This is a genomic window from Aerococcaceae bacterium zg-252 (assembly GCA_016237705.1).
GTDB lineage: Bacteria > Bacillota > Bacilli > Lactobacillales > Aerococcaceae > Globicatella > Globicatella yangjingiae.
Map to the genome: position 1 here is coordinate 860687 of CP066204.1, position 57671 is coordinate 918357.

Annotated in this window: 35 protein-coding genes and 1 pseudogene (1 of these 36 cut by a window edge); 30 read left to right on the forward strand and 6 right to left on the reverse strand. The window is 36.8% G+C overall.

What is annotated here, in order from left to right; all coding sequences use genetic code 11:
* Positions 1-106: 106 nt before the first annotated feature.
* The 6 genes from JDW14_04235 to JDW14_04260 all read left to right on the forward strand — a co-directional run bounded on the left by JDW14_04235 (position 107) and on the right by JDW14_04260 (position 6226).
* Positions 107-937, forward strand: coding sequence for a bifunctional hydroxymethylpyrimidine kinase/phosphomethylpyrimidine kinase (locus JDW14_04235; GenBank protein ID QQD66313.1), 831 nt, complete (start codon positions 107-109; stop codon positions 935-937).
* Positions 938-1495: an ECF transporter S component gene (locus tag JDW14_04240; GenBank protein QQD66314.1), complete on the forward strand. Its 558-nt coding sequence runs from the start codon at positions 938-940 to the stop codon at positions 1493-1495.
* A 190-nt stretch (positions 1496-1685) separates the two neighbouring features.
* Positions 1686-3179, forward strand: coding sequence for a threonine synthase (locus tag JDW14_04245; GenBank protein QQD66315.1), 1494 nt, complete (start codon positions 1686-1688; stop codon positions 3177-3179).
* Between the two features lie 14 nt (positions 3180-3193).
* The gene (locus JDW14_04250) at positions 3194-4744 is read left to right on the forward strand and encodes a peptidase M4 family protein (protein ID QQD66316.1); all 1551 of its coding nucleotides are present in this window, start codon (positions 3194-3196) and stop codon (positions 4742-4744) included.
* A gap of 112 nt (positions 4745-4856) precedes the next feature.
* Positions 4857-5300: a hypothetical protein gene (locus JDW14_04255; protein QQD66317.1), complete on the forward strand. Its 444-nt coding sequence runs from the start codon at positions 4857-4859 to the stop codon at positions 5298-5300.
* 2 nt (positions 5301-5302) lie between these two features.
* On the forward strand, positions 5303-6226 hold the full coding sequence (locus JDW14_04260) for a YitT family protein (protein QQD66318.1): 924 nt from the start codon (positions 5303-5305) through the stop codon (positions 6224-6226).
* A gap of 63 nt (positions 6227-6289) precedes the next feature.
* On the opposite strand, the gene yidC is transcribed toward JDW14_04260, so the two are convergent.
* The gene (gene yidC, locus JDW14_04265) at positions 6290-7258 is read right to left on the reverse strand and encodes a membrane protein insertase YidC (GenBank protein ID QQD66319.1); all 969 of its coding nucleotides are present in this window, start codon (positions 7256-7258) and stop codon (positions 6290-6292) included.
* Positions 7259-7448: 190 nt separating this feature from the next.
* Between yidC and JDW14_04270 the strand changes: the two genes are divergently transcribed.
* Positions 7449-8213 (forward strand): tRNA threonylcarbamoyladenosine dehydratase, encoded by a 765-nt coding sequence (locus JDW14_04270; protein ID QQD66320.1) that lies wholly within the window; start codon positions 7449-7451, stop codon positions 8211-8213.
* Positions 8213-8992, forward strand: a complete 780-nt coding sequence (locus tag JDW14_04275; protein ID QQD66321.1) for a TatD family hydrolase — start codon at positions 8213-8215, stop codon at positions 8990-8992. The genes JDW14_04270 and JDW14_04275 overlap by 1 nt, the downstream gene beginning before the upstream one ends.
* Here JDW14_04275 and JDW14_04280 read toward each other — a convergent pair.
* Complete coding sequence (locus JDW14_04280) at positions 8984-9265, reverse strand: acylphosphatase (GenBank protein QQD66322.1); 282 nt, start codon at positions 9263-9265, stop codon at positions 8984-8986. The two genes, JDW14_04275 and JDW14_04280, sit on opposite strands and share 9 nt — an antisense overlap.
* Before the next feature lie 198 nt (positions 9266-9463).
* Between JDW14_04280 and JDW14_04285 the strand changes: the two genes are divergently transcribed.
* From JDW14_04285 to JDW14_04310, 6 genes are all read left to right on the forward strand, one after another.
* Positions 9464-12025 (forward strand): DNA translocase FtsK, encoded by a 2562-nt coding sequence (locus JDW14_04285; GenBank protein ID QQD66497.1) that lies wholly within the window; start codon positions 9464-9466, stop codon positions 12023-12025.
* 135 nt (positions 12026-12160) lie between these two features.
* Entirely contained in the window at positions 12161-12841 is a 681-nt protein-coding gene (locus JDW14_04290; GenBank protein QQD66323.1) for a (d)CMP kinase, read from the forward strand.
* Between the two features lie 277 nt (positions 12842-13118).
* Positions 13119-14429 (forward strand): 30S ribosomal protein S1, encoded by a 1311-nt coding sequence (rpsA, locus tag JDW14_04295; GenBank protein QQD66324.1) that lies wholly within the window; start codon positions 13119-13121, stop codon positions 14427-14429.
* Between the two features lie 313 nt (positions 14430-14742).
* On the forward strand, positions 14743-16056 hold the full coding sequence (gene der / locus JDW14_04300; protein ID QQD66325.1) for a ribosome biogenesis GTPase Der: 1314 nt from the start codon (positions 14743-14745) through the stop codon (positions 16054-16056).
* Between the two features lie 149 nt (positions 16057-16205).
* Positions 16206-16481: an HU family DNA-binding protein gene (locus tag JDW14_04305; protein QQD66326.1), complete on the forward strand. Its 276-nt coding sequence runs from the start codon at positions 16206-16208 to the stop codon at positions 16479-16481.
* A 450-nt stretch (positions 16482-16931) separates the two neighbouring features.
* Positions 16932-18002, forward strand: coding sequence for an LPXTG cell wall anchor domain-containing protein (locus tag JDW14_04310; protein QQD66327.1), 1071 nt, complete (start codon positions 16932-16934; stop codon positions 18000-18002).
* Positions 18003-18152: 150 nt separating this feature from the next.
* Here JDW14_04310 and JDW14_04315 read toward each other — a convergent pair whose 3' ends face one another.
* Entirely contained in the window at positions 18153-19172 is a 1020-nt protein-coding gene (locus JDW14_04315; GenBank protein ID QQD66328.1) for a DUF1189 family protein, read from the reverse strand.
* Between the two features lie 11 nt (positions 19173-19183).
* Positions 19184-21838: a YfhO family protein gene (locus tag JDW14_04320; GenBank protein QQD66329.1), complete on the reverse strand. Its 2655-nt coding sequence runs from the start codon at positions 21836-21838 to the stop codon at positions 19184-19186.
* Positions 21839-22042: 204 nt separating this feature from the next.
* Between JDW14_04320 and JDW14_04325 the strand changes: the two genes are divergently transcribed.
* From JDW14_04325 to topA, 7 genes and pseudogenes are all read left to right on the forward strand, one after another.
* Positions 22043-24142 (forward strand): penicillin-binding protein 2, encoded by a 2100-nt coding sequence (locus JDW14_04325; protein QQD66330.1) that lies wholly within the window; start codon positions 22043-22045, stop codon positions 24140-24142.
* Positions 24143-24345: 203 nt separating this feature from the next.
* A complete protein-coding gene (locus tag JDW14_04330) occupies positions 24346-25626 on the forward strand; it encodes an alpha-amylase (protein QQD66331.1) in 1281 nt (426 codons plus the stop codon).
* Between the two features lie 240 nt (positions 25627-25866).
* On the forward strand, positions 25867-25971 hold the full coding sequence (locus JDW14_04335) for a hypothetical protein (GenBank protein QQD66332.1): 105 nt from the start codon (positions 25867-25869) through the stop codon (positions 25969-25971).
* A gap of 300 nt (positions 25972-26271) precedes the next feature.
* A pseudogene (ylqF, locus tag JDW14_04340) lies at positions 26272-27134 on the forward strand (ribosome biogenesis GTPase YlqF).
* Entirely contained in the window at positions 27127-27906 is a 780-nt protein-coding gene (locus JDW14_04345) for a ribonuclease HII (GenBank protein QQD66333.1), read from the forward strand. The pseudogene ylqF and the gene JDW14_04345 overlap by 8 nt, the downstream one beginning before the upstream one ends.
* Positions 27907-28003: 97 nt before the next feature.
* A complete protein-coding gene (gene dprA, locus JDW14_04350) occupies positions 28004-28900 on the forward strand; it encodes a DNA-protecting protein DprA (GenBank protein QQD66334.1) in 897 nt (298 codons plus the stop codon).
* Positions 28901-29052: 152 nt separating this feature from the next.
* Positions 29053-31113, forward strand: coding sequence for a type I DNA topoisomerase (gene topA, locus JDW14_04355; GenBank protein QQD66335.1), 2061 nt, complete (start codon positions 29053-29055; stop codon positions 31111-31113).
* A gap of 95 nt (positions 31114-31208) precedes the next feature.
* Here topA and JDW14_04360 read toward each other — a convergent pair whose 3' ends face one another.
* Entirely contained in the window at positions 31209-32330 is a 1122-nt protein-coding gene (locus JDW14_04360) for a helix-turn-helix transcriptional regulator (GenBank protein QQD66336.1), read from the reverse strand.
* A gap of 384 nt (positions 32331-32714) precedes the next feature.
* Here JDW14_04360 and JDW14_04365 point away from each other — a divergent pair, with 384 nt between their 5' ends.
* From JDW14_04365 to glmS, 3 genes are all read left to right on the forward strand, one after another.
* Positions 32715-36218, forward strand: a complete 3504-nt coding sequence (locus JDW14_04365; GenBank protein QQD66337.1) for a pyruvate carboxylase — start codon at positions 32715-32717, stop codon at positions 36216-36218.
* A gap of 166 nt (positions 36219-36384) precedes the next feature.
* A complete protein-coding gene (locus JDW14_04370) occupies positions 36385-37503 on the forward strand; it encodes a CapA family protein (GenBank protein ID QQD66498.1) in 1119 nt (372 codons plus the stop codon).
* A 407-nt stretch (positions 37504-37910) separates the two neighbouring features.
* Positions 37911-39716, forward strand: a complete 1806-nt coding sequence (glmS, locus tag JDW14_04375; GenBank protein QQD66499.1) for a glutamine--fructose-6-phosphate transaminase (isomerizing) — start codon at positions 37911-37913, stop codon at positions 39714-39716.
* 190 nt (positions 39717-39906) lie between these two features.
* On the opposite strand, the gene JDW14_04380 is transcribed toward glmS, so the two are convergent.
* Positions 39907-40896, reverse strand: a complete 990-nt coding sequence (locus JDW14_04380) for an aspartate-semialdehyde dehydrogenase (protein QQD66338.1) — start codon at positions 40894-40896, stop codon at positions 39907-39909.
* A 369-nt stretch (positions 40897-41265) separates the two neighbouring features.
* On the opposite strand from JDW14_04380, the gene JDW14_04385 reads away from it, so the two are divergent.
* From JDW14_04385 to JDW14_04410, 6 genes are all read left to right on the forward strand, one after another.
* A complete protein-coding gene (locus JDW14_04385) occupies positions 41266-51735 on the forward strand; it encodes a DUF1542 domain-containing protein (protein QQD66339.1) in 10470 nt (3489 codons plus the stop codon).
* Positions 51736-52447: 712 nt separating this feature from the next.
* On the forward strand, positions 52448-53743 hold the full coding sequence (gene lysA / locus JDW14_04390) for a diaminopimelate decarboxylase (protein ID QQD66340.1): 1296 nt from the start codon (positions 52448-52450) through the stop codon (positions 53741-53743).
* 98 nt (positions 53744-53841) lie between these two features.
* A complete protein-coding gene (locus tag JDW14_04395; GenBank protein QQD66341.1) occupies positions 53842-54744 on the forward strand; it encodes a 4-hydroxy-tetrahydrodipicolinate synthase in 903 nt (300 codons plus the stop codon).
* Complete coding sequence (locus tag JDW14_04400; protein ID QQD66342.1) at positions 54744-55514, forward strand: 4-hydroxy-tetrahydrodipicolinate reductase; 771 nt, start codon at positions 54744-54746, stop codon at positions 55512-55514. Before JDW14_04395 ends, JDW14_04400 begins: the two co-directional genes overlap by 1 nt.
* A 319-nt stretch (positions 55515-55833) precedes the next feature.
* Positions 55834-56811: a glycosyltransferase family 2 protein gene (locus JDW14_04405; protein ID QQD66343.1), complete on the forward strand. Its 978-nt coding sequence runs from the start codon at positions 55834-55836 to the stop codon at positions 56809-56811.
* Positions 56811-57671, forward strand: partial view of a YfhO family protein gene (locus JDW14_04410; GenBank protein ID QQD66344.1) — the 5' portion only. 2016 nt of this gene lie beyond the right edge of the window; the window shows 861 of its 2877 coding nt (coding positions 1-861); the start codon lies at positions 56811-56813; the stop codon falls past the right edge of the window. The genes JDW14_04405 and JDW14_04410 overlap by 1 nt, the downstream gene beginning before the upstream one ends.

Below are 57671 nucleotides of genomic sequence, written 5' to 3' on the forward strand. Positions count from 1 at the left end.
CCTGGTACTATTTAGAATTTACATTTTGATACTTTTAATGGTATCAGATGATGTGTAAAATAACAATATCAAATATTGGAGCAATTGAGTGTAGGGGGACGAAACAATGGAGCCAGTATTAATTGTGAATGATTTGCCAGGAAGTGGGCAAGTAGCTGGTATGATTGCACAATCGATTTTGACGGCTGCTGGCTTTAATACGGCATGGATTCCGACGCTACTATTGTCACATCATACTGGAAATGGGCCGGTAGTACGACATGAACTGCATGATGATTTCAGCCGAATACTCATTCATTGGCAACAACAAAATCAACCATTTTCAGCTTATGTGACAGGGTATTTTTCCAATGCGAGACAAATTGATGATTTTGTTACCTTTATTAGAACCAATAAGCAATCACGACCATTGATAGTCGACCCAGTCATGGCAGATAATGGGAAATTTTATCAGGGTTTTGATGAACAGCTATTGTCAAGTATGCGTCAATTGATTCAAGTAGCGACAATCGTTTTGCCGAATGTAACGGAGGCTTGTTTATTAACGAATTATGCGTATCCAAAACAATTAGATGAAGTATTTATTCAGCAGTTATTAGTGAAGATGAAAGAGATTGGTGCAAAACAAACCTTGTTAACCGGTGTGGAGACCGTTGAATATCCCAATCAAATCGGTTTTTATTATTTGACAGATGATGAGCAATTAATTGGTATTCGGCATGATAAGGCTAAGCAACACTATTTTGGTACTGGTGATTTGACAACGGCTCTTTTAGCGAGTGCTTGGCTACATCAGTTGGAGTTAGATGAAATTGTGCTGCGATTAGCAGACTGGTTACCATTAGCTATTACGCAAACGAATGATAATCGAAAAGAAATTAATTTTTTACCGGTTATGCGAGCTATAATGAATTTTTTTGTAAATAGGAGAGAGTAAATGAAAAGACAAAGTGAAGTATTTAAGTTAGTAGAAATGGCGATGTATGCAGCAATGATTGTATTGGCAATTCAATTTATCCGAATCCCAATGCCGTCAGCTATCAGTAATTCAATGGTTCACCCAGGAAATGCTTTAGTGGCTATCTCAGGGTTATTAATGGGATATAAACGTGGACTGATTGCATCTTCATTAGGACTGTTTATCTTTGATGTATTAAATGGGTACGGTGTACCTGGTGCTATTGAAACAGTGCTGCAATCGGTTGTGATTATTTTATTGATTGAATTAGTCTATAAAATGATGAGACATCAAGATAGTAGAATGAATGTTATATTGATTGGTGTGTGGGCAGCATTGCTAAAAATCGTGTTGCGATACTTGATTTTCTTCACCAAACAATTAATGATTGGTACAACATTTAAAGCAGCGTTAGCGACTGCTTTAACAGGTATGCCAGCCACTTTTTTCACAGCTTTTGTAACCATTGTATTAGTGCCAGTATTATATTTTGCCTTGAAACCAATTTTTGCACGTTACCATGTGATAGGGGAATAATAAATAGGAGTCGGAATAAAAAAAGATTATCCAAAGCCATAGTGCAAAGGATAATCTTTTTTCATACAATATCCCGACAAATTCAAAATCCGTACAATCGCTCACAAATTTCAATCCAAGTCTAAAAAACAGTGACTTTAAAGTAAAAATTTAGTATTATGATTGTCATAGAAAGAAAGAGGTGATACGAATGTCCAATATTGTTTACCAAAGTACACGAGATGCAAATAATCAAGTGAGTGCTTCACAAGCAATATTAAAAGGGATTGCAGAGGACGGTGGTTTATATATTCCGACGCAAATTCCAGAAATAGAATTTGATTGGGATTCTTTACAACATGCGAGTTATCAAGAAATAGCAAAATTAGTATTAGGGGCATTTTTTACAGATTTTACAAGTGAAGAAATTTCGTACTGTGTGGATTCAGCGTATGATGAAAAATTTGATGATAAACGAATTGCGCCAGTTGTTAAATTAAAAGATAATGCTTATGTACTAGAATTATTTCACGGTAATACTATCGCATTTAAAGATATGGCACTGTCTATTTTACCGTATTTGATGACGACAGCTGCTAAGAAAAACCAGTTGAATGAGGACATTGTTATTTTAACGGCAACGTCAGGGGATACTGGAAAAGCTGCAATGGCTGGATTTGCTGATGTGCCAGGTACGAAAATTATGGTGTTTTATCCAAATAAAGCAGTCAGTAAAATTCAAGAATTGCAGATGACGACACAAGTGGGTGATAATACGAGTGTTGTAGCGATAAAAGGAAACTTTGATGATGCACAATCAGCAGTAAAAGCGATGTTTAATGATGCTAGCATGATTAAACAAGTAGGAGAAATGGGATACCGTTTTTCAAGTGCTAATTCGATTAATATTGGGCGATTGGTACCACAAGTTGCCTATTATGTGTATTCCTATGCGCAATTATTGAAACAAGGTGCTTTGGCGATTAACGAACCAATGGATGTTGTTGTTCCGACAGGTAATTTTGGTAATATTTTAGCTGCTTATTATGCTAAACAAATTGGAACACCGATTCGCAACTTCGTTTGTGCATCGAATCAAAATAATGTTTTAGTTGATTTCTTTAACAAAGGTGTCTATGACCGTAAGCGTCCATTTTATGTAACCAATTCGCCGTCAATGGATATTTTAGTATCAAGTAATTTGGAGCGTCTTGTTTATCATGTAACAGGTTCGGATACGGCTAAAACACGTGAATTGATGCAACAATTAATGAATGACGGTCAATATTCAATTACAGACGATATGCAGTTACAATTACAAGATTTCTTTGCTTATGAGGCGAGTCAAGAACAAACTTTAACTACGATTAAAGAAATGTTTGATGCAGTCAATTATACATTAGACCCACATACAGCAGTGGCAGTTTATGTGTACCAACAGTATAAAGAAACACAAACGGATAATGTTCCAACTGTGATTGCTGCAACAGCAAGTCCTTATAAGTTCCCAACGACTGTTATGTCGGCTTTAGAATCTGATTCAGCTCAAGAAGATGATTTTAAATGTGTCGAAACATTACAGCAGTTGACTGGTATTGCGATTCCAGAAACGGTATCAGAGTTAAGTCAATTGCCAGTTCGTCATCAAACTGTGTGCGAAATCAATGAGATGAAAGATGTCGTATTAGCCTTTTTAAATAACTAAATGGGGTTTGGAAAATGAAAGCAAAAATTTTGTTGAGCAGCTTATTGATGTCCCAGTGTTTATTGAGTAGTGTAGTACATGCAGAGGAAAAACCGATTCGCTATTATCAAGATAGCAAGTTATCACAAGTATTGGTTGAAGATGAAACGACTGTTGAAGATATTTTTAATCAATTACCATTGACATTACCGATTCAAAGTAATGTGGATGATTATCAATTTTTTTCGGCAGAAGTTGATGATAGGGGGAATATGCATTATGCAATGGTTCCTGTGATTGATGAAATTCCTGTCTTTGAATATATGATATTGATTCATACCGATAGTGACGGGTATATCCGTTCAATCAGTGGTGAATTAGACCGTCCAGCTTTGGAAGTGTCAAATAGAAAAGTTATCAGCAGTGAATTAGCAACTCAGTTTGCTTTAAGTGAATTAGGATATCCTGCTGAACTACCTAATTATCAACCAGATGCTAAAGTGACCGTATCTGCTAATTATGCAGTGGATATTGAGCAAATGAAGTTGGTTTATTATGTGTTTATCGATGATGTTGAAACGACTGCATCAACACGAGTGACCATTGATGCAGAAAATGGCTCTGTTTTAGATAAAAAAGAGATGAAACCAGGAATTCGTGAGAAACACTTTACTGCAAGAGGCAAGGGTGTTTTTGATGAAAATTATGTTTTGCCAGCAACAAAAATTAATCAAAAGGTGTATCTAACAGGTGATGTTTACGGTACGCCATTGACGACTTTTGTGATGAATAAATCGTCATTAGGGTATCAAGTGGCTGAAGATAATGACGGTATTTTTGATGATGACAAGCAAAAGGTAGTTGTTCAAGCACATTATAATATGCAACAGGTATTGCGTTTTTTCTATGAGCATTTTAATTGGAGAAGTTTTGATGGAGAGGGTGCACCAGTAGAAGTTGTCGTAAATTATACTGAAGACGGTGAAGATTTAGACAATGCGATGTGGGACGGTACTCGTTTTGTATTTGGTGCTGGAGAAGAAAATCTCTCATACAACAATGCGATTGCGAACGATATTGTTGGACATGAATTTATGCATGCAGTAACTCAATTCGGTGCTGGTCTTGTATATGAACATCAATCAGGGGCACTTGATGAATCGCTTTCGGATATGTTTGGATATTTTATTGATTCGGAAGATAGTACCATTGGTGAAGATATACTGCAAGAGGGTGGCGACCCTAATTTAGTATTGCGTAGTTTGGAAGACCCAACATTGTATGGTCAGCCTGGTCATATGCGTGATTATGTGAAAGCAGAAAATAATTTAGACGGCGATTATGGTGGTGTCCATATTAATAATGGGATTCCAAATAAAGCAGGCTATTTAACAGCAAAGGCGATTGGAATTGAGAAAACAATGCAAATTTATTTCAATGCAGTGCAACATTATTTAGTTCCGTTTGCTGAATTTTCTGATGCAAGAATTGCGTTTAAGTTATCGGCAGCAGATTTATTTGGAAGTGAATCAGCAGAAGTCAAGGCGATTGAAAAGGCATGGGACGAAGTGGGAGTTGGCGAATAATTTATTTTTCCCCCCTTTAGATTAGATGAAAAGTAATGTATAATGTAAGGTAATTAAGTAAGGAATTTAGTAATGAATTCTCACATAAAATAGGCTTGAGAGGATGAGGAAAATGTCAAAAATTAAAGCATCATTTGATGCATTGTTAAAAGAGAAAAATATTCCGACAAATTATAAAGAAATTGAGGGTGGGCATCATTTGTATCGCTTGCAGTTTCGTGCATCAGAATCAAGAGTATTAGTGGTTGAGATTATCTTACAAAATGGCGAACAAGCTTATGTGGATTGCCAAGTAATTTACCGTCATATTCATATTTTAACAGATTATCATAAACGTCAAGATGCACTGGATTTAATCAATGAATTAAATGAATTGCATACAGGGTACTATCATTTATATTTAGCCCTTGACGGAGAAATCTTCTTGCGTAATTTAATGCGTGTAGGGGAAGATGTGACACCTTTATATGAAACCATTGTATATGGCTCAAGTATCGGTCGTAACTTAATGCCGAAATTGGCAGAGCGTTTAGGTGAATCGGGGCAAGTGGCGTAACGATGTTGAATAAATATTTGAGTGAACACCCTAAAGCAAATTTCTTAATGCAACTTGGAATTGCTATTGCGTCAGCTGTTTCGTTTGGTATTTCAATGAAATTTTTCTTAATTCCAGGAGAAATTTTTAGTTCAGGTGTACCAGGTTTAGCACAATTAATTAATTTCTTTACAAGTCAAACACCATTGGCGTCAATTTTGACGACGGGGAATTTATACTTTTTAATTAATGTACCAATATTGATATTGTCTTACTTAAAGCTAGGACGTCATTTTACAATTATGACGATTATTGTAGTTATTTTGTCGACGATTACGACGAATATGATACCGTTGACCTATGTGTCGCAAAATCCTTTATTAAATGCCATTATGGGTGGGGTTTTCTCTGGTATCGGAGCAGGTATTACCATTAAATATGGTATGTCTGGTGGTGGATTTGATATTTTAAATGTCTTTTTATCCAGAACATATGGTTGGAATGTTGGTGCGTTAACATTTTTAAGTAATTTAGTGATTATTCTAGGTTCAGGTTTTTTATATACTTGGGAATTAGCGATTTATACGATGATTACTATTTTTGTAACGTCTAAGTTGATTGATACTATTCATACAAATGAACAACGTTTGACTGCCTTTATTGTAACGAATAATCCAAGTGCGATTACGGAAAATATTCAGATGCGTTTAATTCGTGGAACAACGATTTTAGAAGCACGTGGTGGCTATACTGGTGATCAGCGAAATGTGTTAATGATTGTAATTAATCGTTATGAATTACATGAATTGCAATTAGCGATTGCTGAGGCAGATCCGATTGCTTTCGTCAATGTAGTACAATCGACAAAAGTTATGGGGAATTTCTTGAGTCGTGACCAACAAAATATTATGCGTAAGCAAAATCAAGTATTAAGTAAAAATAGTTAAAAAGAAACGCAAGCAGTTCAAATGAAAGCTGCTTGCGTTATTTGTTATGTTCAAAATAATAGGTTATTTACGACGTTGTTGCTTACCAGCATTACGGCGATTAGTGTCATTTGGTTGAGTTGAAATTGGTTGTTTAGTCGGCACTAAGCGTTTTGTTCCTGTAGGGGTTGTGTTATTCGCTTTTGCTGCAGCTTTACGTTTTTGTCTTGGTGTTGCAGCTAATTTTGCACTTTCTTCATCTAACATTTTTTGAATCTTTGGTTTTAGGACATGGTTTGAATAAATTTGTTGTACTAGGGCAAAAACACTACCAACAAGGAAGTATAATCCGATACCAGCAGCCGACACATATGAAATCCAACCTAACATAATTGGGTTCATTAATAACATTGTGCTCGTTGTTTGATTAGCTGTCGGATTATCTGATTTTGGTGTTGCACGTTGCATTAACCAACCTTGCAAGAATGTTAAAAGGACAACTAAAATCACAATCAACATATTTTTTTCGCCAAGGTGAATACCTAAAAATGTACTTTGATTAATGGCATCTGATGAACGAATTGCTGCATAGACGGCAGAGATAATTGGCATTTGAATTAATATTGGTAAACAGCCGGTTAAGCCACCGAACATATCAATATCATATTTTTTATAGACTGCCATTAATTCTTGGTTTAATTTCGCTTTTTCTGTTGGGTCTTGTGCTGCATCAATTTCTGCACGAATTTCATCAATCTCAGGTTGGGCAATTTTCATGCGAGCTTGGCTAATCATTGATGTACGCGTCATTTTTAGCGATGACGGTAACATCAATAATCGTGTAATAATGGTAACAATAATAATTGCCATACCATAGCTACCACCGAAGATATTTGCTAAAAAGTTTAAAAAGTTCGAAGCAGGTTGTCCAAGGTATTGGTAGACCCAGCCAGTTGGTGTTCCGTCGGCACTATATTGGACACAACCAGCACTTACGAATACTATTGCTACTAATAATAGCAATAAAGGTAATTTTTTTTGTATCTTTTTCATTTTCCACGCTCCATATATTATAGTATACCTAATATACTATAATGAAATTTAGCTAAGATTTCAACTGTTTTAAAGGTTTAAGCAATGATATTTGAGGATATTTAAAGTTGAATACAAAAATCAATACATGGTATAATTTGCGAGTATTTTATTAAAACAATTAAGCTAGTGATAATAATATAAAAGGATGATGACAGTGTTTGAACAAGATGAACGTTTTGCACGCTTAAACTTATTAGTAGAATCAGCGGGAATGAGCACACTTGAGAATGCAACGGTAATGGTTGTAGGATTGGGTGGTGTTGGTTCGAGTTGTGCCCAAACATTAGCACGTGGGGGTGTAGGAAAACTCATTATATTGGACGGTGATGTGGTTTCTCCATCCAATATTAATCGTCAGTTATTAGCGTTTGATTCGACAGTAGGTAGACCTAAAGCTGAAGTAATGAAAGAATTGATATTGGATATTAATCCGAATTGTCAAGTATATGCAGTTGAAGAATTTGTCAAAGCACAAAATATTGCACCATTATTACGGTCATTGCCACGACCGGATTATGTGATTGATTGCATCGATTCGTTTTATGCTAAAACAGCCTTAATACAATGGTGTATTGAGCAACAAGTGCCACTCTTATCTTCCATGGGGGCAGCTAATCGACTTGACCCAAGTCTGTTATCTTTTTCATATATTGAAGATACGAGTTACTGTAAAATGTCGAAAACTATGCGACATATTTGTGCTGAATTAGGAATTAAAAAATTAGAAGTGCTATATTCGAAAGAAAAACAAGCCAAAATTAAAAGTTATGGTAGTGTGAAAAAGGAGCATACACTAGGTTCTATTAGCTATATGCCACCGATTATGGGAATGTTATTAGCAAGTAAAGTCTTGCGACGATTATTAGGTTTAGAAACTTACAAATTAACACCGATAATGAAAGGTCAAAAATAATGACGGAATTTATCGACACACATTTTCATTTTGATTTCATTAAAGATGAACTAGCACGACATCAGCTTATCCAAGCTTGCGATGATGCGAAAATCAAAGTGATTGCTCAAACAGTCTTACCAACGCAATATACTTTATTAAAAGGTATGTATCCGATTGATGTCGCCTTAGGTTTTCACCCTTGGTATATTGAAAATGAACAACAGGTGGCACAGGAATTAAAATCTTTTTTGAAAGAGTTGCCTACGACACATTTTATCGGCGAGATTGGACTTGATTTTGCTCCGAATCGACTGCAACAAGTGGAACAGAAACTGCAAGTCGATACGTTTAGTCGTATCATTCAAATGATTCGTGACTATGAACAAGTTCATCAGCATTCCTTTGTAGTTTCCATTCATACAGTACGTTCTGCTAGTGTGGTACTTGATATTTTAGAAAAATTCCAACTCTATCAAAGTAAGAGTCAAGTGATTTTTCATTATTTTAATGGCACAAGTGATGAATTAATGCGTCATGTACGTCATGGTGGTTGGTTGTCGATTCACCCTAATATGTTACATACGAAAAAAGGGAGAGCATATATTAAACAGGTACCAATCAATCGTTTGTTATTGGAAACTGATTTGCCCAAACCTGAACAAGATACGAATGAGATAGTAACCCAGTATCCGCAAGTTATTAATCAATTACTGGAACAATTAACAGAATTGTTAGGTGTTGATGTACGTCCGATTTTTTTAGAAAATCAAACACAGCTTTATCGCTATTTAAGTTGAATATTCAATAGTAAAATTGGCATAGTGTTTAATTGTTGGGATTTCAGTGATATTAACTGAGTTGATTTTCATGAAACGATGCTGTGGTTGTTGAATTACTTTGACAAATTCGGTTAATTGTTCAGTTGAACATTGGGCAATGATTTTGACATTGCCATTTGACAAGTTGCGAACATTTCCATTGATATGATACTTCGCAGCACATTGTTGGGCGAAAAAGCGATAGCCCACTCCTTGGACACGTCCGGAAATAATTAGTTCATAGGTCGTCATAAAAATCAGCCTTTCGTCTTAGTGTTATCAAGGCTATGATACCAAAAATTGTGTTATAATTGGAATACAAAAATATTTCTAAAATAGAGCGATATAAATAAGGAATGAGAGGTGAATGAATTGGCAAAGAAACAACAGTCGAAAAAGAAAACTGCCAAAAAGAAAGAAGAACAATTACCGATACGCTCAAGTTATGATATGTTCTATTTAGTGATTGGATTAATACTATTTTTTATTTCATTACTTGCGTTATTTGACGGTGGCTTTATTGGTGTCTTATTTACGAACGCTGTTCGATTAATCATCGGTGAAACTTATACACTGGCACTCTTTAGTTTGGTGCTCTATGCGTTTATGATGATTATTAAAGGGCAGTTACCACGTGTAAAATGGACGAAGTACCTCGGTGTCATCATGATTTTGATAGCTTTAACAACGGTACTGCATTTTAATGCTTTCAATGGACAAGAACCAAGTCAAATTTTTACACGCACATATGAAGTGTTTAAAAATGATTTACTCACAAGTCAAAATCGTTCAAATCTTGGGGGTGGCTTGCTTGGAGCGAGTTTTTATGCCACATTTGGTTATTTATTTGGACGGTGGGGAACATATTTATTCTCCTTTATTATTTTTGTAATAGGGTTTGGGTTAGTAGAATCCATTTCAATCGACCAATTAGGAACATTAGTAAGGGATTTTTGGCATGGTGTAGTATCGATTCCTAAAAAATTATTTCCAGCATTGACGGAGATGAAAGAAGTCTTTAATCAAGATGATTTATCAGATGAAGAAGAGGAATTGCTTGAATCGGAAGAATCTGTACCACAAACGAGAATACGTCCACGCAAACAGTCGATGTTGTCGCAATTATTTAGTGCGAAACCACAAGGAAGAGCAACTCAAGATGATTGGGCAGAATCTTCTTATCAGCCGTCATTACAAGAGCGTAAACGTCAGACATTTGAACCCTTTGATGAGCGTACGCAACGTGTGTCGCCACGCATTGAACGTGAAGAACGAGTATTGGATTTGGATTATTTTGACCAAATGGAAAGTTTGAGTAATAAGAAACAACCACCGATAATTCAGCCGGCAACTCCTTATCGTGAAGAAATAATTGAGCCAGAGGTAGAAGTGCCACCAATTGAAAAAAGTGTTGAGCCTGTCATTATCGTAGATTCAACTGTACCAAAGGAAGAACCAACGAATACTGATTTATCAGTGCGTCAAACGGCTGACCATTGGCAAACACAAGCTGCAACAAAACAAGATTTAACTGAGGACGAATTGGATAAATTATTAGCTGAATCAGATATGGACGATACGCAACCGGTAATCAAACCAATGAAACGGTCACAACAGTATCAATTACCGAGTAAGTCTTTATTGAAAAAAATTCCACCAGTCGACCAATCGGAAGAATATGCAAGGATTAATGAAAATATTGAAAAATTAGAACGGACATTTGAAAGCTTTGGTGTGAAAGCAAAAGTAGTGAAAGCTAATTTAGGGCCGTCCGTTACTAAATACGAAATTGAACCAGCGATTGGGGTTAAAGTTAGTAAAATTGTGTCATTATCTGATGATATTGCATTAGCCTTAGCAGCTCGAGATGTTCGTATGGAAGCACCAATACCTGGTAAATCTTTAATTGGAATTGAAGTGCCGAATTTACAAGTCAGCCCAGTATCCTTTTGGGAAATTATTGATGCAGCACTTGAAAGTGAAAACTTACTCGATGTGCCATTAGGTCGAGATATTTCCGGAACGGTTTGTTTGGCTGATTTAAGTAAAATGCCCCATTTACTGATTGCTGGGGCGACAGGTAGTGGTAAATCGGTCGGTATGAATGTTATTATCGTATCTTTACTGATGAAAGCTCACCCAGATGAAGTGAAGTTTTTAATGATTGACCCGAAAAAAGTAGAGTTAACGATGTACGATGATTTACCACATCAATTAGCACCGGTTGTGACGAATCCACGAAAAGCAGCACAAGCATTGAATAAAGTCGTTCAAGAAATGGAACGCCGCTACGAATTGTTTGCAGCATCGAATGTTCGTAATATTGATACCTATAATGAACAAGTAGAAGAATGGAACAAGGAAGATAATGGTACTGTTTATGAAAAACTACCGAAAATTATTGTTTTTGTCGATGAGTTAGCTGATTTAATGATGGTGGCAAGCAATGAAGTCGAAAGTGCGATTATTCGATTGGCACAAATGGCTCGTGCTGCCGGTATTCACATGATTATCGCAACGCAACGTCCGTCTGTTGATGTTATTACCGGAATTATTAAAGCCAATGTACCAAGTCGTTTAGCTTTTGCGGTGTCGAGTGGAACGGACTCACGTACTATTTTAGATAGTGTCGGAGCTGAAAAGTTATTAGGTCGTGGGGATATGTTATTCCAACCAATGGGTAAAAATAAACCAGTTCGTGTGCAAGGTGCGTATATTTCGGATAGTGAAGTAGAGAAGATTACCAACTTCATTAAGAATCAACAAGTAGCCGATTATGAAGACTCATTGATTGTATTAGATGACGAACAAGACGGTAATACTTCCGTTTCGGAAGATGAATACTTTGATGAAGCCGTTGAAATGTTACAAGGCTTAGAAACGATTAGTATTTCACAATTGCAGCGTAAGTTTCGTATTGGGTACAATCGTGCTGCTCGCTTAATTGATGATATGGAGGCAGCTGGTCTAGTCAGTGGGCAAGACGGCAGTAAGCCAAGACAAGTGTTATAACATAGTTTGGGGGAGAAATACTGGTATGGTATTTCTTCTCTATTTTTAATATCAGCTCATAAAGACTGCGTTGTTTTATAGGGGAACATTTGATAAGATAACAGGGTGGAAGTTTATACTTGAAAGGAAGATATAATGAATACTTTAACAATTGCGATTGACGGGCCAGCATCTTCAGGTAAAAGTACGATTGCTAAATTAATCGCTCAAAAATTAGGTATCACTTATATTGATACCGGTGCGATGTATCGTGGGGTTACACTTGCCGTATTAAGAAAGGGCATCGCTGTGACAGATGAGGAGAATATTTTAGCTTTATTACCACAATTAGAATTGAAGTTTAAATTAATAAATGGCATACAACATCTATTTTTAGGTACAGAAGATATTAGCGAAGTGATTCGCTCAGTTGAAGTGACAGAAAATGTTTCGGCAGTGTCTGCAATTGAGGGGGTACGCAAACAACTTGTTTCGATGCAACAAGCAATGGCAAAGGAACAATCAGTTGTTATGGACGGACGTGATATTGGCACAGTCGTATTAAAGGACGCACCACATAAATTCTTCTTTGTAGCCAGTCCATTAGTTCGTGCTCAACGTCGTTTCAAGGAGAATATCGCAAAAGGATTGACTTCGCAAACATTAGAAGAAATTGAACAAGCGATTATTGAGCGTGATTACTTAGATTCCACAAGAGAACATAGTCCTTTAAAAAAAGCTGATGATGCGATTGAGATTGATACAAGTGAGATGACGATAGATGAAGTCGTTAATCGAGTGATTGTTGAAGTTGAAAATAAAACCAATAATAATTAATAGTTGAGTTAGAGGTTTTATCTATATAACTGATTAATAAACTGGGAGAAAAAACAATATTTTGATAATTGAAATGCTAATTAAGAATCCCAATAGAAAAAAATTAGGCTGGTGCTAGAACTTTTTTTGAAAAAAATTCAAATTTTTGTTAAAAATGACTAATTTTTTAAGAAAGGTTACTAGACTTGACCACATAAATTTGTTACAATAATCATTGTAGGCTCTATATAGACATAGGGCGACAATTTTTTAGGTACTGCTTAGGAGGAACTGGTAGATGTCAGAAGTTGAAAAGACAGAAGTATTAGAAACAATGGAGGATGCGTTAGATAGCGTAATCGACATTAAAATTGGTGACACGGTTAAAGGAGATGTATTAGCATTCGACGATAACCAAGTACGTGTTGCTATTAAGGAATCTGGAGGTTTAGAGGGTGTTATTCCTCGTAACGAACTTTCAGCAGCTCCGTTTAATGAATTAACGGACGTTGTAAATATTGGTGATGAAATTGAATTAGTTGTTTTAAAACCAATTAAAGACAAAGAAAATGGTAATTATTTATTATCTAAAAAACGTGTTGAATCACGCAAAGTATGGGTTGAATTAAAAGAAAAAGCTGATCGTGGCGAAACAATTGAAGCACCTGTTAAAGATGTTGTTAAAGGTGGTTTAGTTGTTGATGCTGGTGTTCGTGGTTTCGTACCAGCGTCAATGGTTGAAGATCACTTTGTAGAAGATTTCTCTGCTTACAAAGGTAAAACATTAGAATTTGCGATTGTTGAAGTAGATGCTAATGACAACCGTTTAATTTTATCTCATAAAGAAATCGCTAAAAAAGATCGTGAAGCTAAACGTGCTGAAGCATTATCTAACTTAGCAGTAGATGCTGTTGTTGAAGGTAAAGTTGCTCGTTTAACTAACTTTGGTGCATTCATCGATTTAGGTGGTGTTGACGGTTTAGTACACATTAGCCGTATTTCTCATCAACATATCTCTAAACCAAGTGATGCATTAACAATTGGTGATACAGTACAAGTTAAAGTATTATCAATCGATGAAGAAAAAGGTCGTATCTCATTATCAATTAAGGATACATTACCTGGGCCTTGGGATAACATTACTGAAAAAGCTGCAGAAGGTACTGAATTAACTGGTACAGTTAAACGATTAACTGACTTCGGTGCATTCGTTGAAGTATTCCCTGGTGTTGAAGGATTAGTTCACGTTTCTCAAATTTCACATGAACATATTGCGAAACCTTCTGATAAATTATCAGAAGGACAAGAAGTTCAAGTGAAAGTATTAAGTACAGATCCAGTTGAACAACGTCTATCATTATCAATTAAAGCTTTACAAGAAAAACCAGCTCGTCCTGAGGTAGAAGAGGGTGAAGAACGTCCAAACCGTACAGAACGTTTTGAACGTCAAGCTCGTCAAGCAGCTCCAAGACCTAAGCGTAATAACCAATCAGCTCGTAAAGCAAACAACAACACTCAAGCAGCAACTTATTCAGATTCAACTGATACAGGTTTCACTTTAGGTGATATGTTTGGTGATTTATTAGACAGCTTTACAACTGAAAATTAATATATAATTTATTAGGGCTGTGACTCATGTCGCAGCCTTTTCATTCGAACGAACCAAAAAGAACAAGGTGAGAGAGAGGGCGTTCAGCCTTTGGACCACTGGAGGAAGTCTCTGGCGTGCGTGAAACGCACAGAAGCGACTTTTGAAGTGGATGACAAGACTGCCCGAACGAACCAAAAAGAACAAGGTGAGAGAGAGGGCGTTCAGCCTTGGACCACTGGAGAAAATCTCTGGCGTGCGAGAAACGCACAGAAGGGATTTTTGAAGTGGACGCCAAGGCTGCCCGAACGAACCAAAAATGGAGGTGAATATAATGAATATTCCAACAGTAGCTTTAGTAGGAAGACCGAATGTGGGGAAGTCGACCGTTTTTAATCGCTTAGTCGGTGAACGTGTTTCGATTGTAGAAGATTTTCCAGGTGTGACACGTGATAGAATCTATGCTGCTAGTGAATGGTTAGGTAAACCATTTCGTTTAATTGATACTGGTGGTATTGAGATGATTGATGAGCCGATTATGAATCAAATTCGTTACCAAGCTGAAATCGCAATGGACGAAGCAGATGTTATTGTCTTTTTGACAAGTAGTCGAGAGGGTGTAACGGACGCTGATGAAGAGTTAGCACATTTTTTACATCGTACAAATAAACCAGTAGTATTAGCAGTTAATAAGACGGATAATCCTGAACAACGTCAAGAAATTTGGGATTTTTATTCATTAGGTCATGGAGATCCGTATCCAGTATCGGGAGTTCATGGGACAGGTTTTGGAGATTTGCTTGACGAAATCTTCCGTTTATTCCCTAAAGAAGAACAGGAAGCTGAAGTTGAAGAAACGATTAAATTCAGTTTTATCGGTAGACCAAATGTAGGCAAATCTAGTTTAGTTAATGCGATTTTAAAAGAACAGCGTGTGATTGTTTCCGATATGGAGGGAACGACGCGTGAAGCCGTCGATACTTATTTTACCAGTGAAACTGGACGTCATTTTACAATGATTGATACGGCTGGTATTCGTAAACGTGGTAAAGTATTTGAAAATACAGAAAAATACAGTGTATTACGTGCCTTATCAGCTATTGACCGTAGTGATGTAGTGTGTTTAGTTATTGATGCCGTAACTGGTATTCGTGAGCAAGATAAAAAAGTTGCAGGTTATGCATATGAAGCAGGTAAGGGTATAGTGATTTTAGTAAATAAATGGGACGCCGTTGATAAGTCAGATAATTTATTTGATGAATTTACTAAAAATATTCGTGCCCATTTCCAATACTTATCGTTTGCTCCGATATTATTTGTCAGTGCACATACTGGTCAGCGTTTGAATAAATTACCAGAATTATTAGAAATGATTTATGACAATCGTCATCGTCGTGTACAATCGTCTGTATTGAATGATGTTCTAATGGACGCTGTGGCAATGAACCCAACTCCAACGGATAAAGGTCGTCGCTTAAAGATTTACTATATGACACAAGTAGCAGTCAATCCACCTACTTTTGTGGCATTTGTTAATGATGTTGAATTGATGCATTTCAGTTACGAACGATTCTTAGAAAATCAGCTGAGAGAGTCTTTCTATTTTGAAGGGACGCCGATTCGCTTGATTACACGTGAACGACAATAATTTTTATAAGATTGTTATAGAATTAACGGCTTATTAACAGGATTTACATTGATATTTTAAAGAATCTATGCTATTCTTTATAAAGAAATAACAATTGAAATTTATTTCGATTTAATGCTCGTATGAGTAATTTTAAGGAGGATGCACTAATGGCAAATAAGGCAGAATTAGTAGAAAAAGTAGTAGCAAAAACAAACTTAACTAAGAAAGATGTTACAGCAACAGTTGAAGCTTTATTCGAAGCAATTCAAGAAGAATTATCAGCAGGAGAAAAAGTTCAATTAATCGGTTTTGGTACATTTGAAGTACGTGAGCGTGCAGCTCGTAAAGGACGTAATCCTCAAACTGGTGAAGAAATTGAAATCGCAGCATCTAAAGTACCAGGATTCAAAGCTGGTAAAGCATTAAAAGACGCTGTTAAATAATTTAACATAGATAGATATCAGTGTTGATGATAGGGAGTTGTCCTTGTTATCAACACTGTTTTTGTATTCAAAGACTATATTCTCCTGATACCTGAATTTCTAGCCCAATTAAACAGCACCACAACTTCTAGTGGAGACCCACTAAATATCTGGTGGGGAATTAAGCAATGAAATCAGACTGAAATTCGTAGGCATAATACGAATTTTAGTCTGATTCTTTTAATCGAACGTTCAGAATAATGAATGACAGGAAAAAATGTAACTATTTATTACAAAATATGAAAAAATGATTTTAAAATGATTTTAAAATATTTAAGAATGGATTGACGCATATTTTTATTTGAATTATAATTATATTATGGTGTTGAAAGGCATGGTGTTGAAAGGCATGGTGTTGAAAGGCATGGTGTTGAAAGACACCAAATAATATATTCCGGAGGGAAAAAGATTATGAAGAAAAAATCTTTATTAGCCGCAACATTGTTAGCATCACAGTTAGTGATGTCAGCCGTATCAGCACAAGAAGAGACGACATTACCACCAGAAGTGTCAATCTCAGAGACATCTGAAAAAACTACCGTTAGTGAAACGACAACTCTTGAAGAAGAAGTGATTACAACTTCTGAAATGTCGACAGCAGACACAACTTCTGAAATGCCAACATCACTAGAAGACAAAAAAGAAGAACCAAAAACCGAAGATAAAGTGGAGACATTCCAATTTAGAATCGGTGTTATGGTTGACAACTCAGCAGTAGAAGAAGGAATTAAAGGTGCTACTGTTATTATTAAAGATTCAAATGGTAAACAAATTGGTTCTTTCAAAACAGGTGCATCGGGATACATCACGCTAAGTGCTCGTAAAGGTGCTAAATTAACGTATGAATTAGCAGACTTCCCTGCAGGTTATGAGATAGTAAAAGGTGAAGCCGTCTCATATCAAACAACACGTACTTTTGAAGTAGGCGAACGTTTTGGTGAAACTTATAGAATCTCTCTTAGAAAGCTAGACACAACAACTCCCGCACCAGCTGAAAACAAACCAGAAGTTAAACCTGAAGACAAACAAGATGTTCCTGATAACTCAAAAGAAGGAACTGTTGCTAAAGAAGTTGACAACAAAAAAGACGACAAAAAAGAAGCTGAGAAATCAGATTCTGATGTTCGTAAAGAGTTATTAGCAACGATTGATGCATCTAAATTAAGCGACAAACAAAAAGAAGAATTAGCAGTTGAAGTCTCAATGGCTGAAAAACGTGAAGATTTAGCAAAATTAGCGATGAAAGTTAAAGAAATGACACAAGTTTCAGAAACAACACAAATTTCAGAAACAACAGTAGCTCCAAAAGCTGACACTAAACAAGAAGAAACTAGAAAAGTGGAAGTTAAGAAAGAAGAAGCTAAACAAGCAGCTTTACCAAAAACAGGTGAAGCAACTTCATTTGCTGCATTAGCATTGGCAGTATTATCTGTAGTTGCAGGTGCTTTATTAGTAGCTCCACGTTTCAAAAAACAAAAGTAATTGAATACAAATAAGTAAATTCAAAAGTGCTGATAGTTTGACTATCAGTGCTTTTTTAGGATAATCGTGCAATAGCGGACATCATTTCAGCTCTTACCTAAATACCAAAAATGAGTGATGTATCTCAATCACTCATTTTTGGCTATCACATTATTCATTTTCTTCATCATTCTCTGAATCCATATTTTTTAAATGTTCCAGTATCTTTTTCTCTGCATCATTTAATGCGTCTAATTCGTGTCTGCTTGGGTTAGCATGATTCATGTCTTTTTTAATGTCATCATCTGTTAAGTAATCTAACTCTGAAAATTCTTGTGCGAATTCGTCAAAATTCGCTGATTCATTTTTAGACATTTCCATTAACAAGGCTTTTACATAGTCTGTATGTCGGTGCATCATATAATAGAGTAAACCGATAAAGGTAGTGGCAAGTAAGAAGAAACTTCCGATAAAGCCAGGAATAATAAATTTTGCGAGTTCAATAATGATTAATGGTAAAAAGCTAATCGCAATAGCCAATTTTAGCCGTTGTTTAAATTTAAAAGGACTGGTTAAATTGCGATTGATAGAACTTGCTAAAATTGCAAGCACGAACATCTCTAACCAATAAACAAAGAAAGCAATCACTAAATACGTTAACCATTGTGTAATCATCACTGTAGTGGTACGTGTGGTTAAAAGGGTTAGATAGTCAAGGAGTAATTGTTTACTCAAGAAACCAGTTGCATGATTGCCTAGACGGTATAAATTACTGCCGACAGATGCAATGGTTTGGTCTTTAAACATATACAGACTGATAAAAATAGAAGTGTCAATCATCTCATTTTTTGCTTTATCAATTGGCACTTTATTAAGCGTTCCGTCACTTTCCACACTGTCATCAATAACTAATTGAAAGGTTTTCGATTGATAGTAGAGTGGTTTTTCATCAGTCGCTAATTTTAGTTTGCCTTGTTCATAGGTATAATTTGGCACATATTTTGCTGCATCACTAATATTATTTGCAATCTCTTGGAAAGCAGGCTGTCCAAGTATCGTCATTGTAATGGATAAGAATAAGATAGCAGCAAGTGCGATTTGCCATATTTGCTTAAATTTTACTGCGACAATTTGAATAAATAGACGTGGCTCCCGATAGGCTTTATATAAAAATTTAAAAATATTTTTCATTGGATACCTCATTAATTTTTAGTTTTCACTTTTAATCGTCGAGTGTTCAAGATGATGAATCCGACGATTCCAAACATACTTAACATAGTACCATAATATATGGATTTTGGGAAATAATGCATCGTAATTTGATGACTTCCTTTTGAAACAGGAATTGCCATTAAGGTATCGTTTAGTACTGGAATAGGTTTAACTTTCTGATTATCTATTTGGATAGACCAATTTTTATCATAAGGAATGGTCATCAATAAGTAACTATTTTCCAGTTCAGTTGTGATGTTCCCAGTCAACTGTTGGTGATTGAATGATGTTACTTCAAAACGATGTGCTGCTTTTTTCTGCATCATTGTTTCATAGCGTGGTAGGTCAAATTCATATAATTTAAGCTGATTCATTTGTAATTTTGCCGTTTGTAAAATAACTGCTAGTTGATGATTCGTTAAGGCTTGATTATCTGCAATGCTGACTAATTGACGCTGACGAAATGGTGATGCGAATACAAATTCTTCACCATTTAATTCCATACGAACTTTTTTATCATTTATCTGACTAGGAAGGGATAGATAATAAGGATTATCTGTATCGGTTTTAAAGGAGTAAGTCAGTGACCCTTTATCAAATTGTAAAACGTCTTTAATTAAGGAATTGAAATGGTAGAAATCACCTGTTTCGATTTTTGTTAGTTCAATATCTTGTAATATCGGTTCGGATAATGCTTGTTCTGTATAATATGGTTTGTTGTTGCGGTTGAAATCAATCAATCGCAAGAGTAATTCTTGATTTTCAATCGGTTTATTTTGTTCAAATTGCGTCGTCGGTAATGCAATGTCTGGCGACACTTCAATCATCAGTCCGAATCGGTCTGGATTTTGGTAGATTGTAAAATATTGGTTGTCAGCTTGCTTGTTATTTCGTGCAATATCAAAAGCTCGTGAGATTGGTTTAAGATGATAATACTTTTCATCGTCAATTCGTTTCGGTTCAAGCAAATATTTTACTGAGAAGAAATCATCTAAAAATAGAGTGCCATTACCATATAAGACTGATGCTTGCGTATCGGGCAGTCCTAAATATCCAAATAATTGGGCAGTAGTAGATTCCAAAGTGGAACTAAAATTATCCAAGCCATTATAGTGAGCGAATAAAGGCTCATTTTTAGTACGAGCTGCATTTTTTTGAATGCGATAAAAATCAGAATCATTGTCAGTGATTGCTTGAATGGTATCCGTCATAACAGTTGTGTAATTTTGATAACGCTCAAAGGGAACATAGTTCAACTGCTTTAAAATGGAATAACTATTGATACTCACATCTAATGTGACAAATAGCAATGCGATAACCGATAATAGACGGTGTTGTTTGAGCTTGAATTGTAGTAGGATTATCCAAATAATACCTAAGAATAAAGTTAGCAAAATCATTTGTTGCGATAAATAAGGATAAAATTTGATTCGCACTAAATAATAGATGCAAAAGACTGAAAAACTACTCATCATGATAAATGTGGCAGGCAATGATAATTTGTGTCGCAGTTTACTAAAGGCATTCATCGCTAGTTCGATGCTAAAAAACGTAGTCAAAAATGAAAAGCGGAATGGATACCATACAGGGTCTTGTCCACCATGCCAAATTTTTGACAGTAATTCATACATAAAAGATAAAAGAAATACGCTCAGAATGAATAGAGCTACCAGTTTTTCTTGCCAGCGAATGTGGCGATTAATAAAGTAGAGTATCACGAGTAATACGACTAGTGTACCAGCATATAGATGTGGTGACCCTTTTTTTATTTCTTCAAATACAAAACTTCCGATAAACAATTTTGAAAGAATTTGTTTCGGTAAATACCGTATCGCTGAAGTTATGGCGATTGAAGTGCCATTGACTTTGCTGGCTAAGAGTGATGTGATAGCAGGGTATAAGATAATACCACTGATTAAAGTACCTACAATTGATGCAATTATAAATCGAGTATAATCGTGGATTGCTTTTTTAAAGGTCAACTCGTTTTGTTCAATAATCAGATAAATTGCATAAAAGGCTAAGAAAATCGCAATCATAAATCCAATATAATAGTTGCTGATGAATGTTAGTGCAAGCAATAAAATATAAGCGTTGCGACGATTCATTGTGATGAGTTTTTGTAAAGCAAGGGCGATAAGTGGCAGTAAAATCAAACCGTCTAGCCACATAATATTTAGCCAATAGGTCACTGTATAACTCATAAAAGTATAGGATAGACTAAAAGCAATAGCGAATGGTGTATCCAAGCGATATTTTTGTCGTGAAAAATAGAGAAATGACCATGTCATTGCTAATAATTTGGTATAGGTTAAGACGGACATGGCGAATGCAAATTGATTTTGTTTAAAGTATAGTAGGACGAGATTAAAAGGGCTGAGTAAATAATACGTCCATAATCCCACCATTTCGCCACCAATGCCTTTTTGAAAACTATAAAGGAATTGTTCAGGGTGATGTAGTAAGGTATCACGATAATAACTAAAAAAATCAATATATTGTTGCCCTAAATCAATTGTTAATAGCGTATTAGAGCCAAATGGAATCCAATGCAATAGATAACTGATAAAAAGAAACAGCAATGAAAAAATAATGCTACAAGCAAAATAAGGTAGCAAATGTTTTAAGTGGAATTTTGATGTCATAATGCCTCCATTGTAGAGCTGAAAATAATCAGCAACTAATCGTGTCAATCTGTCCATATTATATCAAATCTTATCTATTAAGCAATTTTAACTAAGGATGACATAAATTACTGTAATAGAATTGTGAGATGAAATATGTTTTTACCTGTAGGCAACTTATGGTATAATCTTAAATAGTAAATCAATGTAGAATAGAGTGACAACATGGCTAAATATAAATTGAAAAAAAATAAAAATAAATCTCATATTCCGAGACGCTTAAATTTATTGTTCGTAATTTCGTTCTTATGTTTTGTTTCCTTATTTATTCGCTTAGGATACTTACAACTTTATCGCAGTGAAACCTTTTTAAATATGGTGCAGCGAACGGATTCGACGGTAACAACAGGTTCTGTGCCTCGTGGAATGATTTATGATAGCCAAGGACGTGTTTTAGTTGGCAATCATCCAGAAATGGCGATTTTATATACACGAGACCGAGATTCACGTGTATCACCGAAAGATATTATTGATGTTGCTCGTAAATTAGCCTCTCTAATTGAGATTCCTACACAAAATTTAACTGAACGTGATTTAAAAGATTATTTTATTGTGACGAATGAATCACTAGTCAATAGTCGATTAACACGTGAACAGAAACAATTAAGTGGTGCAGAAGTTTATAAAGTTCAATTGGACGCTGTGACGAGTGATGATTTAGTGTTTAGTGAAGGTGAAAAGAAAGTCATTGCTTTGTTTAAAAATATGAACAGTGCCTATGCCTTATCAACCGTTACTGTAAAAAATCAAAACGTAACTCAAGAAGAAATTGCTCGTGTCAGTGAACAATTAGGGTCATTACCAGGTATTTCGATTGGGACAGATTGGCAACGGACGTATCCTCAAAATGAATTATTACGTTCAATTTTAGGGCAAGTATCCACTGAACAACGTGGTCTTCCAAGTGAAACAGCAGCAGAATTACTAGCAAAAGGTTATGCACTGAATGATCGTGTCGGTATCAGTTATTTAGAAAAGCAATATGAAGATGTCTTACGTGGTTCCAAGTCAATTTCTCGTATTGTCACTGACGCATCGGATGATATTTTATCGAAACAAAAAGTATTTGAGGGAGCTAAAGGGAATAACTTAGTGCTTTCAGTGGATGCAGCTTTTAATGAGAAATTAGATCAAATTGCAGAAAATGCTTTGCGTAATATGCAAGATCAAGGTTTGAATGACCGTATTTATATCGTTGCGATGAACCCAAATACTGGGGATATTTTAGGGATTACTGGTAAACGATTTGAATACGATAAAAATAAAGATGCTTACACTGGTGAAATTATTGACGACACTTTAGGTGCTATTAATACAAGTTATGGTATGGGGTCATCTGTAAAACCAGCCATGGTATCAATGGGGTATTTAACAGGGGTTATTTCGACTACTAATAATGTGATTACCGATGAGCCGATGAAATTCCAAGCATCTCAAGAAAAATCATCAGTATTTAACCGAACAGGTAAAGTTGACATTAGTGATATTGAAGCCCTTGAAAAATCATCAAACATTTATATGATTAAAATGGCGATGATGATGGGGGGACAAACCGAATGGGAGCAAAATGGTCAATTAACCATTGCTAATAATACAATTGATAAAATGCGTAATTATTTTGCTGAATTTGGTCTAGGAACGAATACAGGAATTGATTTACCGAATGAATCAACAGGATATAGTCCAGAAGATTCACAATTAGTATCAGCCTTAGACTTATCATACGGTCAGTTTGACTTATATACGCCGCTACAAATGGCACAATATGTATCAACGATTGCGAATGGTGGTGTACGTTATGCTCCACGTTTGGTTAAAGAGATTCGTAATACAGATGCAAATGGTGAGTTAGGCGGTGTCATCACATCAATTGCTCCTAAAATAATGAATGTGGTTCAATTGCAACCCGAGCAAATGGCACGTATTCATCAAGGTATGTATCAAGTATCCCATTCACAAACGGGTACAGCTCGCTATTTATTCTTGAATTACCCAATTAAAGTTGGTTCTAAGACAGGGACAACCGAAGCATTTTATTCTGGTCCGATTCAATATGCACAAAACCAACCGGTAACGAATGCGACTTACATTGGTTTTGCTCCTTATGACAAACCAGAAATTGCTATTTCAGTTATTGTACCGTATTTATTAGAAAATGCATCTGGACGTCAAAGTACAACTGTTGCACACGAAGTAATGAATGCTTATTTTGAAACGCAATCTGAAACAAAAGATATTATTGCAAAATATAAAGCTGGGAATTAGTTTGCTATTTTGTAGTAGTTGATAAAAAGGTGACTAAACTTGTTATATTGACTGTAAGTATACGGTCAGTATGACAAGTTTTTGCTTTATAAGGGCGTATACAACTTAACTAGAATTTGTTACCGGTAACGTGTTGAAAACGATTGTATTAGGTGTGATATTGCTATAAAGTAATATTAGTACAATTAGAAAGGACAGTGTTTATGTCAATTCAACCGAATCAAGTTATTTATAGTATTTTTGTTCGTAATTTTTCACCAGAAGGAACTTTTCGTGGTGTAATTCCACAATTGCCTCGTATTAAAGAATTAGGGGTAGATATTATTTGGCTATTGCCAATTCACCCATTAGGCGAAGAAAATCGTAAAGGAAAAGCTGGCTCTCCTTATGCGAATAAAGATTATCGTGGCATCAACCCTGAATATGGGACATTGGAAGATTTTAAGGCATTGTGTCAAGCGATACATGATAATGGCATGAAAGTGATGATTGACGTTGTTTACAATCATACTTCACCGGATTCTGTATTAGTTCAAGAACATCCTGAATGGTTCTTCTATCGTCCAGACGGCAAGCGTGGTAATCAAGTAGGCGATTGGACGGATATTGTCGATTTAGATTATAAAAATAAAGCATTATGGGATTATCAAATTGAATCGCTTACTTATTGGGCACAATTTGTGGACGGATTCCGCTGTGATGTTGCACCATTAGTACCTATTGAGTTTTGGAAAGAAGCACGAAAAGCTGTCGCAAAAGTGAAAGAAGAATTTATTTGGTTATCAGAAAGTGTTGAGTTTAGCTTTATCAAATTATTGCGTCAAGCCGGTGGTACTGCCCATTCTGATTGTGAAATGTATCAAGCATTTGATGTGCTATATGATTATGATGTTCACTATTTATTCCATGGCTATCTACGTGGTAAAAATACATTGAGCGAGTACATCAATCGCTTGAATTTACAAGAAGTTATTTATCCAAAACATTATATTAAAGCACGTCATCTTGAAAATCATGATAACCCACGTGCGAAGTTTTTAATTCCTGAAGAACAAAACTTATTACAATGGACAGCTTTTCAATATTTTGAAAAAGGCTTTGTATTACTTTACAATGGTCAAGAAGTGCAAGAGTCAACTGAACAGACATTATTTGATGTAGACCCAGTTAACTGGCAGGCAGGGCGTGATATTTCAGCTGAAATTCGTCGTTTACATGATATTAAAAAACAATACATTCCAGTAAATTCGTCTGCACGTTACGAATTGACAGCGTACGATGAATTCGATGCCGTTGTGATAGAACATGAAAGCCATGAAACATTATTTGTAGCAGTATGTTCATTTAAAGGCAAAGAAGGACAAGTGAAAGTACCACTAACTGACGGACAATATACTGACTTGGTAAGTGGCGATACCATTGAAGTGGTTAATGGACAAGTGGCATTAGTTGACCACGCTTTAGCAGTTTCAGTAGAGAAATAAGGATTATTGCACCAATACTTATGGTTGATAGAATCATAGGTGTCGGTGTGTTTTTATTTCTGTGGGTCAATTGTTATGGATAGAAAAAAATCACCTAGTGGGTTATAATTAAAGTGTAGAAAAGTAGTGGGGTGTTCTAAGTTATATTAGGCATCACAAAAGACGGTGGCTCCTTAATCTGAAAGGTGGTGATGCCTATGGGCAACACATCAAAATCTGACAGAAAGGAGGAGCATTTTTTTGACAGCTTTTGAAGTGGTAGAAGTTCTATTGATGTTTGGTAGTTTTATTATCAACTTGATAGGCTTGTGCTATAAAATCTTCAAAGATAATGCAAAAAAATAACCGTCTTACTTTTGGCGAGTAACGGTTATTTTTTATAACTAAAATGAGCCACCGTCTTAAACGGTTCTACAAAGGGGTTGAGTTGACGCTCAACTCCTTTATATTGTTATTATACCATATTATTGCTGTATTTCAACAAAGAGAAATCAAAAAATAACCGTCTTATTTTTGTACTAAAATGAGCTACTGCCTTAAAGAGTTGGCTCTTATATTTGAATTTATTCTATTATTAATTAAGCGTTGATAATGTTATGCTACATAATGAAAGAACTAATTTTTATACGAAAGGAATGATAATGAATGGCTACTATTCAATGGTTTCCAGGCCATATGGCTAAAGCGAGGAGAGAGGCGAGTGAAAAGTTAAATCTTGTAGACATTGTCATTGAATTGGTAGATGCTCGTATTCCTGAATCGAGCCGTAATCCAATGATTGACGAAATTGTTCAACAAAAGCCACGAATTATTGTCTTAAATAAGGCAGATTTAGCAGATAAACAGAAAACACAACAATGGGTTGAACACTATGAGGCACAAGGCTTTAAGTCATTAGCGATTGATGCACAACATAGTAAAGGCTTGAAACAGTTAGAAAAAGAGTGTCAAGCATTAATGGCACCTTATTTTGAAAAACAACAAGCTAAAGGAGTAAAGCCACGTGCGATTCGTTTAATGATTTTAGGGATTCCCAATGTGGGTAAATCAACATTAATTAATCGTTTTGTTGGTAAAAATCAAGCGATAACTGGGAATAAACCGGGTGTCACTAAAGCACAACGTTGGCTAAAAATTGGACGTAATTTTGAATTATTGGATACGCCAGGTATTTTATGGCCAAAGTTTGAAGACCCAGATGTAGTAAAAAATTAGCATTGACTGGCGCAATTAAAGACCAATTACTCCACATGGACGATTTAGCTCTCTATTTGATTGATTATTTGCGACAACAACAGGCAAATATTTTAATGGATAAGTTCGGCATAACAGAAGAGCAGATAGAAAATGAAACAGCCGTAAATCTTCTACTTGCGATAACTAAAAAAATGGGCTTAAAAGAAGATTTTGAAACAGCAAGTCAACGATTAATTCTTGATTTTAGACAACAAAAATTTGGTAATTTAACCTTGGATTTACCTTATGTTGCGGTGAGTGCTCATGAATAAATTATCCATTAATGAGATAAAAACAAAGTTGGCTCAAGTGACGCAAATAGATGATGAATTGTTTCAATTGTATCGGTTAGATGAACGCAAAGGGGTGCAGACAGCCGTTAAACAAGCTGAAAAACGAATTGTACAACTCGCCCAACAAAAACAGGAGCATTTAGCACGTCTTGAAATAGAAGATGCAGTCAGACAACAAGGATTCAAGTTGATAGCTGGTATTGATGAAGTCGGCAGGGGACCATTAGCTGGTCCGGTAGTAACAGCAGCTGTTATTTTACCAAAAAATTGTGATGCGTTGATTGGTGTTACAGACTCTAAACAATTATCACCAACTAAAAGACAATATTTTGTTGAATTAATTAAGTCGGTCGCCATAGCATACGCTATAACGGAAACATCTGTTGAAGCAATTGACCAGTATAATATTTATGAAGCGACTAGACAATCAATGCTAGAAAGTGTTGAATCATTAAAGATTCAGCCGGACTATTTATTAATTGATGCGATGAAAATCGATTCTGACTTGCCACAACAATCGTTGATAAAGGGCGACCAGCGTTCACTGACCATAGCAGCAGCAAGTATTTTGGCTAAGGAGTACCGAGATAATCGAATGATAGAGTATGCTGCACAATATCCTGAATTTGGTTTTGATAAACACATGGGGTATGGCACAGCACAACATTTAACGGCATTGGCTACGTATGGATATACTCCGATTCATCGGCAGTCATTTGCTCCAGTAAGAGAAACATTGAAGAAATATTAACATGATTTCCACCTTTTTCGTGTATTTATGAATAGAAGAAAGTTATTGTAAATGAGCTTTTCTTTCTATTATATAAGTATCGAAAGGTGGATTTTTTTTGAAACTATCAATGCGAGAACTCATCATTTATTTAAAATTAAAAGAAGTCAGTTATCAAGAGCAAGGTAGGGTGTTACGCTATTTAGTACATTATCACTTATGCCAAAATACTTGGGACGAGTACGAATATTTTCAGTTAAAACAAGAGATTAGCCAAGCATTAATTGCGTTGAATTTACCAGATTGGGATAGTGATTTATGTCAAAGTGCCAAACAATTAGCTATGCAGGCAATTGTTTTTGGTGATACTATTTATCCTAAACGTTGGTATCATATTCCCCAACCACCACTCGTAATATTTTATGAGGGAAATTTGTCTTTATTATCAAAATTTCCAGTATCAATCGTTGGAAGTCGTAAGATTACTTCGTATGGGAAAAAGGTGACGCAAGAACTGGTGGAGGCATTTACACGAGAGGGGTGGGTGAGTGTCTCAGGTATGGCAAAAGGGGTTGATGCTGTTGTGCATCAATCAGCAATGAATGGCGGAGTGCAGCAGTCTACAATTGCGATTATTGCTACGGGTTTAGACCGTTGTTATCCACGTGAGCATACCAATCTTCAATTACAATTGGGACAGCAACATCTTGTGTTGTCTGAATTTTTACCGAATAGTTCGGCTCTGAAACATCATTTTATTATGCGTAATCGTTTAGTTGCTGGTATTTCGTCAGCGATTTGTGTCATGCAAGCAGCTAGGAAAAGTGGCAGTCTGATTACAGCCAATTATGCCTTGCAATTTAACCGAGAAATTTATGCTTTGCCTGGACGCATTGATGATGTGCAGTCAGCTGGGTGCAATGACTTAATTATGGCTGGGGCTACGCCTATTTTATCAATTGAAGAAACAGTTCAGTCGATAAAAACATTGAAAAATGTACAAAATAGAGTATGAGTGATGAATGCAGCCCATTGTAACTAAAATAATATTTAATTTGACAATCATCAAAGTTTTCGCTACTATGGATAACGATTTAATAAAAGAGCAGAATATAAGGTTGTACACGAATAGTGTTTACAAAATGAATAAGAAAGGTAGGGACGATAATGTCTTATAAAAATTTAGTCATTGTCGAGTCACCGACTAAGGCAAAAACCATTGATCGTTATTTAGGAAAAAATTATAAGGTTGTAGCCAGTAAAGGTCATTTACGAGATTTGCCAAAAAGTAAAATGGGTGTGGATATTGAAAATAATTTTGAACCCCATTATATTAGCATTCGTGGTCGTGGTGATACGATTAAAGAATTACGGAAATTAGCTAAAAAAGCAGAACATGTCTATCTCGCAGCCGATCCGGATCGTGAGGGAGAAGCGATTGCATGGCATTTAAGTCACTTGTTAAATCTTGACATTAACGAGCCTAATCGTGTGGTATTCAATGAAATTACAAAAGATACAGTAAAAGAGGCATTTAAAACGCCAAGAATGATTGACCAAGATTTAGTCGATGCACAACAAGCACGTCGTATATTAGATCGTGTGGTAGGGTATTCGATTTCGCCATTGTTATGGAAAAAAATTAAGGGTGGTTTGAGTGCTGGACGTGTCCAATCAGCGACTTTAAAAATTATTATTGACCGAGAAAATGAAATTCGTCATTTTAAACCGGAAGAATATTGGACGATTCCGACTACCTTTAAAAAAGGGACAGCGAAATTTGAAGCTGAATTTTATGGTGTCGATAGTAAAAAAATGGAATTGGCGAATGAACAAGATGTGCAAGCCGTTATGAAACGTTTGGACGAGAAACAAGCGTTCACAGTGACCAATATTGAAGAAAAACCACGCAATCGTAAATCTGCACCACCATTTACGACCAGTACATTACAACAAGAAGCGTCGAATCGTTTAGGATTTAGAACGAGTAAAACGATGATGGTCGCACAACAATTGTATGAGGGTATTTCAATTGGTAGACAAACGGTTGGTTTAATTACCTATATGCGTACTGACTCAACTCGGATTTCACCGGTAGCACAAGCGTCAGCTATGGATTTTATTAAGGAAAATTATGGTGAAGCTTATTTAGGTAAAACACGCATTTCAAAAAATAGTGCTGGGGCACAAGATGCACATGAGGCGATTCGTCCATCCAACCCGTCAATGACACCGGATAGTATCAGCTATGCGTTGACGAAAGACCAGTTACGTTTGTACTCATTGATATGGGGACGTTTCATGGCAAGCCAAATGGCAGATGCTGTCTACGACACAATTCGTGCAGACATTGAACAGAATGGCGTACAATTTCGTGCGAATGGTTCACGAATTAAGTTTGACGGTTATTTAAAAGTGTATCCAACGAAAAATAATAAGGATAATTATTTACCGGAATTAGCAATCGGAGATGCAGTCCAATCGGTTAAAATGGAACCGTCGCAACATTTCACGCAACCACCAGCACGCTATAATGAAGCGAGTTTGATTAAGACGCTTGAAGAAAAAGGTATTGGACGTCCGTCAACCTATTCTCCTACGGTTGAAACATTGCGTAAACGTTATTATGTCAAAATGGTAGCGAAACGTTTTGAACCGACAGAATTAGGCGAAATTGTGAATGATGTGATGTCAGAATTTTTCCCACAAATTGTGGATTCTGATTTTACGGCAGGAATGGAAGAAGAACTTGATTCAATTGAAGACGGAAAGCAAGAATGGGTAAGAGTGTTGAATAATTTTTATTCACATTTTGAAACTGATTTACAAAAAGCTGAATCAACGATTGAAAAAATAGAAATTAAAGATGAACCAGCAGGATATGATTGTGAAGTTTGTGGAAATTCTATGGTTGTTAAAATTGGACGCTTTGGTAAGTTCCATGCGTGTAGTAATTTCCCAGATTGTCGACATACTGAAGCTATCGTGAAAAAGATTGACGTGACTTGTCCTTTATGTCAACAAGGTCAATTAATTGAGCGTCAATCGAAGAAAAATCGTACATTTTATGGTTGCGACCGTTATCCTGAATGTGAATTTGTTTCGTGGGATAAGCCGATTGCTCGACCATGTCCGAAATGTAATCATTATATGACGGAAAAGACGACACGTAAAGGAAAAGAAATTAAATGTAGTCATTGTGATTACCAAGAATTAACCAAAGCATAAAATAATACACTGACAAGTAAGGGGAATTGGAGTTCCTGTGCTTGTCAGTGTATTTTGTTATTACGGTTTACATGGATAGCCACGATGTCTATGTACTACAATCGTTTCGCATATCCTTTGGCATATTCAGACGGGCTTACATTGTAGGTATTGCTAAAGGCTCGTGAAAAATATTGTAGTGAGCCATAACCGAGTTGTGTAGCTATTTCCGTTATTGATAAATTAGATTCTCGAATCAATTGCCGGCTTTTTTCAAGTCGTAACTGATTGATATAAATTTTTGGTGTGACGTGTTGATATTTGTTAAATAAATGTTGGAGTGTTGAACGTGATATATTAAACTGTTGGACTAAATCGCTAACTTTTAAGGTGGTAATATCGCTTGAATGAATGAAATCAATAATTTTAGCAAATAATTCATCTTCATATTTTTCTTGCATGGAAGTTGTTTGCTCACTAGCCGGCTCAATTAAACGTTGATTTAGGGCAATTAATAGACTATGAACATGAAGTGATAAATAATCTGCTTGTAATGGGGCAGTAAAATCTTGATGCATTAAATCTAAAAGTGGGGCTATCAGTGTGCTGATATCAAGTATCGTATTCACTAGTCGCTTGTCAATACCAGTCGCATTAAAACGAATTGTATGTACCAGACATTTTTCACTCGCATCATATAAGCGTTGATAGGTTGTATTTGGTGCAATGAGAATGGCTTGACCTTTTGTTAAAGTTGCTTGGTTAATGGTTAACTGTCCACTTTCTACGAATAGTAATTCATAATGAGCTTGCGCTTTCACTTCTATTTGATGAAATTCTTGAAATTGATAGGATACTGCCGTCAATAGTTCCTGGACTTGGATTTTGACTGTATGTTGCGTCACATGAATATCATTTTCTATTGTAATGAGTTGTGGTTCTTGTGGTGTTTTGGTTGAAAGTTGAACTAAAACATCATCGGATAAGCTGAGAATATTAAAGGTTGTATTTGGTGCTAAAATATACTCGCCGTCTAATAAATATTGTTGATTTTCCCTAAATACTAAAAGTGCTAGTCCTGATAAAGGCGATACTTTTACAGCCGTTTCAAATTGAAATAATGTATGTGTATGGTTGGCAGTAATTTTAATTTGGCGATGATGAATAAAATCTTTTAACTGAACATTTTTGAGAAAGAAATTGGTAGCATGATTAAATTGTTGATTCGCTTGAAACATCATAGACGCTCCTTTCTATATGGATTATTATATATCAAAGCAAGGGTTATTGCATTAAAAAAGGTTTATCTCTTCCTAAAAAAGATAACATGGGGTAATTGATAATGATTGAAATGTGTGGTGCAAATAATTATTAATAAATGACCGATAGAGATAATGAAAATAGTAAAGTCAGTATTACCGAAAAATTAGAAAAAATTTTTTCAAACATTAGAAAAATCAGTTATTATTTTTAATGTTGTGCTATAATGTAGTCAGAGTTTAGCGAGATAAGTGTCTTTTTAATTATAAAAGTATTAAAGTAAGGGTGACGAATTTCTACTACTTTAATTGTTTTGCACTCTATTAACTATTAATTCATTGAAAAATGGAGGAGTGATCCGTTTGAATAAAATCAATAAAGTATTAATCGCCAACCGTGGTGAAATTGCAATCCGTATTGGACGTGCATGTAAAGAACTTGGTATTGATACGGTTAGTATTTATTCTAAAGAAGATATTGGTACATTGCACCGACAAAAGGCAGATGAGTCATATTTAATTGGTGAAGATTTAGGGCCGATTGATGCCTATTTAGATATTGAGGGTATTATTAATTTAGCCAAAGAAAAACAAGTCGATGCGATTCACCCAGGGTATGGTTTTTTAAGTGAAAATGAGCAATTTGCTCGTCGTTGTCAAGAAGAGGGTATTATTTTTATTGGGCCGCAACTGCGTCATCTTGAAATGTTCGGTAATAAAACACGTGCAAGAGAAACGGCGATTAGTGCTGGTTTACCTGTAATTCCAGGTACTGACGGAACATTGGAATCTTTTGCTGAAGCGAAAGCATTTGCTGAAACTGCGGGTTATCCATTGATGATGAAAGCTGTCAGTGGTGGTGGCGGTAAAGGGATGCGTATTGTCACGAATGAGAGTGAATTAGAAGAGGCATATGAACGTGTGAAATCAGAGGCTAAATCATCTTTTGGTGATGACCGACTTTATGCTGAAAAATACGTCGCAAACCCTAAGCATATTGAAGTACAAATTTTAGGTGACCAGTACGGTAATGTCGTGCATTTATTTGAACGTGATTGCTCGATTCAACGTCGTCATCAAAAAGTAGTAGAAGTAGCACCGTCTTTTGGTTTGTCAGCTGAAATGCGTAAAAAACTAACCGATGCGTCACTACAATTGATGCAATATGTTGGCTATGTCAATGCCGGAACGGTTGAATTTTTAGTTGCTGGTGATGAATTTTATTTTATTGAAGTCAACCCACGTGTTCAAGTGGAACATACGATTACTGAATTGGTAACAGGAATTGATATTGTTAAATCACAAATTCAAATTGCTGACGGCGAAAGTTTATTTGGAGATGCAATTGATTTACCACCACAAGAAGAAATTGCGACTCGTGGGTATGCGATTCAATGCCGTATTACAACCGAAGACCCATTGAATGATTTTGCACCAGATTCTGGTTCAATTATCAGTTATCAGTCACCAGGTGGGGCAGGTATCCGTCTTGATGCTGGAGATGCTTTTGCTGGAGCAATGGTGACACCGTATTACGATTCTCTATTAGTTAAGATTTCATCGTATTCGTTTAATAAACGTGGTGCGATTGATAAAATGGCTCGTGCCCTTGATGAAATTAAAATTAATGGCTTAAAAACGAATATTCGCTTTTTACAAAATATTATTGCGAATGATACTTTTGCTGCTGGTAATTATGATACTGGTTTTATTGCAGATAATCCAAGTTTATTTAACTTTGTACCGCCACGTGACCGAGGAAATAAATTATTGCGTTATATTGCAAATGTGACAGTTAATGGTTTTCCTGGTATTGGTAAAGTCGATAAACCTATCTTTGATAAACGTGAGATTCCAGCGATTGAGGGTGTACGTCAAGGGATTCACCCAGCAAGTTTTAATAAACGCAGTAAGCGTCGTTTACAACGTAAACCAATCTTAGACGGTGAATTGACGTTTAAACACTTATTAGATACAAAAGGGCCGAAAGCAGTGGCTGATGCCGTATTGGCTGAAAAAGATGTACTGGTGACCGATACGACATTGCGTGATGCACATCAATCTGTTTTGACAACACGTTTGAGAACGACTGATATGTTACACGTTGCCCCTTATATGAATGCAACATTGCGTGATAGCTTCTCATTAGAAATGTGGGGTGGTGCAACTTTTGACGTGGCATATAATTTTTTGAAAGAAAGCCCATGGGAGAGATTGCAAGAATTGCGTCGCTTAATTCCAGATATTCCATTCCAAATGTTGTTACGTGCAGCCAATGCTGTAGGATATAAAAATTATCCAGATAATGTGGTCGAACGTTTTATCGCTGAGAGTGCGAAACAAGGAATTGATGTGTTTCGTATTTTTGATTCACTCAATTGGTTAGAAGCAATGAAAAAACCGATTGATGCTGCCTTGCAAACAGGAAAATTAGTTGAAGGTACTATTTGTTATACTGGTGATATTTTAAATCCGAAGCGTTCATCGCTCTATACATTAGATTATTATGTCAAACTGGCAAAAGAAATTGAGGCACTCGGTGTGCATACATTAGCAATTAAGGATATGGCAGGTTTATTAAAACCAGAGGCAGCATTCCAACTTGTATCAGCTCTGAAAGCTGAATTGTCAATACCGATTCATTTGCATACGCATGATACGGCAGCAAATGGTATTATGGTGTATTCACGTGCCATTGATGCCGGTGTAGACATTATTGATACTGCTAACCCTGCATTAAGTGGACAAAATTCTCAACCGAATGCCAATTCATTATTCTTTGCTCGTCAAGGAACAAATCGTCAAGTGAAAATTGATGTTGAAGCGAATGATACTTTAGCAGAATATTGGAAAATGACACGTCAATATTACAAACCATTTGAAAGTGATTTAACAACAGCATGGACGGCGGTATATGATTTTGAAATGCCGGGTGGTCAATATTCGAATTTAAAATTACAGGCTGAGTCTTTAGGATTAGGTGACCGTTTCGAAGAAGTGTGTCAAATGTATCGCCGAGTGAATCTATTATTCGGTGATATTATCAAAGTGACACCGTCTTCTAAAGTGGTAGGAGATATGGCACTTTTTATGGTGCAAAATGATTTAGATGAAGACAGTGTAATTGAACGTGGTGACCGTTTAGATTTCCCAGATTCTGTTATTGCTTTCTTCAAAGGTGAAATTGGTCAACCAGCAGGTGGTTGGAATCATGCACTACAAAAGGTTGTACTAAAAGGTGAGCAGCCATTATCTGTTCGTGCCGGTGAAATGATGTCACCATATGATTTTGAGGCAGAGGCAAAACGTTTATCAGAACGATTGTTTATTGACATTGATGAAACGATTTTATTAAGTGCAGCACTTTATCCGAAAGTTCATCAAGATTTCATTGATTTTGTTGATGATTATGGAACAGTTAGTGTATTAGAAACACCAACTTTCTTCTATGGTATGAAGTCGCATGAAACGATTTCTGTTGAAATTGAACCAGGTAAAACGATGAATATCGAATTAACATCGATTGGGTCGCTTAAACCGAATGGTTTACGCACTATTTATTTCAACTTAAACGGAATGTCACAAAAAATTGAAATTCGTGATTTAAGTGCCAAAGTTTCAGCAGATGTGCGTCCTATGGCTGACCGCAGTAATGAGAACCATATTGCAGCACAAATGCCAGGTACAGTCTTTAGTATCAAAGTAAAAGAGGGTGACTCGGTCAAAGAGGGACAAATTTTACTGGTGACGGAAGCAATGAAAATGGAAACTACCATTCAAGCACCAAAAGACGGAGTGGTCAAAACAGTATATGTTAAAAAACAAGATGCTATTAAGACCGGAGAATTACTGGTTGAGTTACAGTAATAACATAGTGTGACAATGAACCACTGGAAGAAGTCACTGACGTGCAAGTAACGCACAGAAGAGACTTCTGAAGTGGACGTCAGGCCAAATTGTGTGAGTTAGAATAAAGGAGGAAGAGAGTATGAAAAGAAATTATTTACAAAAAGTAATTGGGTTAGTGGCATCTATGTTTTTACTGACAGCATGTCAAAATGCAGCGACACCAACTGAAACCACCACAACGAGCGAAAGCGAAACTGTAATGGAAACAACAGTTGCTCCAGAAAATGAAAATACAGCGACTGCAGCAACGACAGGACGTAGTATTACTATTCGTTCGATTGGCGATATTTTAATTCATGATTTCTTATATAATGATGCAGCAACAGGTACAGGTTATAATTTTGACCATATGTTTGCACCGGTAAAATCTTATATTGAAAATGCTGATTTAACAACAGCGAATTTAGAAGTTATTGCTGCTGGGGATACTTTACCAGTGTCGAATTATCCAGCATTTAATGCACCGTCAGAAATTATTGATGCCTTACAAGCAATTGGTGTTGATATTGTCAATAATGCTACTAATCACACAATGGATTGGGGAGCTGAGGGAGCATTAGGTTCAATTGCTGCCTTGAAAGAACGTGGCATGCCGTATGTTGGGAGTTATGAAAGTTGGCAAGATTATAATACACCACGCATATTGGATATTAATGGTATTAAAGTAGGGTTTTTAGCTTATAGTTATGGAGCGAATGGAAATCCTATTCCGGAAGACCAATCTTATTTATTGACTTTAATTGATACTGAATTAATGGCTTTAGAAGTTGAAGCGTTAAAAGAGCAAGTAGATTTGTCGATTGTCATGGTTCACAATGGAGAAGAATATGAATCATTACCTTCAGAATCACAAATTAATGTGAATAATGTGGTGCGTGATGCTGGAGCCAACTTTATTTTAGGTGGGCATCCACACGTATTGCAACCATTTATTGTCTATAATAAGCATCAAGCTGCATTGTTCTCACATGGTAACTTCTTGTCTGGACAGATTGATGATTCCAACAAATTAGGTGGAATTTCTGAATATACCTTTACGGAAGTAAACGGACAATTTGAAATTTCAAAAATTCGTTTTATGCCGACATTTACAATCGGTGTACCTGGTGGCAGCTATCAAGTCGTACCATTAGCTGATTGGCAACAATATGGTATCGCAGGTGGTGGCGAGTATTTTGCGAATACAGTTGCTTTAATGCGTCGTTACACGAATTTAGTAGAAGTGGTTGATTATTTAGATTAATGTAAATAGTCTAGCGATAACTCAGTGTTTTTGATTAAACAGGAGTTATCGCTTTTTTTATAATGATGAACAGTAAATATAGTGATGAATGGGTGTGAAATTTGACAAAGAATTATAATTGATTTATAGTAATAGGTGCTTTTAGAAAATTGTCTAAACAAGGAGGATAGTCAGAAAATTAATGGATAGCGCAAGGTCTTAGTATAAAATAAAACTAAGATGACGAGGAATGAGTTTGTCGATAATCAGCGGATAACTCAAGGCAGTGCAGTCTAAAGATAGTGATAAAAACCTTATGTGAGTAAGTAACAAAGTCGCTATCACGCACCTAAAAGCTCGAGGCAAAAGTATCGCAGTAGTTGTACTTTTGTATTCAAATTTTATGAAATAAAGGAGCTATGAATAATATGTGTGGAGTAGTAGGATTTATCGGTAAAGGGAATGTACAAAAAGAATTAATTACAGGTTTAGAAAAATTAGAATACCGAGGTTATGATTCAGCCGGTATTTTTGTAATGAATCAAGAAGAGAAAAGCTTATTTAAAGAAGTAGGACGTATTGCTAAATTAAAAGAAGTAGTGGATTTTGACAAAAAAGCAAGTATTGGGGTAGGTCACACTCGTTGGGCAACACATGGGCCTGCAACGCAATATAATGCACATCCACACGTCTCTTCAACAGGTCGTTTTGTATTGGTTCATAATGGAGTTATTGAAAATTATGCTGAGATTAAAGCACAATATTTATCAGCGATTGAATTTAAGTCTGATACGGATACGGAAGTAGCTGTTAATTTAGTGGAATATTTTGCCTTAAAGGAAAACTTAGCAGCTAAAGATGCTTTTAAACGTGCTTTATCTGTCATTGAGGGGTCTTATGCTTTTGGTTTAATTGACAGTGAAAATCCAGATGTTTTATATGCTGCGAAAAACAAGAGTCCATTATTAATTGGTTTAGCAGATGAATTTAATGTGATTTGTTCTGATGCAATGGCAGCGATTCATTTAACCAATCAATATTTAGAGATTAAAGATAAAGAATTAGTGACTTTAACTGCTAATGAAGTTGTTATCGAAACATATAATGGTGATGTAGTTGAACGTGCTGCCTTTGTTGCTGAGCTAGATGCCAGTGACTTAGAAAAAGGTGCGTATCCATTTTATATGATTAAAGAAATTGATGAGCAACCAACAGTGATTCGTCGATTATTACAAGAATATGGCAATGGTGCCGATGAATTTGTGATTGATGATGCGTTACTAGAAGCTGTTGCGAACGCAGACCGTTTGCATGTTGTAGCATGTGGTACGAGTTATCATGCTGGATTTGTTGGTAAAACATTATTTGAAAAATTGGTGGGAATTCCGGTTGAATTACACTTAGCGAGTGAATTTGCGTATGATTTACCAATTTTTAGTGAGCGTCCATTATTTATTTTCTTAACACAATCAGGTGAAACAGCTGATAGCCGTCAAGCTTTAGTGAAAGTGAATGAGTTAGGTTATCCGTCATTAACGATTACGAATGTCAAAGGTTCTACTTTATCACGTGAAGCAACCTATACATTATTATTGCATGCTGGGCCAGAAATTGCGGTTGCATCAACAAAGGCTTATACGGCACAAATCGCTGTAATGGCAATTTTAGCAGAGGCATTACGTCATAAATTAAATCGTCCAGAACGCTTTAATATGATGCACGAATTAAGTAAGATTGCGACAGTAATGGAGTCAATTTTAGCTGAGAAAGATTTAATTGAGCAATGGGTTAATGATAATTTAATGGAAACTCGTAATGCCTTTTATATCGGACGTTTAGCTGATTACTATGTGGCTATGGAAGCAGCTTTAAAATTAAAAGAAATTTCGTATATTCAAACCGAAGCCTTTGCTGCTGGAGAATTAAAACATGGAACGATTGCTTTAATTGAAGAGGGAACACCAGTCATTGCTTTAATTAGTGATGCGTCAGTGGCATCTCATACTCGTGGTAATGTCGAAGAAGTAAAAGCTCGTGGAGCAAAAGCAATGGTCATTAGTACAAAAGATAATGCGAATGAAGAAGATTTATTAGTATTGCCAAAATTAGAAACTTTATTATCTCCATTAGCAACCGTAGTAGTGACACAATTAATTGCCTATTACACAGCCTTAGGACGTGGTTTAGACGTTGATAAACCACGTAACTTAGCAAAATCAGTAACAGTAGAGTAATAACATTGTGCGACAATGAGTGTTTTGAAATGAAACACTGGAGTAAAATCCCACTGTGCGTTTTACGCACAGTGGGATTTTGTGAAGTGGAGGTCATTTCAGCTCGTTGGAGCCGTTATCTCCATTGTGCAAATAAATAAGCATCTATTATCTTAAAACGAATAATAGATGCTTATTTGAATTTATACGATTACACAATGCCTTGTTCAACTAATTGTTCTGCAATTTGAATTGAATTAGTTGCAGCTCCTTTACGCAAGTTATCAGCAACTACCCATAAATTAATACCATTTTCAACGGATTCATCACGACGGATACGTCCAACGAATACACCGTCTTTGTCGGCTGCTTGTGCTTGTAATGGATAGATAAGGTTTTTAGGGTCGTCTTGGACAATCACACCGTCCATTGATTCAAATGCTTGACGAATATCATCTAAATTAAAATCTTTTTCTAATTCCACATTAATCGACACAGCGTGAGAAGTATGAATTGGCACACGCACACAAGTTGCAGTTACTTTTAATGAGTCATCACCTAAAATTTTACGTGTTTCATTCACCATTTTAATTTCTTCTTTAGTATAACCATTATCCATAAAAACATCGATATGTGGTAAGACATTCTCATTAATTGAATAAGGGAATTTATTTGTTTCTTTATTTTCTAAATCTTGAATACCCGCTTGTCCTGCACCTGAAACTGCTTGATAAGTATTGTATACAATGCGTTTAATTCCATATGGTTTTAAAGCAACGAGTGGCACTACTGATTGAATTGTTGAACAGTTGGGATTTGCAATAATTTTATGATCAGCATCTAAGTCAGTTGGATTCACTTCAGGTACTACTAATGGAACATTTGGATCCATACGCCAAGCAGAACTATTATCGATAACAAAAATACCATTTTTAGCTGCGATTGGAGCATAGTGGAGTGACGCATCGCCACCAGCGGAAAAAATTGCAATTTCAATTGGAGCGACTAACGCATCATCAGTTAATTCTTGAATCATCACGTCTTTTCCTTTGAATTTAATAGTTTTACCAGCTGAACGTTTTGATGCAAATAAATAAAGTTCGTTGACAGGGAAGTTACGTTCTTCTAATACTTGAACCATTTTTCTACCAACGACACCAGAGGCACCGCAAACGGCAACATTATATGTTTTTTTATTCATTGTGATAGCTCCTAAATATTTTTATTAACAATGATTAGTAGTATTGGATATAATAAATGATTCACCACGCTATTAATCAATTATATTAAAATTACTGAAATTTTTAACATATGTCAAGTTTTTCATCTTATTATTCTAATGGTTATAATAAAATATAATTTTAGTGAAATATTAAATTTTAAATTTTCTTTTATTGATGAAATAGCAGATATGCTTGTGTTAGAGAATAAAGATGTTATAATGTTGCTAAGTACATGGTAAAAGTTAATAGATGTAAGAGGTTTGTGTGCTGCTTTTGCTTAACTCTTGTTTATTGACTAATGAATAGTACGTCTAATAGATAGTATAAAAGTATAGGGGTATATATAGATGTTTTATAAGAAAAAAGATCGTTTTTCAATTCGTAAGTTCAAGATAGGGGTCGGATCGGTTTTCTTAGGTTCGTTCCTTGTAGCTGGACCGCAAGTTTTTGCGGACACAGGTGAGACAGTCGAATCTGTACCGGAGTCAAGCTTAGCTAGTCCTGAGTTAGAGACTGTTGAAGAAGTGCCGGTTGAAGAGGAAACTTCAACGACAACTGCTGTTGTAGCAGAAGAGGTATCGGTTGCTGAAGAGATAACGCAAGTAGAAGAGTCTAGCCAAGCGCCAACTGACAAGAAAGCCTTGGAATCGGAAGTAGCTAAATTTGCTCATCTTGAGAGTGAAGAACGCTACCTTTATGCGACAACGAAGGAACAATATGATCAAGCACTTCAAGCTGCTAAGACAGTATTAGCTAATGATGCTGCTAGCCAAGAAGAAGTAGATCAAGCAGTGAGAGTCCTTCAAGTAGCAGAAGAAAGCTTGAATGGGGTTAAACCAGCTGAGGAGGAAACTACTCCAGAGGAAAAAGTAGTAGTAGAAGCTGAAAAAGTTGAAGGTCAAGTAGAACTGGTCGTAACAGAAGCTACTCAACCAGCTGAGGAAGCGAGCCGTTCAGCTGAACAACCAGCTGAAAAAACAGAAGTGACTTTCCCGACGGATAAGTTAACTTTAGAAGCCTTCAAACAGCTATCAGCAGCAGAAGTTAAAGCGTTGACTGAAGAACACTTCCGTCAATTAAACCTTAGCGATGAAGACGTTGCAGGATTGTCATTTGAATTAGCGAAGGCATTGTCAAGTAGCCGTACTTATCAACGCTATAATCGTTCAAGAGGAGAAATGCCAGAAGGAACAGGGTTCCGTACAGATTCAGCGGCAGATAAATTTAATCCACTTATCAATAGTAAAGTACCAGATATGGCTCAGGGGTCAACCTTACCAACAGATAGTGATACACTTCGTGATCTCTTTATCAGCAATCATAATGAATTACCAGCAGGAACCACATTCGAATGGGTAACACCTCCTTCTACGGTTGATGTAGTAGATAATGTTGTAGGAACCCTTAAAATTAAGTTTGCAGATAATTCTTCTAAAGAATTATCGGTTAAAATTAATGTGAAGGACCAAACGCCACCTGCAGAACCAAAAATAACATTGAAACCGGATGGTAGTGTGATAATCGTTCCGTCAGATTTTGATGATAGTAGCGAAATTGACATTACTGTTGGGGACAAAGCATATAAATTAAGAAAAAGTCAAAAAAATGATGGTTGGATAGATACGGTTACTAATTCTCGCTATAATTTGAGTGGTCCTATAGCTCTCTATCGTGAAATAGTTCATATTTTACCAATCGAATCACCGAGTGGAAAAGCTTTAGTTATAAAAGCGAAAACCTATGATGCGGCGGGTAATGCTTCCACAGAAAATGTAGTAACATTAAATCCAATTGTACCAAACCCCAAAACACCAAATGTAGTAACATTAAATGATCAAATCACAAAGGTTAAAAATGATATTGATAAGGCTGTAGCAGATAAAAATAAAGAGATTGAAGCTATTCCACACTTGACAGCAGATGAGATAACTGCGGCTAAAAAGAAAATCGAACAGGCTGCCAATGATGCGAAAAAGGCATTGGATCAGGAAAAGACAACTTATAGACGCGGGAGAATGACAGGAGATTATGAACAACTGGGGCTTAAAACCCAAAAAGGTCTAAATGACATTGCTGCTGTGCAGGCTTTAGCGAAGACCAAAGCTAATGGAGATATTAATACTGCTGCAACTGCTAAAATAGCCGCAATCAATGCTACGCCAAATGTTTCGGAGGAAGCTAAGCAAGTAGCAATTACAAAAGTAAACGATGCAGTTGAAAAAGCAAAAGCAGCGATTAATGAAGCAGGTACACCAACGGGCTTGATTAAAGTAGTAGAAGCTGGAACAGCAGCGATTGAAGCTGTAGAGGTAGCTGGACAAAAGACCCCGTTAGAAATTACTAAAGAAGAGGCGAAACAGGACCTTCAAAATGCCGCAGATGAAAAAATCAAAGCAATCACAGCCAATACCGATTTATCACCACTTGAACAAGCTGATGCTATCAATAGGGTAAATAAAGCAGTTGAAGATGGGAAAAAAGCGATTGATGCTGCGCAAAATGGAGACATTGCAACTAATGCAAGTACAGATGCAAAAGCAGCTTTTGAAAATTTAGGTAACGTAGGTAAAGATAATGTAAGAACAGCGATTGATACAGCAGCTGCTTCTAAAAAAGCAGCGATTGATGCTAACCCAGCTTTGACAACTGAGGAAAAGGATGCTGCAAAGAAAGAAGTAGACACTGCTGTTGAGGCAGCAAAAAAAGAAATCGACAGTGGAAATACTCAAGATGTTGTTAATACTGTAAAAGACAATGGGGTAAATGCTATTAATTCTGTAAATCCAACTCCGGTCAAGAAAGCCGAAGCTAAAGAAAAAGTTGCAGAAGTAAAACGTGAAAAAGAGCAAGTCATCGACAACAACACTGACTTGACGGCTGAAGAAAAACAAGCAGCTAAAGAAAAAGTTGCAGCAGAAGCTGATAAAGCTAATAAAGTGATTGATGCGGCAGCGTCTAATCAAGATGTAGCAGCTGCTCAAACAGCTGGAGAAACAGCCGTACGAGACGTTCCAGAAACAGCAGTCAAGAAAGCCGAAGCCAAAGCAGCCATTGACAAGAAAGCTGCAGATCGTAAGCTTGAGTTGGCGCTTAGAACGGACTTGTCACCAGAAGAAAAAGCGGCAGTATTTGCAGATGTAGAAAAAGCAGCTACAGCAGAAAAAGAAAAAGTTGACCAAGCGACTGATAATGCAGGTGTTGATGCAGCCAAAACTGCAGGTGAAAATGCTGTGAACGCAGTCGATAAAGTCGGAAAAGACCAAGCGAAAGCAGCGATTGATGCCGCTCAAAAAGCGAAAGATAAAGAAATCGATGACAACAAGGACTTGACGGCTGAAGAAAAACAAGCAGCTAAAGAGCAGACTAAACAAAAAGCAGCCGAAGCAAAACAAAACATCGATAACGCAACTGACCAAACTGGCGTAGACAAAGCGAAAACAGATGGAGAAGCAGCTGTAACAGGCGTAGCACCAACTGCCGATAAGAAAAATGAAGCAAACAAAGCGATTGATGATAAGGCAATGGAAGCTAAAAATGCCATTGACCAAAATCAAAACTTATCACAAGCTGAAAAAGACGCTAAAAAAGCCGAAGTAGATGCTGAAGCAAACAAAGCGAAAGATGCAATCGATGCCGCAACTAACAATGCTGAGGTTGATAAAGCTAAAAAAGCCGGTGAAGATGCAGTAAATGACATTCAAATAGTTGGTAAAGATAATGCGCTCAAAGCCATTGAGGACGCTGCAGCTGCAAAAGAAAAAGCTATCAATGACAATCCTGATTTAACAGAAGAAGAAAAAGCGAAAGCGAAAGAAGCTATTGCACAAGCTGCTAAGGACGAGAAACAAAAGGTTAACGATGCGAAAACTCAAGAGGCAGTAAACGCAGCTCAAACAGCAGGAGTAAAAGCAGTCAATGACGTAGAAGTTACTCCAACGAAGAAAAAAGACGCAAAAGCAGCGATTGATGAAAAGCTTAAAGAAAAAGAAAATTTTATCAATGCCGCAACTGGTTTGACAGAAGATGAGAAAACAGCTGCAAAAGAAGAAGCTAAGAAATTAGCAGAAGAAGCTAAAAAGCAAATTGAAGCATCAACAACGGATGCAGCTGTTGACAAAGCTAAAACAGACGGTATGGGTGAAATTGAAAAAGTAAACCCAAATGCTGTGACAAAACCAGAAGCGACGAAAGCTATCGATGAGGCAAAAGCAGCTAAAGAGCAGCAAGAGCAAGCAGTTGACGAGAATTCAGACTTAACGGATGAAGAAAAAGCAGCTGCTAAAGCGGAACTTGCTAAAAAAGCACAGGAAGCAAAAGATGCGATTGACGCTGCTACAACAGACGCTGCTGTTGGAGATGTAATAAACGAAACAGCACCGTTTTTCAATAATTATGATCCGAAACCAGTTCAAAAAGAAGCTGCCAAAGCGAAAATTGACGAAGTTGCAAAAATGAAGGAAGCTGCTATTGACAACAATACGCAAGCGACAGATGAAGAAAAAACAGCTGCTAAACAAAAAGTTCAAGAAGAAGCGAACAAAGCTAAAGAGGCAATCAATGCAGCGACTACAAATGCAGATGTCATCGCTAAAAAAGATGAGGGTATCGCAGCAATCAATGGCGTGGATGTAGCACCAAAAGAAAAAGCAGCGGCAAAAGAAGCGATTGATAGAGCAGCAGAAGCGAAGAAAGCGGAACTTATAGCGAACCCAGATCTTAGCACAGAAGAAAAACTGACTGCCATTCAAAAAGTTGATGCAGCAGCAAAAGCAGCGAAAGCGGCGATTGACGAAGCATCAACTGCTCTGACCGTTGACACTACAATGGACAATGGTGTGAAAGCAATCAATGTTAATCCAATCGCAAAAGACAAGCCAAAAGCAGAAATCGAGAAAGCTGCTGCTGATAAGATTGCTGACATTAATGCAGACGACAGAGCAACGCAAACAGAAAAAGCAGCAGCTATCCAAGAAGTGAATGCTGCTAAAGATAAAGCCTTACAAGCAATTGAGAATGCAGATGCAGCTAATAAAGTTACTGAAGTCGTTACTAATGGAAAACAAGAAATCGATGATGTTAAAGTTTCTCATGCAACTGCTGATGCTTTAGAAGCAGCGAAAGCGAAAGCGGAAACTGAACTCGATAAAGCCGCAGACGTGAAGAAAGACGAAATTACGAATAACGATGCTTTATCAGATGCAGAAAAAGAAGTAGCGAAAAAACAAGTAGATGACGCCGCCAAAGAAGCAAAAGAAAAAGCGAACGCAGCGACAACGTCAGAAGAAGCAGACCAAGCAGTAGAATCTGGTAAAACAGCTATCGATGACATCGCTCCAGTTGGTAAAGATAAAGCTAAAGAAGCTATTGACGATGCAGCAGTTGAGAAGAAAAATGCAATCGAAGGTGATAGCAGCTTAACAGCTGAAGAAAAACAAGCAGCTCAAGCTGTAGTCGATGCAGCAGCTAGTTCAGCCAAAGCAGAGATTGACAAAGCAACAGACCAAGCAGGTGTAGACAAAGCAAAAGAAGACGGTGAAACTGCAGTAACTGGTGTTCAACCAGCAGCAGCGAAAAAACAAGCCGCTAAAGACGCCATTGACAAGGCAAAAGAAGCAAAAGATCAAGAAATCGATGCGAATACAGCCTTGACAGAAGAAGAAAAAGCGAAAGCAAAAGAAGAAACACAAAAAGCTGCAGACGAAGCGAAAGCGAAAGTGGACGAAGCTGCTACAAACGAGGATGTAGCTAATGTTCGTGCTGAAGCAGAAGACAAGATTGAAAAACTTCAACCAACCGCAACTGCTAAAGACGACGCGAAAGCAGCTATTGCAGAAAAAGCGAAAGAAGCCGCTGAAGCGATTGATCAAAACAATGATTTAAGCGAAGCAGAAAAAGCAGCCGCAAAAGCGGATATCGAAGCAAAAGCAGAAGAAGCGAACAAAGCAATTGATGCAGCCGCAAATCAAGCAGCTGTAGACACAGCGAAAGCAGATGGTGAAAGAGATATTGAAGGTATTTCTCCAATCGCAAAAGACAAAGAAAAAGATGCGATTGACGCAAAAGCAGTTGAGAAGAAAAATGCAATCGAAGGCGATAACAACTTAACAGCTGAAGAAAAACAAGCTGCTCAAGCCGAAGTAGATGCAGCAGCCAATGCCGCTAAAGCAGAGATTGACAAAGCAACTGACAAAGCGGCTGTAGACCAAGCGAAAGCAGCCGGTGAAAAAGCAATTGAAGCTGTTACTGGAACAGCTGCAACGAAGCAAGATGCTAAAGACGCGATTGACAAGGCAAAAGAAGCAAAAGACAAAGAAATCGATGCGAATACAGCCTTGACAGATGAAGAAAAAGCGGAAGCGAAGAAAGAAGTAGCAAAAGCTTCAGACGACGCTAAAGCAGTAATTGAGGCAGCGACAACGGATAAAGCAGTTGCAGATGAAAAAGCTAAAGCTATCAAGGCAATCGACGAAGTATCACCAAGTGGTGTTTCAAAAGACGAAGCGAAAGCCGCGATTGACGCAGCCGCAGAGATGAAGAAAGCTCGCATTGAAGCAAACCCTGTCTTGACAATTGAAGAAAAAGAAGCTGAAAAAGCCAAAGTGGATGCAGAAGTCACAAAAGCTAAAGCCGCAATTGATGCAGCAGCAGTTAATCAAGCTGTAATTGATGCAAAAGCAGCAGGAATCAAAGCGATTGACTCAGTGACACCTGATACGACTGCAAAAGCAGATGCCAAAGCAGCAATTGACAAGGCAAAAGAAGCAAAAGACAAAGAAATAGATGCAGATAAAGCCTTGACAGATGAAGAAAAAGTAGTGGCGAAAGCAGCCGTTGAAGTAGCAGCAACAAAAGCCAAAGCAGCAATCGAGAACGCAACTGACAAAGCTGGTGTTGATACAGCGAAAGCTGACGGTGAAACTGCAGTAACTGACGTTCAACCAGCAGCAGCGAAAAAACAAGTTGCTAAAGATATCCTTGATGCCGTTGCAGACGTGAAGAAAGCCGCGATTGATGCCAACACTGCTTTGACAACTGAAGAAAAAGAAGCAGCGAAAGCGAAAGTCGATGAAGCTGTAACAGCAGCAAAAGAAAGCATTGATATAGCTACTAAGAATGCAGCCGTGGATACAGCAAAAGCTGACGGTGTGACAGCGATTAAAGATGCACCAGTCACAGCAACAGTGAAAGATGAAGCTAGAAAAGCGATTGATGAAGCTGCAAAAGCGAAAAAAGCTGCAATCTTAGCGAAAGATAACCTTTCAGTAGCTGAAAGATTATCTGCAGTAGAAGATGTTAATACAGCAGCCGATAAAGCCAAAGAAGCGATAAATGCTGCAGATACAGATGAAGCTGTCAATACAGCAGCGAACAATGGTAAAGCTGAAATTGAGGCAATCAACCCAGTCGCAAAAGAAGCAGCAAAAGCAGAAATCGAGAAAGCTGCTACTGATAAGATTACTGCTATCAATGCAGACGACAGAGCAACGCAAGAAGAAAAAGCAGCAGCTATCCAAGAAGTGAATGCTGCTAAAGATAAAGCCTTACAAGCAATTGAGGATGCAGATGCAGCAGATAAAGTTACTGAAGCCGTTACTAATGGTCAAAACGAAATCAAAGCTGTTGAAGTTTCTCATGCAACTGCTGATGCTTTAGAAGCAGCGCTAGCGAAAGCGGAAACTGAAATTGACAAAGCCGCAGAAGCTAAGAAAGACGAAATTGCGAAGAACGACGCTTTATCAGAAGCAGAAAAAGAAGCAGCGAATAAACAAGTTGATGACGCTGTAAAAGAAGCAAAAGAAAAAGCGAATGCAGCGACAACACCAGAAGAAGCAGACCAAGCGAAAGAATCTGGTAAAACAGCTATCGATAGCATCGCTCCAGTTGGTAAAGACAAAGCAAAAGATGCCATTGACAAGGCAAAAGAAGCAAAAGACAAAGAAATTGATGCGAATAAAGCTTTGACAGAAGAAGAAAAAGCGAAAGCGAAAGCAGACGTTGAAAAGGCCGCAGCCGATGCGAAAAAAGCAATCGACGACGCAATGGACAATGATGGTGTTGATACAGCGAAAACAGACGGTGAAACTGCAGTAACTGGTGTTCAACCAGCAGCAGCGAAAAAACAAGCCGCTAAAGAAGCCATTGACAAGGCAAAAGAAGCAAAAGATCAAGAAATCGATGCGAATAAAGCCTTGACAGAGGAAGAAAAAGCGAAAGTAAAAGAAGAAACACAAAAAGCTGCAGACGACGCGAAAGCGAAAGTGGACGAAGCTGCTACGAACGAAGATGTAGCTAATGTTCGTGCTGAAGCTGAAGACAAGATTGAAAAACTTCAACCAACCGCAAGTGCTAAAGACGACGCGAAAGCAGCTATTGCAGAAAAAGCGAAAGAAGCCGCTGAAGCGATTGATCAAAACAAGGATTTAAGCGAAGCAGAAAGAGAAGCTGCTAAAGCTGAAATTGCAGAAAAAGCAGAAGAAGCGAACAAAGCGATTGACGAAGCGGCAAACCAAGCAGCTGTAGACAAAGCTAAAGCAGATGGTGAAACAGCTATCGAAGGTATCGCTCCAATCGCAAAAGACAAGCCGAAAGCAGAAATCGAACAGGCTGCTACTGATAAGATTGCTGCTATCAATGCAGACGACAGAGCAACGCAAGAAGAAAAAGCAGTAGCTATCCAAGAAGTGAATGCTGCTAGAGATAAAGCCTTACAAGCAATTGAGGATGCAGATGCAGCAGATAAAGTTACTGAAGCCGTTACTAATGGTCAAAACGAAATCAAAGCTATTGAAGTTTCTCATGCAACTGCTGATGCTTTAGAAGCAGCGAAAGCGAAAGCGGAAACTGAAATTGACAAAGCCGCAGAAGCTAAGAAAGACGAAATTATGAATAACGATGCTTTATCAGATGCAGAAAAAGAAGCAGCGAAAAAACAAGTAGATGACGCTGCAAAAGAAGCAAAAGAAAAAGCGAACGCAGCGACAACGCCAGAAGAAGCAGACAAAGCATTAGAATCTGGTAAAACAGCTATCGATGACATCGCTCCAGTTGGTAAAGATAAGGCCAAAGAAGCGATTGACGATGCAGCAGTTGAGAAGAAAAATGCAATCGAAGGTGATAACAGTTTAACAGCTGAAGAAAAACAAGCAGCTCAAGCTGCAGTAGATGCAGCAGCTAATTCAGCCAAAGCAGAGATTGACAAAGCAACAGACCAAGCAGGTGTAGACCAAGCAAAAGAAGACGGTGAAACTGCAGTAACTGGTGTTCAACCAGCAGCAGCGAAAAAACAAGCTGCTAAAGATACCCTTGATGCCGTTGCAGACGTTAAGAAAGCAGCGATTGATGCCAACACTGCTTTGACAAATGATGAAAAAGAAGCAGCGAAAGCGAAAGTCGATGAAGCTGTAACAGTAGCAAAAGAAAGCATTGATGAAGCTACTACGAATGCAGCCGTGGATACTGCAAAAGCTGACGGTGTGACAGCGATTAAAGACGTGCCAGTCACAGCAACAGTTAAAGATCAAGCTAGAAAAGCGATTGATGAAGCTGCAAAAGCGAAAAAAGCTGAAATCAAGGCGAAAGATGATCTTTCAGCAGATGAAAAATTATCTGCAGTAGAAGATGTTGATACAGCAGCCGATAAAGCCAAAGAAGCGATTAATGTTGCAGAGAGAGAGGAAGCTGTCAATACAGCAGCGAACAAGGGTAAAGCTGAAATCGAGGCAATCAACCCAGTTGCAAAAGCCGCAGCAAAAGCAGAAATCGATGAAGCAGCGCAAGCTAAGAAAGACGAAATTGCGAAGAACGACGCTTTATCAGAAGCAGAAAAAGAAGCAGCGAAAAAACAAGTTGATGACGCTGCAACAGCTGCGAAAGAAAAAGTGGACGAAACGACAACACAAGAAGCAGTTAATGAAATTGTAGACACTACAACCTTTGTTGTGTTACCAAGTGAGAAACTTCCAGTAGCAAACATTAATCAGTTAACAGATGCTGAGCAAGACAAACTTGTCAATGAATTAGCGCGCCGTAACCCTAATGCGAAAATCACAGTTGGTGAAAATGGTACAATACTTGTTGATAAGTCTAAAATCTCAACTATTGATTTAGTAGTTCAAGGAAGATATGATCTTGGATTGGCTGACTTCAATGATAAACCAATCTTGAATCTTGGTGCAGATGATGACAATGATGGTTTAACAACTCTTGAAGAATTACAACTTGGAACAAATCCATTAATTCAAGATACTGATGGTGATGGCTTTGATGATGGTACTGAAGTTAAGAATGATACAAACCCACTTGATAAGAACAGCTATCCAGGAAGCAATAGCCATTCAGGTAATCAAGGAGATACTTCAAATACTGGTAACACTGAAAACCAAGGTGATACAGCAAATCCTGGAAATCCTGGAAACCAAGGTGGCACAGAGAACACTGGTAAAGCTGAAAACCAAGGTGGTACATCAAATCCTGACAATACAGAAAACCAAGGTGGTACAGAAAATTCTGGAAACACAGGCAACCAAGGTAGCACAGCAAATACTGGTAACACAGAAAACCAAGGTGATACAGCAAATTCTGGCAATACAGAAAACCAAGGCGGTACAGAAAATCCTGGCAATACAGGCAGCCAAGGTGATACATCAAATCCTGGAAACACAGGCAACCAAAATGACACAGCAAAAGCAATTTCTGGCAAAGAATTACCAAATACAGGTGAATCTGCTTCAATGATTATTGGAAGTGCTGCAGCAATTTCTATTCTAGCTGGTCTAGGCTTAGTAGCAACTGGTCGCAAAGAAGATGAAGAAGCGTAAAATTGTAGTAATCAGATTACATATTCATTTTTAGCGTAGGTAGACTCCTTGTTATTTTGTGTTGAAAGTAATAAATAAAGTTTTAGGGAATGGGTAGAAAGTCAGTCAACTTTATCCAATCGAATTAAAGATACTGATGTAACATCATGCTAACTACTTGATTTATTAAAAGTTCTGACTTTTTATCTGTCTCTCTTTAAAAGTAGGTTGGATTATATTTCAAAATACCTGTTATTTAGTTTTAAATCGATAATATAAAAATGGTACTAGACAGTAGTGATTTCTTAAATTAATTTCACTCTAGCTGGTCAATCAATATATTATATAAGCAATTTTCTTTGGCTTTTACGGTATTTTGAGGTGGCATCTCCATTTTTCAAATTTCATCAATTATAAAGTTATTAGAATAATTGACAATAATATAATTTATTGTTATAGTAAGAGAAATAAGTGGATGTGCGAGGCGCGAATGACAAGAGTACAACGAATAGTTGGAAAGGGGATTTCGCCGAAACAAGTGTTCTTGTTGGGGGCAGGTTGAATAAATCTGTCACTGTTTAAGTTGGCTGCCCAGTTAACTTGAAAGTGCAATCATCACACTGGGCTAATGGAATCTACCAAGAAATGCAATGACTATTTTTGTAATGGAAGATCCACAAACCTAGTGTTTGTGGGTCTTTTTTTGAATTTGTAATAAAGAATGGAGTCACCTATGAAATTAGAAACATATCAAATTATTAAAAATAATGCATTAACACATCGTGGACATCAATACCATGAATTAGCAACTCAATATGGTACGCCACTTTATATTTTTGACGAAACAAGTTTTAAAGAACGGGTATTAGCATATAAAAAATCGTTTGAATCACCGTACTTTGAAACACAAATTTTATATGCATCAAAAGCACTTTTAACAAAAGCAATTGGTAAATTGATTGCCCAACTAGGGATTGGTCAAGATGTTGTTAGTGGCGGTGAGATTTATGTTGGGCTTGCAGCAGGAGTACCGGCTGAAAATATGTATTTCCATGGCAATAATAAAACGAATGCTGAACTGTCGTATGCGATTGAACAAGGTGTCGGAACGATAGTCATTGATAATCGTATGGAAATTAGTCGTGTTAATCAAATTGCAAATGAAAAGAACACTGTTCAGCGAGTTTTATTACGTCTGAATCCTGGTGTTGAGGCGCATACACATGATTATATTAAAACAGCGCATTTAGATTCAAAATTTGGAGAAAGTGTCTTTGATTCTGAAATTGAAGCAGTTATCAAAAAAATGGTTGATGCACCTAATCTAATGTTTGCTGGATTCCATTGTCATATTGGTAGCCAAATTTTTGACCAGACATCCTTTTTAAAAGCAGCTAGTGAAATGTTAGCTTTCGCTCAGACAATCGAGCAAAAACTTGAGATTCGGATTGAAGAAATCAATTTTGGTGGTGGTTTTGGTGTTTATTATACAAGTGATGACACTCCATTTGATGTGACTGAATTTTTACCACAATTTACGGAGTTTATTCATGAAGAAAGTCAACGTCTTGGCTTATCATTGAAAAAAATTACAATTGAACCAGGTCGTTCGCTAGTAAATGCATCAGGAAGTACTTTGTATACGGTTGGTGATATTAAACACACTACTGGAGGAAAAGATTATTTATTTATTGACGGTGGAATGAGTGATAATATTCGTCCAGCATTGTATCAAGCAAAATACGAGGCGATTTTAACGAATAAAGCGACACAAGATGCAATGACACGCTATACAATTGCAGGAAAAGCGTGTGAAAGTGGGGATAAAATTATTGAGTCCATTGAATTGCCGGTAGCTGAAACAGGGGATTTATTATTAGTCAATGGAACTGGTGCATATAATTATACAATGGCAAGTCATTATAATCGTTTACCAAAACCGGCGATGATTCATATTGATGGCGATTCACATCGTTTAACTGTTAAGCGTGAAAGTTATGAGGATTTAATGCGACATGAATTAGATTAAACATGAAGAAAGAGCATTTTCACTGAACAAAAGTATAGAAGTATGTTAAGTTGGAAATAAAGTCTATTCGAACAAATCCAAATTAGGAGGAATATATAATGGAAATTTTTACAGGTTCAGCAGTAGCTTTAGTAACACCTTTTGATGAAAAAGGCGATGTTGATTGGCAAGCATTTGATGAATTATTAATGTTTCATTTAGAGAATGAAACAGATGCATTGGTGATTACTGGAACGACAGGTGAAGTATCAACTTTAAGTGATGAAGAACAAATTCAATTAATTGAGCGAGCAGTACAAATTGTAAATGGTAAAATACCCGTTGTTGCAGGAACAGGTATCAATGATACTCGTCACTCAATCGTTTTGAGTCAAGCGGCAGAAAAAGTAGGTGCTGATTCCTTATTATTAGTAACCCCTTATTATAATAAAGCCAATACTGAGGGAATGTTGCGTCACTTTACTGCGATTGCTGATTCTGTTTCAATTCCGATTATTTTATATCATGTACCAGGACGCACTGGTGCAACGCTAACGGTTGAACAGGTGGTTACATTGGCACAGCATCCTAATATTGTAGCAATCAAAGATGCGACAGGTGACCTAGAGTATACGGCAAAATTAGCAGCTGCTGTCAATCTTGATGAGTTTGCAATTTACTCTGGGAATGATGATTTGATTTATGATGTAATGGCATTGGGTGGTAAAGGTGTTATTTCAGTTTTAGCCAATGTATTACCAAGAGAAACACATGCTTTGTGTCAGTATTATTTGGACGGTCATAAAGAACAAGCTAAACAATTACAGCAACAATACGCTGAATTAATTGACTCATTATTTGTTGAAGTGAACCCAATTCCAGTAAAATATTTACTTCATTTAATGGGACGAGTAGAAAACCAATACCGTCTACCATTGTGGGAACCGAGTGATGCCGTAAAAGCCTTATTAACAAATCAATTGGCACAAGTAGAACAGTATCGTAAAGCAGGTGAAATCTAATGCAAATCATACTTGTAGGTTCAAGTGGAGCAATGGGGAAATCAATTGTACGCTTTTGTGAGCAAGATAATCCTTATGAAATTTATGTTGGCATTCAAGCTGATAAAGAAAAAGATGAACTCTATCCTATTTTTCATCGGTTTGAAGAGTTATCAGAATATGTTGCCAATCAAAATGAAAAACCTGATGTGATTATTGACTTTTCAACACCGTATTTGACGGAAGAATTATTAGCATTTGCGACTGCTTATCAAATACCGATTGTACTAGCAACTACTGGACAAAATGAAACTCAAATTGAACAAATTCGTCAAGCGAGCCAACAGATTGCGATTTTAGATACGCATAATACGAGTATTGGTGTGGCAGTGATGCAACAAACTTTAGCAAGCTTAACGAGAACTTTGTATCCTTTGGGTTATGATATTGAAATTATTGAAAAACATCATCGCTATAAAAAAGACGCACCGAGCGGAACAGCGATTATGCTAAAACAAGCGATTGAATCGATGATTGACGAGAAAATGACATCTGTCTATGGACGTGAGGGATTGTCTCAAGGCCGACAACGTGAGGAAATCGGTATTCATGCTATACGTGGTGGGGATATAGTAGGTGAGCATACGGTTATTTTTGCTAATAATCAAGAAACAATCGAAATTACACACCGAGCTGGGTCAAAAGAACTATTTGTGCGAGGAGCATTGCAGTGTGCAGAGTTTGTTGTTACAAAATCAGCTGGCTTATATAGTATGGTTGATTTAATGTAAGGGGAGTAATGAATTGAAGACTATGCAGTAAATAGCTGTATAGTCTTTTTTATGCTATGTAATATGGTGAAATCAATTAATTTTTCAGAGTGTGGATTATTAATATGAAATATTCAAATAAATTTAAAAGAAAATCAATACCTATCTGCAAGAAAATATGGTAAAGTATTATTATATGTACTTAAATTGATTTGCTATTTTGATAGTCTTAATGTATATTTTTTATTTTAGCTTAACCAAAATTTAAGTATAAATGCTAAAATAGCAAAATCTAGTATGTTATTTAGTTGTAAGAATTAACTTTGAGGAGGATATGACGATGAAAATGTCTGTAATGGTCCCATTTTATAATGAAGAGGGAATGATTCAATTAACTCATTCAACCATTGTGTTAGTATTAGATGAAATGGTTAATCGACGCAATCAAACATTAGACGATAAAATTGAATTGGAATTTGTATATGTTAATGATGGAAGTCGGGATAATACATTCCAATTACTGAAAAAAATTGCGTCTGCAGATAAGCGTGTGAAGTACGTGAGCTTTAGCCGAAATTTTGGTAAAGATGCTGCTACAATTGCCGGCTTGCGTTATGCAACAGGAGATATTGTCGTAATGATGGATGGCGATTTACAACATCCACCTCAAGTAGTGGAACAAATGCTGGACGCTTATTTTGAAGGATACGATGTCGTATCGGCTCGTAGAACACGTGAAGGTGAAGATGCCAAAGAAACCTTCTTCGCAAAATGGTTCTATCGTTTATCCAATAGTATGATGGATGTCAAATTAACGGACGGTGTTTCAGAGTTTCGTTTATTTAGCCGTAAAGCAGTTAATGCTGTGTTAGCTTTACCAGAATATAATCGGTTTGCGAAAGGACTATTTTCATGGATTGGATTTAAAGAAAAAATTGTTGAGTATCCGAATCAAGTGCGTGAAGTAGGGGTAACAAAGTTTGGCTTTAAACGCAATATTAACTATGCTGTTCAAGGTATTTTATCATTTAATGATAAGCCATTGCGTATTTGTATTAAAACAGGACTATTTTGTGTTGCGATTGCGGTGCTTTATCTTATTTGGATGTTTATTTCGTGGCTGATTAACCCGAATACTTTAGTCAGTGGTTACTTTACAACTTTATTTGCGATTGTATTATTCGGTGGTGTGCAGTTAATTTCGATTGGTGTATTAGGTGAGTATATCGGTAAAATATATTACGAAGTTAAACGTCGTCCACATTACTTAGTAGATGAGTCAAATATCGAATCAATTGGAAAGGATCAAGTACAATAATGGAGACATATAACGAGAAATTTTGGCAATTTTATCGAACTAAAAAAGGTTTATACACGATTAGTGCCTTATTACCGATGTTAGTGATGCTATTCGTTTGGGTATTTATGGGAGTTTTTCCTTTTGGCACTAAAACGCTAATGTCGATTGACTTTGGTCAACAATATATTAGTTTATATCAATTCTTCAAAAAAACTGTGTTATCAGGCGATTGGAGTGGTTTATTTTATTCATTTTCTAAATCAATCGGTGGGGGAATGATTGGGATATGGGGCTTTAATTTAATTAGTCCATTTAACTTAATTTATGTTCTATTTCCAACGGCTGAATTTCGTTGGGCGATTACACTGACAATTTGGTTGCGTTATGGTGCGACTGCTTTGGCGTTTAGTCATTTATTAATTAAACGTTATAATGGTCATCTTAATAATCGCCGTTTCTTAGTGCCAATATTATCAGCAGCCTATGCGATGTGTGGGTTAATCGTTAGCTATCAAATGAATCCTATTTTCTATGATGCGATGATTATGTTGCCGATTGTTATTATTTATTTGGAAGAGTTACTTGACGGTGGTCGTGGTTGGAAATATGCCGTTCTTTTATCGCTAACATTGATGTTCCACTTCTATATGGGATACATGATTTGCTTATTTATTGTCCTTTATACATTGTACTATTTAACTGGAAAAGATATTAGTTGGAAAAATGCGATTCGACCGATTATCCGAGTAGCTGCTTATTCAGTGGTGGCAGCTGGTGCGATGATGTGGCTCTTGTATCCAATTTTTTTAAATCTCTTGATTTCTAAAGGTGCGTATCAAAATAATTTAGATTTTGATTGGAATTTTCAAATTCGACCA

What these genes read in the sequence shown, in the direction of transcription:
- JDW14_04235 (QQD66313.1), top strand. Translation starts at nt 107, where the DNA reads ATGGAGCCAGTATTAATTGTGAATGATTTGCCAGGAAGTGGGCAAGTA.
- JDW14_04240 (QQD66314.1), top strand. Translation starts at nt 938, where the DNA reads ATGAAAAGACAAAGTGAAGTATTTAAGTTAGTAGAAATGGCGATGTAT.
- JDW14_04245 (QQD66315.1), top strand. Translation starts at nt 1,686, where the DNA reads ATGTCCAATATTGTTTACCAAAGTACACGAGATGCAAATAATCAAGTG.
- JDW14_04250 (QQD66316.1), top strand. Translation starts at nt 3,194, where the DNA reads ATGAAAGCAAAAATTTTGTTGAGCAGCTTATTGATGTCCCAGTGTTTA.
- JDW14_04255 (QQD66317.1), top strand. Translation starts at nt 4,857, where the DNA reads ATGTCAAAAATTAAAGCATCATTTGATGCATTGTTAAAAGAGAAAAAT.
- JDW14_04260 (QQD66318.1), top strand. Translation starts at nt 5,303, where the DNA reads ATGTTGAATAAATATTTGAGTGAACACCCTAAAGCAAATTTCTTAATG.
- yidC (QQD66319.1), bottom strand. Translation starts at nt 7,258, where the DNA reads ATGAAAAAGATACAAAAAAAATTACCTTTATTGCTATTATTAGTAGCA.
- JDW14_04270 (QQD66320.1), top strand. Translation starts at nt 7,449, where the DNA reads ATGACAGTGTTTGAACAAGATGAACGTTTTGCACGCTTAAACTTATTA.
- JDW14_04275 (QQD66321.1), top strand. Translation starts at nt 8,213, where the DNA reads ATGACGGAATTTATCGACACACATTTTCATTTTGATTTCATTAAAGAT.
- JDW14_04280 (QQD66322.1), bottom strand. Translation starts at nt 9,265, where the DNA reads ATGACGACCTATGAACTAATTATTTCCGGACGTGTCCAAGGAGTGGGC.
- JDW14_04285 (QQD66497.1), top strand. Translation starts at nt 9,464, where the DNA reads ATGTTCTATTTAGTGATTGGATTAATACTATTTTTTATTTCATTACTT.
- JDW14_04290 (QQD66323.1), top strand. Translation starts at nt 12,161, where the DNA reads ATGAATACTTTAACAATTGCGATTGACGGGCCAGCATCTTCAGGTAAA.
- rpsA (QQD66324.1), top strand. Translation starts at nt 13,119, where the DNA reads ATGTCAGAAGTTGAAAAGACAGAAGTATTAGAAACAATGGAGGATGCG.
- der (QQD66325.1), top strand. Translation starts at nt 14,743, where the DNA reads ATGAATATTCCAACAGTAGCTTTAGTAGGAAGACCGAATGTGGGGAAG.
- JDW14_04305 (QQD66326.1), top strand. Translation starts at nt 16,206, where the DNA reads ATGGCAAATAAGGCAGAATTAGTAGAAAAAGTAGTAGCAAAAACAAAC.
- JDW14_04310 (QQD66327.1), top strand. Translation starts at nt 16,932, where the DNA reads ATGAAGAAAAAATCTTTATTAGCCGCAACATTGTTAGCATCACAGTTA.
- JDW14_04315 (QQD66328.1), bottom strand. Translation starts at nt 19,172, where the DNA reads ATGAAAAATATTTTTAAATTTTTATATAAAGCCTATCGGGAGCCACGT.
- JDW14_04320 (QQD66329.1), bottom strand. Translation starts at nt 21,838, where the DNA reads ATGACATCAAAATTCCACTTAAAACATTTGCTACCTTATTTTGCTTGT.
- JDW14_04325 (QQD66330.1), top strand. Translation starts at nt 22,043, where the DNA reads ATGGCTAAATATAAATTGAAAAAAAATAAAAATAAATCTCATATTCCG.
- JDW14_04330 (QQD66331.1), top strand. Translation starts at nt 24,346, where the DNA reads ATGTCAATTCAACCGAATCAAGTTATTTATAGTATTTTTGTTCGTAAT.
- JDW14_04345 (QQD66333.1), top strand. Translation starts at nt 27,127, where the DNA reads ATGAATAAATTATCCATTAATGAGATAAAAACAAAGTTGGCTCAAGTG.
- topA (QQD66335.1), top strand. Translation starts at nt 29,053, where the DNA reads ATGTCTTATAAAAATTTAGTCATTGTCGAGTCACCGACTAAGGCAAAA.
- JDW14_04360 (QQD66336.1), bottom strand. Translation starts at nt 32,330, where the DNA reads ATGTTTCAAGCGAATCAACAATTTAATCATGCTACCAATTTCTTTCTC.
- JDW14_04370 (QQD66498.1), top strand. Translation starts at nt 36,385, where the DNA reads ATGTTTTTACTGACAGCATGTCAAAATGCAGCGACACCAACTGAAACC.
- glmS (QQD66499.1), top strand. Translation starts at nt 37,911, where the DNA reads ATGTGTGGAGTAGTAGGATTTATCGGTAAAGGGAATGTACAAAAAGAA.
- JDW14_04380 (QQD66338.1), bottom strand. Translation starts at nt 40,896, where the DNA reads ATGAATAAAAAAACATATAATGTTGCCGTTTGCGGTGCCTCTGGTGTC.
- JDW14_04385 (QQD66339.1), top strand. Translation starts at nt 41,266, where the DNA reads ATGTTTTATAAGAAAAAAGATCGTTTTTCAATTCGTAAGTTCAAGATA.
- lysA (QQD66340.1), top strand. Translation starts at nt 52,448, where the DNA reads ATGAAATTAGAAACATATCAAATTATTAAAAATAATGCATTAACACAT.
- JDW14_04395 (QQD66341.1), top strand. Translation starts at nt 53,842, where the DNA reads ATGGAAATTTTTACAGGTTCAGCAGTAGCTTTAGTAACACCTTTTGAT.
- JDW14_04400 (QQD66342.1), top strand. Translation starts at nt 54,744, where the DNA reads ATGCAAATCATACTTGTAGGTTCAAGTGGAGCAATGGGGAAATCAATT.
- JDW14_04405 (QQD66343.1), top strand. Translation starts at nt 55,834, where the DNA reads ATGAAAATGTCTGTAATGGTCCCATTTTATAATGAAGAGGGAATGATT.